The sequence below is a fragment of the Methanobrevibacter arboriphilus JCM 13429 = DSM 1125 genome (genome assembly GCF_002072215.1).
Taxonomy (GTDB): Archaea; Methanobacteriota; Methanobacteria; order Methanobacteriales; family Methanobacteriaceae; genus Methanobinarius; species Methanobinarius arboriphilicus.
In genome coordinates this window covers 57,672-111,976 of sequence record NZ_JXMW01000012.1, presented here as the reverse complement: position 1 = coordinate 111,976, position 54,305 = coordinate 57,672, and the positions used below count along the sequence as shown (strand labels likewise).

The 54,305-nt window shown below is 25.5% G+C and carries 40 protein-coding genes and 1 tRNA gene; 26 read left to right on the top strand and 15 right to left on the bottom strand.

The window, feature by feature from the left end:
* Window positions 1-643: 643 nt before the first annotated feature.
* Window positions 644-1,123 carry a DUF2299 domain-containing protein gene (locus MBBAR_RS07000; RefSeq protein WP_080460589.1) on the bottom strand — a complete coding sequence of 160 codons (480 nt, stop codon included), beginning with the start codon at window positions 1,121-1,123 and terminating at the stop codon, window positions 644-646.
* 303 nt (window positions 1,124-1,426) lie between these two features.
* On the opposite strand from MBBAR_RS07000, the gene MBBAR_RS06995 reads away from it, so the two are divergent.
* The gene (locus MBBAR_RS06995) at window positions 1,427-2,494 is read left to right on the top strand and encodes a cobalamin biosynthesis protein (RefSeq protein ID WP_080460588.1); all 1,068 of its coding nucleotides are present in this window, start codon (window positions 1,427-1,429) and stop codon (window positions 2,492-2,494) included.
* Between the two features lie 83 nt (window positions 2,495-2,577).
* On the opposite strand, the gene pyrB is transcribed toward MBBAR_RS06995, so the two are convergent.
* Together pyrB and MBBAR_RS06985 are read right to left on the bottom strand one after the other, a co-directional pair.
* A complete protein-coding gene (pyrB, locus tag MBBAR_RS06990) occupies window positions 2,578-3,507 on the bottom strand; it encodes an aspartate carbamoyltransferase (RefSeq protein WP_080460587.1) in 930 nt (309 codons plus the stop codon).
* A gap of 409 nt (window positions 3,508-3,916) precedes the next feature.
* On the bottom strand, window positions 3,917-4,651 hold the full coding sequence (locus MBBAR_RS06985) for a tRNA (adenine-N1)-methyltransferase (protein WP_080460586.1): 735 nt from the start codon (window positions 4,649-4,651) through the stop codon (window positions 3,917-3,919).
* A 242-nt stretch (window positions 4,652-4,893) separates the two neighbouring features.
* On the opposite strand from MBBAR_RS06985, the gene MBBAR_RS06980 reads away from it, so the two are divergent.
* Window positions 4,894-7,524, top strand: coding sequence for a DEAD/DEAH box helicase (locus tag MBBAR_RS06980; protein ID WP_080460585.1), 2,631 nt, complete (start codon window positions 4,894-4,896; stop codon window positions 7,522-7,524).
* Window positions 7,525-7,552: 28 nt separating this feature from the next.
* On the opposite strand, the gene MBBAR_RS06975 is transcribed toward MBBAR_RS06980, so the two are convergent.
* From MBBAR_RS06975 to MBBAR_RS06960, 4 genes are all read right to left on the bottom strand, one after another.
* Complete coding sequence (locus MBBAR_RS06975; protein ID WP_080460584.1) at window positions 7,553-8,290, bottom strand: hypothetical protein; 738 nt, start codon at window positions 8,288-8,290, stop codon at window positions 7,553-7,555.
* A gap of 3 nt (window positions 8,291-8,293) precedes the next feature.
* A complete protein-coding gene (locus MBBAR_RS06970; RefSeq protein WP_080460583.1) occupies window positions 8,294-9,073 on the bottom strand; it encodes a ParA family protein in 780 nt (259 codons plus the stop codon).
* A gap of 756 nt (window positions 9,074-9,829) precedes the next feature.
* Window positions 9,830-11,053 carry a bifunctional 5,6,7,8-tetrahydromethanopterin hydro-lyase/3-hexulose-6-phosphate synthase gene (locus tag MBBAR_RS06965; RefSeq protein ID WP_080460582.1) on the bottom strand — a complete coding sequence of 408 codons (1,224 nt, stop codon included), beginning with the start codon at window positions 11,051-11,053 and terminating at the stop codon, window positions 9,830-9,832.
* A 190-nt stretch (window positions 11,054-11,243) separates the two neighbouring features.
* On the bottom strand, window positions 11,244-13,082 hold the full coding sequence (locus MBBAR_RS06960) for a threonine--tRNA ligase (RefSeq protein ID WP_080460581.1): 1,839 nt from the start codon (window positions 13,080-13,082) through the stop codon (window positions 11,244-11,246).
* Between the two features lie 970 nt (window positions 13,083-14,052).
* Between MBBAR_RS06960 and MBBAR_RS06955 the strand changes: the two genes are divergently transcribed.
* The 6 genes from MBBAR_RS06955 to argS all read left to right on the top strand — a co-directional run bounded on the left by MBBAR_RS06955 (window position 14,053) and on the right by argS (window position 22,485).
* The gene (locus tag MBBAR_RS06955; RefSeq protein WP_080460580.1) at window positions 14,053-14,832 is read left to right on the top strand and encodes a TrmB family transcriptional regulator; all 780 of its coding nucleotides are present in this window, start codon (window positions 14,053-14,055) and stop codon (window positions 14,830-14,832) included.
* A 754-nt stretch (window positions 14,833-15,586) separates the two neighbouring features.
* Window positions 15,587-16,894: a hydroxylamine reductase gene (gene hcp / locus MBBAR_RS06950; RefSeq protein ID WP_249025042.1), complete on the top strand. Its 1,308-nt coding sequence runs from the start codon at window positions 15,587-15,589 to the stop codon at window positions 16,892-16,894.
* Window positions 16,895-17,050: 156 nt separating this feature from the next.
* Window positions 17,051-17,380 (top strand): cupin domain-containing protein, encoded by a 330-nt coding sequence (locus MBBAR_RS06945; protein WP_080460579.1) that lies wholly within the window; start codon window positions 17,051-17,053, stop codon window positions 17,378-17,380.
* A 438-nt stretch (window positions 17,381-17,818) separates the two neighbouring features.
* On the top strand, window positions 17,819-19,474 hold the full coding sequence (gene ilvD / locus MBBAR_RS06940) for a dihydroxy-acid dehydratase (protein ID WP_080460578.1): 1,656 nt from the start codon (window positions 17,819-17,821) through the stop codon (window positions 19,472-19,474).
* Window positions 19,475-19,765: 291 nt separating this feature from the next.
* On the top strand, window positions 19,766-20,188 hold the full coding sequence (locus MBBAR_RS06935; protein ID WP_080460577.1) for a signal peptidase I: 423 nt from the start codon (window positions 19,766-19,768) through the stop codon (window positions 20,186-20,188).
* A 491-nt stretch (window positions 20,189-20,679) separates the two neighbouring features.
* On the top strand, window positions 20,680-22,485 hold the full coding sequence (gene argS / locus MBBAR_RS06930; protein WP_080460576.1) for an arginine--tRNA ligase: 1,806 nt from the start codon (window positions 20,680-20,682) through the stop codon (window positions 22,483-22,485).
* A 196-nt stretch (window positions 22,486-22,681) separates the two neighbouring features.
* Here the strand turns inward: argS and argF are convergent, their stop codons facing one another.
* Together argF and purD are read right to left on the bottom strand one after the other, a co-directional pair.
* Window positions 22,682-23,584 (bottom strand): ornithine carbamoyltransferase, encoded by a 903-nt coding sequence (gene argF / locus MBBAR_RS06925; protein ID WP_080460575.1) that lies wholly within the window; start codon window positions 23,582-23,584, stop codon window positions 22,682-22,684.
* Window positions 23,585-23,880: 296 nt separating this feature from the next.
* Complete coding sequence (gene purD, locus MBBAR_RS06920; RefSeq protein ID WP_080460574.1) at window positions 23,881-25,194, bottom strand: phosphoribosylamine--glycine ligase; 1,314 nt, start codon at window positions 25,192-25,194, stop codon at window positions 23,881-23,883.
* A gap of 966 nt (window positions 25,195-26,160) precedes the next feature.
* Between purD and MBBAR_RS06915 the strand changes: the two genes are divergently transcribed.
* The 3 genes from MBBAR_RS06915 (at window position 26,161) to surE (ending at window position 29,405) form a co-directional block, all read left to right on the top strand.
* Window positions 26,161-27,945 carry an acetolactate synthase large subunit gene (locus tag MBBAR_RS06915; RefSeq protein WP_080460573.1) on the top strand — a complete coding sequence of 595 codons (1,785 nt, stop codon included), beginning with the start codon at window positions 26,161-26,163 and terminating at the stop codon, window positions 27,943-27,945.
* Complete coding sequence (ilvN, locus tag MBBAR_RS06910; protein ID WP_080460572.1) at window positions 27,946-28,464, top strand: acetolactate synthase small subunit; 519 nt, start codon at window positions 27,946-27,948, stop codon at window positions 28,462-28,464.
* A 164-nt stretch (window positions 28,465-28,628) separates the two neighbouring features.
* On the top strand, window positions 28,629-29,405 hold the full coding sequence (surE, locus tag MBBAR_RS06905; RefSeq protein ID WP_080460571.1) for a 5'/3'-nucleotidase SurE: 777 nt from the start codon (window positions 28,629-28,631) through the stop codon (window positions 29,403-29,405).
* A gap of 173 nt (window positions 29,406-29,578) precedes the next feature.
* Here the strand turns inward: surE and MBBAR_RS06900 are convergent, their stop codons facing one another.
* On the bottom strand, window positions 29,579-30,976 hold the full coding sequence (locus MBBAR_RS06900) for an MATE family efflux transporter (RefSeq protein WP_080460570.1): 1,398 nt from the start codon (window positions 30,974-30,976) through the stop codon (window positions 29,579-29,581).
* Between the two features lie 748 nt (window positions 30,977-31,724).
* On the opposite strand from MBBAR_RS06900, the gene ilvC reads away from it, so the two are divergent.
* The 4 genes from ilvC (at window position 31,725) to MBBAR_RS06880 (ending at window position 35,345) form a co-directional block, all read left to right on the top strand.
* Window positions 31,725-32,771 (top strand): ketol-acid reductoisomerase, encoded by a 1,047-nt coding sequence (gene ilvC / locus MBBAR_RS06895; protein ID WP_080460569.1) that lies wholly within the window; start codon window positions 31,725-31,727, stop codon window positions 32,769-32,771.
* Between the two features lie 777 nt (window positions 32,772-33,548).
* Window positions 33,549-33,776, top strand: a complete 228-nt coding sequence (locus MBBAR_RS06890; RefSeq protein WP_080460568.1) for a hypothetical protein — start codon at window positions 33,549-33,551, stop codon at window positions 33,774-33,776.
* Entirely contained in the window at window positions 33,773-34,174 is a 402-nt protein-coding gene (locus tag MBBAR_RS06885; protein WP_080460567.1) for a type II toxin-antitoxin system VapC family toxin, read from the top strand. The genes MBBAR_RS06890 and MBBAR_RS06885 overlap by 4 nt, the downstream gene beginning before the upstream one ends.
* Before the next feature lie 166 nt (window positions 34,175-34,340).
* The gene (locus tag MBBAR_RS06880) at window positions 34,341-35,345 is read left to right on the top strand and encodes a methanogenesis marker 12 protein (protein WP_080460566.1); all 1,005 of its coding nucleotides are present in this window, start codon (window positions 34,341-34,343) and stop codon (window positions 35,343-35,345) included.
* 334 nt (window positions 35,346-35,679) lie between these two features.
* Here MBBAR_RS06880 and MBBAR_RS06875 read toward each other — a convergent pair whose 3' ends face one another.
* On the bottom strand, window positions 35,680-35,886 hold the full coding sequence (locus MBBAR_RS06875; RefSeq protein ID WP_080460565.1) for an LSM domain-containing protein: 207 nt from the start codon (window positions 35,884-35,886) through the stop codon (window positions 35,680-35,682).
* 634 nt (window positions 35,887-36,520) lie between these two features.
* On the opposite strand from MBBAR_RS06875, the gene MBBAR_RS10430 reads away from it, so the two are divergent.
* Together MBBAR_RS10430 and MBBAR_RS06870 are read left to right on the top strand one after the other, a co-directional pair.
* Window positions 36,521-36,667: a hypothetical protein gene (locus MBBAR_RS10430; RefSeq protein ID WP_169835754.1), complete on the top strand. Its 147-nt coding sequence runs from the start codon at window positions 36,521-36,523 to the stop codon at window positions 36,665-36,667.
* 402 nt (window positions 36,668-37,069) lie between these two features.
* Entirely contained in the window at window positions 37,070-38,032 is a 963-nt protein-coding gene (locus MBBAR_RS06870) for a restriction endonuclease (protein ID WP_080460564.1), read from the top strand.
* A 150-nt stretch (window positions 38,033-38,182) separates the two neighbouring features.
* Here MBBAR_RS06870 and MBBAR_RS06865 read toward each other — a convergent pair.
* Window positions 38,183-38,254 (bottom strand) — tRNA-Val (locus tag MBBAR_RS06865).
* Between the two features lie 428 nt (window positions 38,255-38,682).
* Here MBBAR_RS06865 and ilvE point away from each other — a divergent pair.
* From ilvE to MBBAR_RS06845, 4 genes are all read left to right on the top strand, one after another.
* Entirely contained in the window at window positions 38,683-39,612 is a 930-nt protein-coding gene (gene ilvE / locus MBBAR_RS06860) for a branched-chain-amino-acid transaminase (RefSeq protein ID WP_080460563.1), read from the top strand.
* Window positions 39,613-39,767: 155 nt separating this feature from the next.
* Window positions 39,768-40,598: an undecaprenyl-diphosphate phosphatase gene (locus tag MBBAR_RS06855; RefSeq protein ID WP_080460562.1), complete on the top strand. Its 831-nt coding sequence runs from the start codon at window positions 39,768-39,770 to the stop codon at window positions 40,596-40,598.
* 588 nt (window positions 40,599-41,186) lie between these two features.
* Entirely contained in the window at window positions 41,187-42,272 is a 1,086-nt protein-coding gene (cobT, locus tag MBBAR_RS06850) for a nicotinate mononucleotide-dependent phosphoribosyltransferase CobT (RefSeq protein WP_080460561.1), read from the top strand.
* A 160-nt stretch (window positions 42,273-42,432) separates the two neighbouring features.
* A complete protein-coding gene (locus tag MBBAR_RS06845) occupies window positions 42,433-44,112 on the top strand; it encodes a bifunctional N(6)-L-threonylcarbamoyladenine synthase/serine/threonine protein kinase (protein ID WP_211272920.1) in 1,680 nt (559 codons plus the stop codon).
* A gap of 47 nt (window positions 44,113-44,159) precedes the next feature.
* Here the strand turns inward: MBBAR_RS06845 and ftsA are convergent, their stop codons facing one another.
* Window positions 44,160-45,575, bottom strand: coding sequence for a coenzyme F390 synthetase (gene ftsA, locus MBBAR_RS06840; protein ID WP_080460559.1), 1,416 nt, complete (start codon window positions 45,573-45,575; stop codon window positions 44,160-44,162).
* 305 nt (window positions 45,576-45,880) lie between these two features.
* On the opposite strand from ftsA, the gene MBBAR_RS06835 reads away from it, so the two are divergent.
* The 5 genes from MBBAR_RS06835 (at window position 45,881) to MBBAR_RS06815 (ending at window position 51,210) form a co-directional block, all read left to right on the top strand.
* The gene (locus MBBAR_RS06835) at window positions 45,881-46,441 is read left to right on the top strand and encodes an XTP/dITP diphosphatase (RefSeq protein WP_080460558.1); all 561 of its coding nucleotides are present in this window, start codon (window positions 45,881-45,883) and stop codon (window positions 46,439-46,441) included.
* A 178-nt stretch (window positions 46,442-46,619) separates the two neighbouring features.
* Complete coding sequence (locus MBBAR_RS06830) at window positions 46,620-47,018, top strand: 30S ribosomal protein S15 (protein ID WP_080460557.1); 399 nt, start codon at window positions 46,620-46,622, stop codon at window positions 47,016-47,018.
* Window positions 47,008-48,357, top strand: a complete 1,350-nt coding sequence (locus MBBAR_RS06825) for a single-stranded-DNA-specific exonuclease RecJ (RefSeq protein ID WP_080460556.1) — start codon at window positions 47,008-47,010, stop codon at window positions 48,355-48,357. The genes MBBAR_RS06830 and MBBAR_RS06825 overlap by 11 nt, the downstream gene beginning before the upstream one ends.
* A gap of 333 nt (window positions 48,358-48,690) precedes the next feature.
* Window positions 48,691-49,905 carry an aconitase X gene (locus tag MBBAR_RS06820; RefSeq protein ID WP_080460555.1) on the top strand — a complete coding sequence of 405 codons (1,215 nt, stop codon included), beginning with the start codon at window positions 48,691-48,693 and terminating at the stop codon, window positions 49,903-49,905.
* Between the two features lie 189 nt (window positions 49,906-50,094).
* Window positions 50,095-51,210: a radical SAM protein gene (locus MBBAR_RS06815; protein ID WP_080460554.1), complete on the top strand. Its 1,116-nt coding sequence runs from the start codon at window positions 50,095-50,097 to the stop codon at window positions 51,208-51,210.
* Window positions 51,211-51,312: 102 nt separating this feature from the next.
* Here MBBAR_RS06815 and MBBAR_RS06810 read toward each other — a convergent pair whose 3' ends face one another.
* Window positions 51,313-52,623 (bottom strand): hypothetical protein, encoded by a 1,311-nt coding sequence (locus MBBAR_RS06810; protein ID WP_080460553.1) that lies wholly within the window; start codon window positions 52,621-52,623, stop codon window positions 51,313-51,315.
* A 42-nt stretch (window positions 52,624-52,665) separates the two neighbouring features.
* A complete protein-coding gene (locus tag MBBAR_RS06805) occupies window positions 52,666-53,931 on the bottom strand; it encodes an oligosaccharide repeat unit polymerase family protein (RefSeq protein WP_080460552.1) in 1,266 nt (421 codons plus the stop codon).
* Window positions 53,932-54,305: the final 374 nt, after the last annotated feature.

The window sequence follows — 54,305 nt, the reverse complement described above, 5'->3', positions numbered from 1 at the left end:
TTCTAATCATGTACTATTAAATAAAAAAGGAAGTGAGAGGTGTATTTCAAGTGAAAGTTATTTTTCAAAAAAAGAAAATTTAAGACATTTATTTCAAGTGTAATTTTAGTATATTTTTAAAAAATTAAAATCCATTTAAACATTCTTAGTTGAAATTTAAAACTTTTAAATTAGTTTAAATAATAAAATAATTCATAAAAATGTTTTTTTTACAAAAATTAATATTAAATATTGAAAAAATAAGTCAATAACAGACTAATTTCTAATCTTTTCACTTGAAATGTATGTCTTCAATCATACAAAATACTAAAAATAACTTTCACTTGCAATTTACCCCTCACACTCACAAATTATATAACTGTCAATGATTAGTATAAACATACATTTCAAGTGTAAAAATTTGAATAAATAAAAATTGTAAATTAGATATATATTTTATATATATTTATAATTCTCTAAAAATAAGTTATAATTAAAAATAAGTTATAGATAAGCCATAAAAAATCAAATAATATAAAAAAAATTAATTAATAAAAAAAAAAACATTTAATTAATATAAATAATAATATTATAAAATTAATATACAAAAAAATAATATAAAAAGAATAATATAAAAATAAAAAATATTAAAGGACAATAAATATTAAACAAACATACTATTATCATTTATTTGTGAGTTTTCACCCTCACCAAAAGTTTTACCAGTTATCCAAATACACTGTAATTTTCCTTTAAAAACTTTTTTAATTGATAATATTAAGCTATTTTTTGTTAAACCATCTTCATATATTTCTTCAGAAATAACAAATCTATTTAAAACATTGTCTGGATGTTCAAGTTCAAAATCAAGAAGAAATTGATTTAAAGCAAATCTAATATCCCATATAAATTTTTCTCTTTTTTTATTTGATGAATCTTTAATCAAAGCTACTTGTTCAGGTGCTATTTCAGATGCACAGCCAATAAGTATCATATCTTCCTTATGTTTTGGTTGTATAAGATCAAGTACGTGTTCATTTGGATAGTTTATAAGAAAATGGAAATTGGAAGTTTCATCAGGTATTTGTTCTTTAAATAGGCCTTCTTCAACAAGCCATTTTTTGATTATTTTTTCGTCAATCATATAATCACTGTCTATTAAGAAATTACACTATATGTTAAATTATTTTTTATATATTATAATATATTATATAAATATATAAGTAGTTATATAACTAATTTTTATCTATATGTAAATTATAATTTAAATTAAATTTAATTATATATTAATAATAATTTATATAATAAATAAATTTTTAAATTCAATAAACAATATAATCATTTAAAAATATCTATTTAAAAAATAATTTTTAGTATCTTTAAAAAACTTCAAAGAACTATTAAAGTCATGAATATTAAGATTATTTTCAATTATTAAGGTTTTATAATGTATTTTCAAGATATACCTAGCTTACAATTTTTTACACTTATTTCATTAGGTATATTGATTTTTTCAATATTATTTGATATTTTATTAGGCGAACTACCAACAAAAATACATCCTGTGGTTTTCATTGGTAAAAATATTGAATTTTTTTTAAAATATTTAATAAAAATTAAAAACAAAATATCTGGATTTATTTTAACAATATTAGTTTCATTGATAGTAATATTATTTTTCATAGTAATATTATTAATATCTAGCTATAATCTTATTATCTTCTTGATAATATCATCATTAATACTTTCTTCAACATTTTCAATTAGAATGCTACTTTCTTCAGCTAAATCAATTTTCAATGATTTAGAATTAGATATTAATTCTGCAAGAGTTTCTATGTCACATTTAGTAAGTAGAGATACATCTGAACTTACTAAAACTCTCATTGTTTCTGCTACAATTGAAACATTATCTGAAAATATAACAGACTCTGTTATTTCACCTGTATTTTATTATATTATAGCTAATATTATTTTTATTTTAGCTCTATCTTTAATTGTAGTGTTTAATTTTTCTTCAGCTAATATAAATATTTTAAATATTATAATATTTTCTGTTATTATAGCTATTTTTTATAGAATAATTAATACATTAGATGCTATGGTTGGATATAAAAATGAAAAGTACTCTAATATTGGATATTTCCCAGCAAAATTAGATGATATATTGAATTATATTCCTGCTCGCCTTGGGGGAATTTTAACAGTTTTAACTTCTTTCTTATATAGAAATCAAGGATTTAATTACAAAAACAGCTATTTAACAATGTTAAATGATGCTAGAAAATGCCCATCCCCAAATTCTGGGTTTACAATGGCAGCTGTTGCAGGAGCTTTAGATATTTCCCTTACAAAAAAGAATGTTTATAGTATTGGTAAAGATAAGAATGTTTTAAAAAAGAATGATATTAATAAAGCTATTAAACTTTCTAAATTAACTATTTTTTTATCTATTTTGTTTTTAATTTTAATTTTTTTAATATTTATTTTAATTATTTTTGTATTTTTATTATAATCTTAAAATTCATTTTAACCTTAATTTTTATCATAACTTTAATTTTTTAGAAAGAGTTATTTTAATGGCATAATTATAGCTATTTAAAATTTATTTTTAATAATATTCTTTAAAATAGCCATTCTAACAGGAACACCATAAAAAGCCTGTTCAAAATATTTATTATATTTAGTATTATCAACATCTGTAGATATTTCATCAACTCTTGGAAGAGGATGCATTACAATAAGATCTTTTCCTTTTACAAGGTCATGATTAATCAAATAAGCTCCTTTTATTTTTGAATATTCTTCTTCATCTGGAAACCTTTCTTTTTGTATTCTAGTAACATACAATACATCAATTTCATCAATAACATTTTTCAAATTATTTGTTTCATGAAATTTTACATTGTTCTTTTTTAGATCATGGAGAGTTTCTTTTGGCATTTTTAATTCATCAGGTGATACAAAATTCATTTGAGCATCAAACATTCCAAGTGCATAAGCTAATGAATGCACAGTGCGTCCATATTTTAAATCTCCCACTAAAGCAACATTTAAACCTTTAATTTTATCAAATTGGCGTTTGATTGTGTAAAGATCTAGAAGAGTTTGAGTTGGATGTTGTCCAGCACCATCTCCAGCATTTATTACAGGAACATCCACAATATCTGAAATAAATTTTGCAGCCCCTTCTAGGCTATGTCGAATAATAAGAGCATCTGAATAAGCTTCAAACATTTTTGATGTATCAGCTAAACTTTCACCCTTTGAAACAGAACTAGCTGAGCTTCCAGCAAATCCAACACAATTACCACCTAATTTTTTCATGGATGTTTCAAAAGATAAACGAGTTCTAGTAGAAGGCTCAAAAAACATCATTCCCAATATTTTACCTGCTAATTCATCTGAAAATTCTTGGGATTTTGCTATTTTTTCAAGATTTTCAGCTTCATTTAAAATAAATTCAATATCTTTTTTTTGAAAATCCTTTATTGATATTACATCATTTAGATTAAAAATTTTAATCACACTCTAAAAAAATTATAATAATCGTATATTTCTAATAGCTATATACAATAGCCATATTTTAATAACTATATATAATAGCCATATTCTAATAACTATATACAATAGCCACATTTATATTTATAGTAACTTTATTTATTTATAATATTCCTATTTATTTATATATCTATATTTGATTATAATACCCCTATTTTAGCCATATACTCATATTTAATCATAATATTCATATTTAATTAATAAACATCTTTATATTTATAATAAATATATTTATATTTATAATAATAATTTTATATAATATATTTTATTATTTATAATCATATTATTATTATTTATATTATTATTATTTAATATTCATATTATTATTTATATTTATATTATTATTTTCACTTGTAATTATGAGAATTTAAAATAATCAAATTTTTCTTCCAAACATCAAATAACCACTATGCCCCACCATTCTAGTTTTAGGTCTTGTGCCTTGATTTCTTACTTCAATTTCTCTTTCAAGTGTTTCAATAATGGATAAATCTATGAAACCTATCTTTTTAGCTATTTTATATGAAGTTTCAATTTGATCTATATATGGAGCATAAACAGCAAGGTATCCTCCTGTATTTAAACAACTATAAACATCTTCAAATATTTCATATGGTTTCATTAAATCAAGAAAAACTAAGTCTATTTCGTTTTCTTCAATTCCTTCTTTTATATCTTTATTTTTTATTTCAATAATATTATCTAAACCAAATTTTTCTATATTACTTTTAGCTACCTCTGCAAAATCTTCTCTAATCTCGTAGCTGTAAACTTTTCCACATTCTCCAACAATATTTCCAAAATTTAAAGCTATAGCACCAGCTCCAGTACCAGCATCAACAATTCTACTCCCACTTCCAATACCACACTTTGAAATTATAGTACCAATGTCTTTTTGAATCAGTATTGAGCATCTCCTATCCATTAATTCTATAAAATCATTAACAGATGGTTTAATTACTTTAAATTTTTTCCCTAAATGTGTTGTTAGTGTTTGACCTATTTTTGCATTAGCTAGATCCTCTTGATTTATAATTCCTAAATCACTTTGAAAATCAGATTTTTGATCAATAATATATTTTTTAGATCTTTCGTCCATTATAATTATCAATTAATCACCGTTCATTTATTATCATTGTTAATTTTTATTATTTTTATTTTGTATTTATTATCATTATTTTATTATTATTTTTTTCTTTATCTTTTTTCTTTACTTTTCACTTTTCTTTACTTTTATTATTTTTCTTTACTTCTTCTATTATTTTTTCTCTTTACTCTTTTTATATATTTTTTATATTACTTTTCATAATCTCTCTCGCAACTTATTTAAAGATGTTTTACAATATAAATCACATGGAAAAATTTATTGAACATCCTTTTATAAAAGAAAATACTGCAGAAGCAAGGATATATCAACAAGTTCTAGCTGCTGATGTTCTTAAAAAAGGGAATACAATGATTGTTGCTCCAACTGCTTTGGGAAAAACTCTTGTAGCCATATTAGTAGCTGCAGATAGACTTAAAAAAAATAAAGGTTCCAAAGTTCTTATTTTAGCTCCTAGTAAGCCTTTAGCAATTCAGCACGAAGAAAATTTTAGGCATTTTCTTAATGTAAAAACTACTTCTATTACTGGGGCAACTAAACCAGATGAAAGAAAAAAAAGATGGGATGATTCTCAGATTATTTGTGCAACACCACAAACAATTGAATCAGATTTACTTAATGGAAGATATGATCTTGAAGATGTATCTCTTCTTGTTTTTGATGAATGTCATCACGCTGTAGGATCTTATGCCTATGTATATCTTGGACAAAGATATGTAAAAACTGCTAAAAATCATTTGATTCTGGGATTAACTGCTTCTCCTGGTTCTGATAAAGATAAAATTCGGCAAATATGTGAAAATCTTTTTATTGAAGATGTTGTTGTAAAAAATGAAGATGACGTTGATGTAAAACCTTATTTTAATCCTATTGAAATAGACTGGATTAAAGTTAATATGAGTAAGGAACTTGAAAAAATTAAAAATCATATTAATAAGGCTCTTAGGCATCGATTGAAAATGTTAAAGAATTTAAATGTTATTTCTACTATTTCTGTTAATAAAATTGATATTTTAAAAGCTCGAGGTAAAGTACAAAATCGTATTGCTAGAGCTACAAATCCTCCAAAAGAATGTTATCAAGCAATTTCAATTTTAAGTGCAGTTATTAATCTTCAGCATGCTTTAGAACTTTTAGAAACTCAAGGTGTTTCAACTTTCAATAAATATGTTTCAAGGATAAGAAAAAAGAATACTAAGGCGGCCAAAGGACTTTTAATAGATGCTGATTTTTCTCAAGCTATTCTTTTAAGTGAACAAGCTGAAAAAAATGGATGGGAACATCCTAAATTAAAAAAACTCATGGAAATATTAAAAGAAGAACTAAATATTGTCGATATTAATCAATCTAAATTAATAGGAAACACTGACTCAGAAATTAATTTTTCTAAAACCAACAATCCTCCTAAAAATAACAATTCTTCTAAAAATAATAACTCTTCTAACAGGAATAAAAATAAAAGAATCATCGTTTTCACACAATTCAGAGATACACTTGAAATGATCCAGAAAAAATGTGAAAAAGAAGGTATTAATTCTGTTAAATTTTATGGTCAAGGATCACGGGATGGAGAAAAAGGACTTACTCAGACAGAACAAAAGAATATTATTAAATCATTTAAAATTGGGACTTATGATGTTTTAATTTCAACTAGTGTTGCTGAAGAAGGAATTGATATTCCTTCTGTTGATTTAGTTGTCCTTTATGAACCTGTACCTTCAGAAGTTCGAATGATTCAAAGGAGAGGAAGAACTGGAAGGAAAAATACTGGCAATATGAAAGTTCTCATTGCTAAAGGGACTAGAGATGAAGGTTATTACTGGGCAAGCTTAAATAAGGAAAAACAAATGAAAAAACATTTAATAGATAAAGATTCTTTAAAAAACTTAAATAAAAACTCTTTCAATAAATCAAAGCATGAAATAAATTCAAAAATAATTGGAAAAAAGGCTGAGATAGGCGTTATTTTAGATGAAAAGGATATTTCAATGAATAATGGTCCTACTAATAATAATTATAATGGCAATATTAGCAATAATACTATTAATGATATTAATAGTAATATAAATATTAATAATAATAGTAATGACAATTTTAATAATAATGATTATAATGATTATAATGATTATAATGATTATAATGATTTGAATGGTTATGATTTTAATAAAATAAATAAGAATGATATCAATAGGAATGCTCAAAATAATAATATTTTTGTTTATGCAGATTCAAGAGAAGGAAACTCTAAAGTACTTCGAGCGTTAGATACAATAAATGTCAATGTGAGAATTAAATCTATGGCTGCTGGGGATTATCAGATTAGTGACGATATTGCTATTGAAAGAAAAACAGCTAAAGATTTTATTGATTCTATCATTGATAAAAGACTTTATAAACAAGCTAAAATAATGAAAGAAGAGTTTAAAAAACCAATTTTAATTTTAGAAGGAGATGATATATATTCAGGTTTCTTGTCTCCTGATGCTATTAGAGGTTCTATTGCATCTATTGCAATAGACTTTGGAATTTCTATTATTCCAACTAGAAATCCTGAAGATACTGCAGCTATGATTAAAAGAATTGCTATTAGAGAGCAAAATCAAAATAATAATCCTATTCAAGTTAGAACTGAAAGAAAACCTACTGAATTATGGGAACAGCAGCTGTTTATTATTGAATCATTGCCTAATGTTGGTCCGGTTACAGCAAAGAAATCACTCGAAAAATTTTCAACAGTTCAAGCTGTGATCGATGCATCTATTTCAGAACTCAAAGAAATTGATGGTATAGGGTCTAAAACTGCTGAAAATATTAGAAAAGTCTTAGATTCTAAATATTTAAGTTTTAAAGATAATGATAAAGATAAAAAATTGTTATAACTTATACCTTTTAATTTATAAAAAATTTTTAAATATCATCAAATAATTTCCATATTTCAGGGTATTTTTCTGAAACTGCTTCATCTATTAATTTTGAAGCTTCTTTACTTATACTAAATTCGGGTCTAGTTTTTCTTAAATATCTAAATACTGCACTTGATTTAGCTGACCATAGAGTAATTCTAGGGTTTTTTTCAATTATCTCTTTTACTTCTTCTATACTAGCTATTTCATAATCACTTAATTGATTTTCCTCTTCAATTTCAACTGTTTCTGAAGCAATTTTTTTATCTTGAATCTTACTTTCTTTTTCTTCAATTGTATCTTCTTCAATATTTTTTCCAATTTCTTTCACTGTTTCCTCTTTATCTTTTCCTGTTTCATCCTCATCTTTTTTAATTTCTTCTTTATCTTTTTTTTGCTCTGTTTCAATCAATTCTTTTTCTCTTTCATCTGTAGTATTATATTTTTCATTTATTTCAGATTTTAAGGAGCTTTTAGTTTTTGTTTCATCCAATTGTTTATTTTCATCATCATTAACTTCTATTTCCTGAGTTTTCTCCTCAATATTCTCCTTATCCTCCTTTTCATCATTTTTTTCAGCTATTTCTTCTTCTTTTTCTTTTTCATTATCTGAGCTAGAAAGAATATCTTCCAATGTAATTGAAGAATTTTTATTTTTTTCATCTTCTTCATCGTCTATTTTTGGTATTAATGAGTCTAAACCTCTTCCCAATCCTCTTTTGTTTTTTTTATTATCTACCATTTTTTAACCCTCATCACTTTCTAAACTTAATATTTCTTTAGCTAATTTTAAATAAGATCTTGCACCTCTACTTTCTTCATCATATGCTATACAAGGCATACCATAACTTGGAGCTTCAGCTAATCGTATATTTCTCGAAATCACTGTTTTAAATATGTTTTCTTTGTCTCCGAAATATTTTTTTAGCTCACTATATACTTCTTTTCCAAGCCGTGTTCTAGAGTCATATAATGTTAATACGATTCCTTTAATTGGCGAAGGACTTCTTAGACGTTCTTCTACAAGATTAATTGTATTTGTTAAATCAGCTAATCCTTCCAATGCAAAGTATTCTGCCTGTATTGGTATTATTAAACTATCACTTGCTACAAGGCCATTAATTGTTATCACTCCTAATGATGGAGGAAGGTCTATAATTATATAGTCAAAAATGTTTACTACTGGTGATAATAATTCTTTCAAAACTAAGTGATAATTATCTAGTTTACTTAATTCTACTTCGACTCCACTTAGTGAAATATTACTTGGGAGAATAAATAAATTTTCAACAATTGTTGGAATAATAGCTTTTTTCACACTTACTTGACCACTTATTGCCGCATAAACTGTGTTTTTTAGCTCTTGTTTGTTTATTCCAAAACTTGTAGTTGCATTTCCTTGTGGATCCATGTCAACAAGTAGCACTGATTTACCTAATGTTGCAAGTGATGCAGCTAAGTTAACTGCTGTGGTTGTTTTACCACAACCACCTTTTTGGTTTATTATTGCTATTGTTTCTCCCATTCTATCATTCCTTTTATAATTTTTATATCATCGGATATTTTCGCTTAAGTTATATATTATCATTTATACTATATAAGTTTTAAATTAAAACTGAGTAGTTTTTATTTATAAGTTATAATTTATTTATTATAAATTAATTTTTATAATTTTTAAGTTATTTTTAATAAGTTATAATTTATTTTATATAAGTTATATATTTTAATTTTTAAGTTATTTTTAATAAGTTTTAAATTATTATTTATAATTTATTTATTATATCTTATAATTTATAATTAATTAGTTATTTTTTATAATTTATATCTTATTTCTTATAATTTATTTTTTATAAGTTTTAAATTAAAACTGAGTAGTTTTTATTTATAAGTTATAATTTATTTATTATAAATTAATTTTTATAATTTTTAAGTTATTTTTAATAAGTTATAATTTATTTTATATAAGTTATATCTTATTTATTATATTTTATTTCTTATAATTTATTTTTTATAACTTATATATTTAAACTTATAACTTATTTTTTATAAATTATTATAAATTTCTATAAACTCAGACAATAAAGAGAGGATAATTTAGAGAGATAATTAAGAAAATAAAATAATACTAAAATAATAACTAAAATAGAACAATATAACTTGAATAGAATTAAAATAATAAATAAAATTTATTAATAAATTAAATAAAGTATAGAAATAAAAATAAAAACTAAAATAAAAAATTAGTTAAAATAATAGTTAAAATAATAATGATAAATCATTATTATACTTGTTCATCCTCATCAAGAGCTAATCTCATATTGTCAGGATCTTGAGGTAAGTGAGCTAAGAAATCTTCTGCAGATCTTCTAACATCCCTTGAACCAATTATATATCTTCCAACAACAATTATGTCTGCTCCAGATTCAATAGCTTCATCAACTTTCTCAGGAGTTATTCCACCAGCAACAGCAACAAGACCATCACCAATTAATTTTTTAATTTCTTTGATATTACCCCATTCAGTCATATCACTAGTATCTTGACCTTTTTCAGCCATTGAAGTTTCAAGATCAACATTTCTATGTAATAATACAATGTTTGGTTTAAGATTATCTTGTAACTTATTAATTTTTTCTTTAAAGTTATCAACATTCATCATATCAAGGATTGAATATATTCCTTGTTTTTGAGCTTCATGAATAGCTTTTTCAATGGATTCAATTGTTCCAAGTCCAGAAATAGCTACTGCATCAGCTGTTTCATCAGCTGCCATTTTAATCTCAACACGACCAACATCTAAAGTTTTTAAATCAGCAATAATGAATGCATCAGGTCTAAGTTTTCTTATTTTACTTACTACTCCAACACCAAACTTCTTAATTAGCGGTGTTCCAGCTTCAAGTAATATTCTTTCTCTATCTGGAACTGCAGAGATAATTTTTTCCATTGCATCAAGATTATCGAGATCAAGTGCAACTTGAACATAAGGAGGAGACCATAGTCTTGTAACTTTGAATCCCATAATAGGATGTGTTCCTCTGTCTTTTTCAGCTAATACTTTATTAATTCCTGGATAATCAGACATTGCTCTTCTAATAGCTAGCTTAGTAGCTCCATAATTGTATTGATATATCTTTCTGTAATCTTCAGCATCAGGATGTATAAATACACTTACCATAATCACAATATCCTCTACAATATCTTTTGGAATAAGACCTTCTTCAACTGCATCAGCAACAGCTCTTCCAACAGCAGTTTGTGCAGGTCCAAATATTTTACTTGCATCATCTAAATCACCAACAGTAACTTTTGGAATTATTAAAGTGGATGGTTTAGTCATTAAATTTGGCCTTATAACAGATAATAAAGGTGTATGTCCAATGGACAACTGTGTCATTCCATTTGCAAATGCAGTTCCTGCAGGACCTTCTTTATCCCCAATTATTAAATCAACATGAGCTAATTCGTTTCCGTCCCCAACAAGGGCTTCTCCTATTTTATACATTAATATGTCTCCAAAATTTTAAGTAAATTTTAAATAAATTTTAAATAAGTTTAATTTTTATATATTAAATATTTGTTTTTAATCAATATAATATTTCCTATAAACAATTTCCTATAAAATATTTTCTAAATTTAATAAAAATAGAATGATTAATAGTTATACTGATAAACAAATTCTATTTAAACACATTCTATTTAAAGTTGATTCTTTCAGATAAGTTTCTTGGAATAGGTAACTTTCTGAAAGGTTTTTCCATTGTCTTAGATAAAATTTGATAAATAACTTCATCAAGCTCCATATCACATTTGTTTTTTGTTTCTCGAATAGTCACATTGAAAACATTTGTTTCTATTTCTTTATCACCAATAACAATTGTATATGGAACCCAATCAGTAGCTGCATTTCTTATTTTCTTTCCAACACGTTCATCCCTATCATCAACATCTACTCTAATGTTATTAAATGCTATCTCATCAGCAACTTGATTAGCATACTCTAAATGCTTTTCTCCAACAGGTATCACTCTAACTTGAATTGGTGATAACCATATTGGTAACATTGGAGGCTTTTCATTTATTTCAATAGCTGTTTTTTCAAGTAAACTACATATAACTCTTTCAATACTTCCAGTAGGACTGCAATGAAGAATAATAGGATAGTCTTCTTTTTCATTTTCATTTAAATAGCTAATATCAAACCTTTTCCCACTTTCAACATCGATTTGGACTGTAGGATTTTCAATAGGTCTACCAAGATAGTCCATAGCTGCAAAATCCATTTTACAAACCCAATAATGCTTTCTTTCTGGTAATATCTCTAATATAACTGGTTTATTAAGTTTTTTAGCAGTTTCATACATCCAATCTTGATTTTCTTCATAAAAATCTTTTGTAGCTCTAAAAATTACTTCATAATTCACTTCAAAATCTTTTCCAGTCTGGATACACATATCAACCTGATTTTCAAATTCTATTAATGATTGACTCATATCAGCACATATTGAATGCATATCAGGCATTGTGAATCCTCTAAGCCTTTTTAAACCTACTACTTCTCCTCTCTTTTCAAATCTAAAACTATAAGTGGATAGCTCATATACTCTTGCTGGTAAGTTTTTCCAAGTTAAAAATGAATCAGCTAAAACTCTAAATGCTCCGAAACAACATGCAAATCTTAACATTAATTCTTTCTTAGTATGGATTTTATATTGTCTTTCTCCAAATTTCTCTGCATGTTCTCTTATTGCATCATTAGCTAAATCATACATTACTGGAGTTTCAATAGGCATCGCACCTCTTTCTACTACAAGATCATATACATAATCAGATAATAAATCTCTGATAATCCTTCCTTTAGGATACCATTTTAAATGTCCAACATCAGCTGCACTTTCATAATCAGCTAATTCTTTTTCTTTCATTAATCTAACATGTGGAGGTTCAGTATCTTTACTTTTACCAGTTCCAAGCTCATACTTAGCTAATTTTTCTAAATCAGACTTTTTTTCGTATTTATATTTTTCAGCGTCTTCTAAGATACTATCTTCTAATATATAAAATTTAGAAGGTTCTGATTCTTCTTCACCAATTCCATCAGCTGAAATATCAACAGCATCTATAGATCTTGAAAGTTCTGATAATGGATGACCTTTACATGATATTTCAAAGGATTTATACCATCCAAATGGAACTCTTGAAACTTCAAACCCACGGACAGATAATTCTTTTTCTGCCATTTTTAATATTTCAATAGCTATTTTTGGAGAACTGAGTGAAGATGATAGATGGGCATAAGGATATAAAACTATTCTTTCTGCATTAATCTGATCATTAGTTGATTTTATCTCGTTTATTAAATTATTCACAACTCCTGCTGGGTTTTTCTCATCTACTTTTTCAACAGCTGTAAATACAACTAAAGCTTCGTTAAAAACACCTTCTTCTTTATCTTTTTCTATTTCTTCAGCTATTGGAGTCTTATTTTTTGTTTTATACTTTAAATAATCAGAGTGTATTAGTAATACTCGCATTAAATCACCTAATTAATGATATTATTGGGAAAACTTTAATAATAAACTAAATAATATACTTATAAATAGTTTTTATAATAATAAATAGCTTTTATAAAATAAATTGTTATAATAAAAACTGATAAATAATTTTTATAAAAACTAATATATAGTTTTTAAATAAAATTATAAATTTATATTTTATTTTATATAAACTATATTTACTTTTATTTCAACTATTTTTCATATTTTCGATATATTCATATTTAATATTTTTATTCATATTAATATTTCATTGTCATATAAAAGTAGATAATAAAATTTTTTAGTATATAATAAAACTTTTTAGTAGATAATAATACTTTTTCATTTTCTATATTAATTATAATTAAATTTTCTATAATTAATAGTAATTTTAGATTAATTTTAGATTATATATTAGATTATACATAATTAGATTACACATAATTAATATAAATAAATTAAAAATATTTAAAAAATAGAATTTTTAAATAGGGTTTTCACTTCTTCATGATATTATTAATTAACATATATTGCAACTGTAAAATATTCTTAAAGATATATAATTAATTTTTTAGATTTTAATAGTTGAAATGTAATTAAAAATAGTATATATTCTATTAAAATTGACTATACCAAATTATTATATAAAATATAATTATACGAATATTGATTATAAAAGATTATTATACAATAATATAATTATAAAAATGATACAGATTATAAAAAACATGACTATATAAAAAATTATTAACTATTAAATTAGTAATATTATATAATGTTGTTATATAATATTTTTATTTATTCCAATTATTAAATATTTATTTATAAATAATTATAATTTTTGAAATAATTAATTTTTAATTGTAATTTATCAGATAAATGATTTAAAATAATAAAATATCAATAAATAACAAATAATGAAAATAAATAACAGGTAGGAATATTATAAACTTGTTTAAGGGATAGTATGAAAAATAAAACTATTGGTTCACTTAAAATGTTTGGTTTATCTACTTATGAATCTATGGTATATTTATCAATGACTTATATGATTTCTGGAACAGCAACTGAAATTAGCCTTAATTCTAATGTTCCAAGAACCAAAATTTATGATGTGCTAAAATCATTATCAAATAAAGGATTTATTGAAATTGAACGAGGAAGGCCATTAAAATATCATATTGTACCCCCTTCCGATGTTTTTCGTAGATATAAACAAAAATTATTAGATGAACTTGAAGAAACTGAAATGAATCTTAACTATGCTTATGAGAGCCAACTTTCTAAAATACCAGCACCAATTTGGCTAATTCATGGTACTGATAGAATTATTAAAAAAGAACTTGAGATTATTTCAAGAGCTAAATCTACAGTTTCTATCCGTATGGGCTTTTTATTTGAAGGAGAGTCAAAATTTTTAAAAGATAAATTCAAAAATCTTTTAAAAAAAGGAATTGAAATAAACATTTTAGCTGCTGAGTACTGTTATATTGATGATAAAAAAATCGATGTTTTAGCTGAATTTGAGGATTGTGGTGTTAATATTTTAAAAGCAGATATTCCTTTTGTTAAATTAATTATTAGGGATGGTATTGAGATGATTCATATTTTTTCTAAATTTTCTGGTAAAAAGAAGAATGTTGTATCCAGCTCTGCTATTGGAGTATGGAATCAATATGAGGATATAGCTAAAAATTATGATGATCGCTTTTTTAATATATTAAATAAAAAAATGAAAAAGAATTAATAATATTTCCTATTAGAAATATCTTTTTTATCTTTTTATCTAAAAATATCTTTTTTATATCTTTTTTTATATTACAAACTTTAAAAAATTAAGCTAATTAGACATAGGTTTCAACTGTAACATTTGTAAAAAACAATTTTTTCTAGGGAATAAAATCTTCTTAATTAATATAAAATAATGGATAAATTATATTAAATTTTGAATATATAGTTTATCAGCTTTTTTAGACTATAATTATTATTTTTAACTAGTTTAATTAAAATATAAGCTAAAATTTTAGTTTAAACTAATTCATGATTTAAATTAAAAACTTCACCTGCTTTAATATTTGTTATTAATTTGTAACATTTTACCCATAAAAAGTTACAAAAATTATATATAGAATTTTAAACAATATTAGTAGTAGGGATAAATTTCAGTAAAAACACGAGACTGTTAAAATTCAAAATAGTATTTAAAAAATAAATAATATTTTAGATATCTAAATTTTATATAATTTTAGATATGTAGTTTTAAATATATAATTTTAGTTATATAATCTTAGTTATATAATTTAAATATATAAACTATCTAAAATATATAAAATATCTAATTTATTAGGTTAAAAATGCTATTTTTTATAAAAAATTAAATTATACTCAATTTCAGAAATTTAAACACTAATTTACATGAATCCCAGCTTAATAAGCTAGAAAAATTAAAAATTAAATTGTGAAATTGAAGCAAAAGCTTAAATTTTTAAGGAGGAAAAATTATGGCATATAAACCACTTGACATGTTTTGTTACCAATGTTCTCAAACAGCCAAAGGAACTGGTTGTGATGTAAGAGGAGTTTGTGGAAAAGTTCCAACAGTAGCTAGGCTACAAGACAATCTTATTTTTTCCATAAAAGGAATCAGTGCATATAATTATCAAGCAAATGAATTAGGATATAAAGATGAGAGTATTGATGAATTTTTAACTAAAGGAATGTATAGTACTCTTACCAATGTAAACTTTGATGTTGAAGATTTAATTAAATTAGGTCTTGATGCTGGTGAAGCTAATATAAAAGTAATGAGGTTGCTTAAAAAAGCTCATATTGAAACTTATGGAGAACCAGAACCACAAGTTGTTGAAGTTGGATCTAAAAAAGGACCTGGTATTTTAGTCACTGGACATGACATGAAAGCTATTGAGGAACTTTTAAAACAGACTGAAGGAACTGGAATCAATGTTTATACTCATAGTGAAATGCTTCCAGCACATGGATATCCAGAACTTAAAAAATATGAACATTTAGCTGGTCAACTTGGAGGACCATGGTTTGATCAAAAGAAAACCTTTTCAAAGTATAATGTAGCTATTTTAGCTACTTCTAATTGTGTTTTACTACCAAAAGATGATTATAGTGATCGTATTTTCACTAGTGGTGTAGCTAAATTACCTGGAATTATGCAAATTGAAAACTATGACTTTACTCCAATTATTAATAAAGCTCTTGAACTTGGAGATCTTGAAGAAGAAGAAAATAAACCAACTGTAACTACTGGATTTGGTGTATCAACTATTCTTTCATTAGCTGATAAAATTAAGGAACTTGTTGAAGCTGGAAAAATTAGAAGATTCTTCTTAGTAGGAGGATGTGACAGCCCGCTTCCACAAGCTAGATACTACAGAGAGTTTGTAGAAAAACTACCAGAAGATACTGTAGTATTAACTCTTGCATGTGGTAAATATAGGTTTAATGACTTAGATCTTGGTGATATTGAAGGTGTTCCACGTATTATAGACGTTGGACAATGTAATGATGCTATTGTAGCTGTTGATGTAGCTCTTGCGCTATCTGACTTGTTTGGCTTAGAATTAAATGATCTTCCTTTAACAATTGTCTTAAGTTGGATGGAACAAAAGGCAGTAGCTATATTCTGGAGTTTACTATACTTAAATAAAAAAGACATGCTTTTAGGTCCAATTTTACCTGCATGGGTAAATGATGATATAGCTGATTTCTTAGTTAACAATTACAATTTAACACCAATTGGAGATCCAGAAGAAGATATTAAAAGAATATTAGGTTAATTAAGTAGTTTAATGATATTTATATTCAATGTATAAATATATTCAATGTATAAATTTAGTTAGAATTAAATATCATATAAACAATAACTCATAAACAATAATTCTTAATATTATAAACTAATAATTCTTATATTTTTTATATTTTTGAGGTGTTAAATTATGGAAGACATAAAAAGTAAGCCGGTTAAGATAGATAGCTTAGCAGAATATCAAGATGAATCTGTTGTAAGTCGTGAAATTATCAAAAAAGAAGTTGGGACTGTAACAATTTTTGCTTTTGATAAAGGACAAGGATTAAGTGAGCATAGTGCTCCTTTTGATGCAATGGTTCAAATTGTAGATGGTGTCGCTGAGATAACAATTTCTGGAAATAAAAACATTGTTAAAAAAGGTGAACTTATTATAATGCCTGCAAATGAACCTCATGCTTTATTTGCAAATGAACCATTTAAAATGGTTTTAACGATGATAAAATCAGAAAAATAATTTTTTTATTAGTTTTTTATTAACATTATATTTAATTTTTTAGCTATATTTTTATTATTTTTATAATTATTCTACTTATTTCATACTTATAATCATTTATATTTATTATTAGTATAATTGTTTTTATCATTGTTTTTTTAATTATTCACTCTTTTTTAGTTGTTTATATTTTTTTTAAATATTTATACTTCTTTTATTTTATAGTTCTTTTAGTTATTCTTTTAGCTATTTATATTTGTTTTAGTTATTTTTATATTCATTTTATTTATTCTATTAAAAAATATTTATAATATTAAAAAATCTATTTATCATAAAAATTATATATAATACATATTAAATCTCATATTAAATTTTATATTAAATTTTATATTAAATTTCATTATAATAAATTTTATAAAAAATTTAAAAATTTTAATAATTTATATTCAATGTGGTTAGATGAAAAGCGATAGTATAAAAAAAGGAATTGAAAGAGCCCCACATAGATCTCTTCTTCGAGCTTGTGGCCTTAAAGATGATGATTTTGAAAAACCATTTATTGGAATAGCCAATAGTTTCACTGATATTGTTCCAGGTCATATTCACTTAAAAGAATTAGTTGAAGAAGTAAAAAAGGGAATTATTGATGCTGGTGGTGTTCCTTTTGAATTTAATACAATGGCTATTTGTGATGGAATAGCTATGAATCATGAAGGAATGAAATATTCTCTTCCTTCTCGTGAAATAGTAGCTAATACTGTTGAAAGTGTAGCTATGGGCCATAGTCTTGATGGGCTTGTTCTTATTCCAAGTTGTGATAAAGTTGTCCCTGGAATGTTAATGGCTGCTTTAAGATTAAATATTCCTTCTATTGTTGTTACAGGGGGACCTATGGTTCCAGGAGAATTTAAAGGAGAAAATGCAGACTTAATCACTGTTTATGAAGCTGTTGGAGAAGTATCTAATGGTGAAATGAGTGAAGATGAACTTTATGAACTTGAGTGTAGTGCCTGTCCTGGTGCTGGTTCTTGTTCAGGACTATTCACTGCAAATACTATGGCTTGTGTAACTGAAACTCTAGGTATGAGTCTACCTATGTGTGCTACAACTCTTGCAGTTGATGAAAATAAGTTAAAAATAGCTAAAAATTCTGGTAATCGTATTGTTGGGATGATAAATGAAAATTTAACTCCTTCTAAGATTGTTACGCAGAAATCTTTTGAAAATGCCTTAGCTATTGATATGGCTTTAGGTGGATCAAGTAATACTGCTTTACATATTCCTGCAATAGCCAGTGAATTTGAAGATAGAGGTATTCAAGTTGATCTTGAATTATTTGATAAAGTAAGTAAGCTTGTTCCCCATATTGCTTCTATGAGTCCTGCTGGTAAAGATACAATGTTAGATCTTCATGAAGCAGGAGGAATTCCTAGTGTTTTAAAAACTATTGAAAGCAAAATATATACTGATTCAATTACTTGTAATGGTAAAACTATAAAAGAAAATATTGAAAATATTGAAGTTAAAAATACTGATGTAATAAGGCCAATTGAAAATCCTGTTCATGATGAAGGAGGAATAGCTATTTTAAAGGGTAATTTAGCTCCTAATGGTTCAGTTATAAAACAAGCTGCTGTTGAAGATGATATGATGTATCATAAAGGTCCTGCAAAGGTTTTCAATAGTGAAGAAGAATCAGTTGAAGCAATTTTCAATGGGAAGATTGTTGAGGGGGATATTGTTGTTATACGTTGTGAAGGTCCTAAAGGTGGTCCTGGAATGAGAGAAATGCTTAATCCAACTTCTGCTATAATGGGCCTTGGAATAAAGAATGTTGCTCTTATTACTGATGGTAGGTTTTCAGGAGGAACTCGTGGACCTTGTGTAGGTCATGTTTCTCCAGAAGCTATGGGTGATGGACCTATTGGTGGATTAATCGATGGAGATATAATCGAAATAGATATTAAAAATAGGAAGATTAATGTAGATTTATCAGATGATGAAATTAAAGAAAGAATAGCCAATTCAAACCTTCCAAAAAGAAAAATTAAAGGTTGGTTAAATATATATCAAAAATCTGTTAGCTCTGCTGATAAAGGTGCTATTTTAAGATAGAATTACAATATTAATTAATTTATTGATTATTTATTATTAATATGAATTATCGATATAAATTATTAATATAAATTATAAATTATAAAATATGAATTATAAATATGAATTATTAATTCAAACTTTTTATTTATAATTTATTTTTGTTCTTTATTTTATTTTAGTTCTTATTTTCTTTTTTATATATTTTTCATATTATAACTGAAATTAGTAAATTGTTTATATAACATGAAGTCAATATTTATTGTTAGTATAAAAAATTTCATTTTATTAAATTAAAATTATGGTGCTTTAATGTCAACAAAAAAAGAGATAGCTGTTTATGCATTAATAATTATTGTTGGTTTATTAATTGCTCAACATATGAATGTAGTTGTTTCGGGGAGTATGGAGCCTGTTTTTTTCAGAGGAGACATTGTGGTAGTTGAAAAAGCTGATTTCATTGGATTACATGAATTTGACCCAAACAATGCAGAAGTGGGGGATATAGTTGTATATAATGCTAAATGGTTCCCAAATCCAGTTATTCATAGAATTATAAATGAAACATATGTTAATGGCAGCAAATATTATGTAATAAAAGGAGATAATAATAATGTTCCAGACCCTTACCTCGTCTCGCCATCTCAGATAACTGAACGAGTAGTAAAGATTGGAGAACAGCCGTTTATAATTCCTAAAATTGGCTATATAACGATATGGCTTAAAGGTCTATGATTTAGTTAAATTTTAGCTAATAATTAGTATTAAGCAATAGTTTAAGTTATGTAATTATTTAGTTGTTTTATTATTAGAATTATAACTCAATTATTTATTATTTTAATTATTATTTTATAATTAATTATTAATCTAATGAATATTAAATTTTCTAATTATTAAATTCTAGTATTATTAAATTTTAGGATTATTATAATTTTTAATGATTATTATAATAATTGTCTAAATAGTTTTTAACTATATGGGCCTGGTTAAGATTATTTAATTAAATAGTCTTTTTATTTAAGATATTTCTTATTAAATACTTCTTTAAATATTTTTTTTATTTAAGATATCCTTATTTAATAGATATTCTTACTAATTTTCATCATAACATTAATTTAATATTAATTATATACATTATTATTATATATTTTATTATCATATACTTTATTATCATATACTTTATTATTTTACACTCTATTTTTATTATTATTTTACACGGTGAAGATATGTACTTTGAAATTAAAAATAATGCATTAAACTCTTTAAAGAATGCTCTTAAAAAATTAAATTATCAAATTCCAGAAGATATTAAGCTTGAATTTCCACCAAACCCAAAAATGGGAGATTTAGCTACTACTATATCATTTCAATTAGCTAAAGATTTAAAAATGTCTCCAATGGATATTACTTCTAATATTATGGAAAATATTGAAATTTTAGATATTTTTGAAAAAGTAGAAGCTAAAGGCCCTTATATAAACTTTTTTATTAATTATGAAACATTCTCAAGAAGGCTACTTGAAACTGTTGGAGGTGATTATGGAAAGCTTCCATCTACCGATAAAAAGATTGTTTTGGAACATACTTCAGCAAATCCTAATGGTCCTCTTCACATAGGTCATATTAGAAATGCTATTATCGGTGATTCTTTAAAAAGACTTCTTAAAACAGCAGGATATGATGTTGATACTCAATACTATGTTAATGATATGGGCCGTCAAATAGCTATGATTGTTTTTGGAATGGAAAAATTAAGTTTAAGTATTGATGAAGAACTTTCTAAAAAATATAACGATACTTTAAATGATGAAAAATCAATGAATAGCTTAAATAATGATTTAGATAACTTGAATACTAAATTAGATAATAAAATCGATCACCAAATTGGTCAGCTTTATTTTAAAGTCAATGAATATATTAATGCTAATGAAGATAAGAAAATAGAGGTTGATAATCTTATTAAAGCTTATGAAGGAGGACTGAATAAAGATCTCGATAAAATCTTTGAAAAAACTGTAAATGACTGTCTACTTGGAGTGAAACAAACTTTAAATAGTTTAAACATTGTTCATGATGATTTTATCTGGGAAGGTCGATTTGTTAGAAATGGGGATGTTGATAAAGTTGTCAATGGATTAATAGCTAGCGGCCATACAAAAGAAAATGAAGTTTTATGTTTAAACCTTGAAGATTTTGGAATAGAAAAAGAACTTGTTCTTAGAAGGTCTGATGGAACATCACTCTATTCAACTAGGGATCTTGCATATCATAAATGGAAATCAGAACATGGAGATACAGTTCTTGATATTTTAGGTTCTGATCATAAGTTAGCTATTAAACAAGTTAGTATAGCTTTAAATTTGCTTAATGAAAAAGCCCCTGAAGTTATATTTTATGAGTTTATAACTCTTCCAGAGGGGTCAATGTCTACAAGAAGAGGAGTATTTATTTCTGTGGATGAATTGGTGAATGAAGCAATGAGTAGAGCAAAGATTGAAGTGGAATCACGGCGTACAGATATTGATGAAAATGAAATCAATAAAATTTCTAAAGAAATAGGTATTGGGGCTATAAGGTATTTTATTTCAAAATTATCTCCAGAAAAACATATTATTTTTAAATGGGATGAAGCTCTCAGCTTTGAAAGAGGCTGTGCTTCAATTCAATATGCTCATGCACGTGCCTGTAAATTACTTGAAAAGTGTGGACATTTCAATGTAAAAGAAGAGCGATTAAATATTGATTTTGATGAAATTGAGGATAATTGGGTTCCAAATGAAATTGAAATGGATTTAATTAGGTCAATAGCTAAGTTTCCAATTGTAATTGAGGAATCAGCTAATATTATGAGGGTACATCCAATTGCTCAATATGTTCAAGAACTTGCTAGTGCTTTTAATAAGTTTTATAAATCAGAACAAGTTATTGGTTGTGAAATTGAGTCAGCTAGGCTTTTATTAGTTGATAAAGCTAGAATAACAATTAAAAATAGTTTAAATTTGTTAGGTATAGCTGCTCCAATTAAAATGTAACCAATATATTATTTTTTATTTATTTCATATATTTATTAAAAAATATTTAAAAAACAAAATTTTCATTAGGAGAGCTATAAACTAGAAGAACTATAGTCTATATTATGATAAAAAATTATCTATACCATGATGACATTCTAAATAATAATAAAATTAATTAAAAATTAATAGAAGTTTATATAAACATATTTTTATTCTATTTTAAAAAATAGTAAAGTACAGCTTTTTGAGCATGTAGTCTGTTTTCTGCTTGGTCAATTACTGCTGATTGTGGTCCATCGATGACTTCACCACTTACTTCTTCTCCTCTAATAGCAGGTAAACAATGCATAAATATTGCATCTTGGTTAGCTAATTCCATAAGTTTTTGGTTAACTTGGTATTTTTTCAAAGCCTTCTTTCTTTTTCCTTGTTCTTTCTCATCCCCCATGCTAACCCAAACATCAGTATATACTACACTTGCATTTTTTACAGCGACTTCAACATCATTTGTAATTACAACATAAGAATTATTTTCTTTAGCTATCTTATTAGCTTTTTTAATAATGTCTTTATCAGGTTCATATCCTTCTGGAGAAGCTACGGCTATATTCATACCAATACATGCACATATAAGAAGTAAAGAGTTACAAACATTATTTCCATCACCAACATATGTAAATTTACCATTAAAATTTTTAAAATATTCTTTAACAGTTAACATATCTGCAAGTGCCTGGCAGGGATGTTCAAGATTTGTAAGACCACTTATTATTGGAACATCAGATTCTTTTGAGAATTCCACGACGTCCTCATGTTCAAGAGCTCTTATCATAATTCCATGTACATATCTACTTAAAACTTTAGCTGTATCTGCTATTGGTTCTCCTCTACCCATTTGAATATCGTTATTGGATAGAAAGATAGCATTACCTCCTAATTCGTTCATTCCAACTTCAAAAGAAACTCTGGTTCTTGTAGAGGATTTTTGGAATATCATTGCTAGTGTTTTATCTTCAAGAGGCTTTTCATTAATTTTTCCCTCTTTAAATTTTGTAGCTAATTCTAGTATTTCAGGAATTTCATATTTTATGTCACAAATTGATAAGAGACTTCTCATTTTATCCACCTAAGGATTAAATTGTATAATGTTTGTATATATATTATCTTTGTTTATAATATTATAGATTTTAAGTTATTTTATAAATTATCTTATATGTTTCTCTTAATATTTAATTATAGTAGTTATATTAGTTAATTCTAGTAATATATTATTTAATTATAGTAATATTGTAGTTAATATATGGTGATAAAATACTTAATCATAGTAATAATTAGCTAATTATAATAGTATATTATCTAATTATTGTAATATAATAATTAATTATAGTAATAATTTATAACTATTAACTATTTTTATTCACGAATTTCTTTCATATGATCTATTCTTTGTTGTATTAACTCTTCTGTTCCAATGTCTTTTCTGTGATATAAGTTTCCTTTCACATATTCACAAGCTTTTTCAGCTATTGATTCACTTTCATCGATTGAATCAGCTATTCCAACAATTCCAAGAGCTCTTGATGATGAAGTGTATATTTTACCATCTTCTTTTTGATTAACGGCTGCATAAAATACTTTTGCACCGATAGATTCAATCTTTTCTTCATCTACAACTATTTCTTCGTTGGCATATTTAGTTTCTGGATAACCATCTGGAACTATATACTTACAAACAGAAGATAAAGGTTCAAATTCAACATTTTGAAGGTTTCCATCAACTATAGATTTACAAACTTCAATCATTGGAGTTTTCATCAATGGAAGAACATTCATGGCTTCTGGATCTCCAAATCTTGCATTATATTCAATCAATCGAGGTCCATTTGATGTAAGCATAAATTGTCCATAAAGAATACCTTTATAAGGACTTGCTTCTTTTGCTATTGCACGGATTGTTTTTTCCATTATTTTGACTGCTTTATCATAATCTTCTTCTTTTAAAAATGGAAGTAATCCATCTTTATTAGAATATGATCCCATTCCTCCAGTTATAGGTCCTTTTCCACCTTCAAATGCATATGGATGATCTTGTGCTGCTGGCATTGGTGCTAAGTTTTCTCCATCTGAAAATGCTTGAATCGTAAATTCTTCTCCAACAAGCCTTTCTTCAATAATAACTTGAGGAAAACCTCCCATTTTATTATCCATAACTTTTTTAGCATATTTTTTTGCTTCTTGGTTATCTTTTAAATGCTCACCAACAATTTTTACTCCTTTTCCACCAGTTAAACCAACTGGCTTTATAACAGCATCTTTATCAAAGTTATTAAGGAAATTTTCTATATCTTCAAAATTATCAAATACTTTATAAATTAGTGATCCTTCAATATCGTATTTTTCAAAAAGGTTTCTCATAAAAGATTTATCTGTTTCAATCTTAGCTGCTTCTATATTAGGTCCAACACACTTAATTCCATTTTTTTCTAATTCATCTACAATGCCTTTTCCAAGAGGAGCTTCTGGTCCTATAACTGCAATATCAATTTTGTTATCAGTTGCATATTTAGTTACAGATTGGATATCTCCCTCATCACCTTGTTTGAATTTAGCTATTTTAACTATTCCTGGATTTTTATTAGACATATATGAATATAATTCACAATCATCTTTCAATGATTCACAAATAGCATTTTCTCTTGCACCAGTACCAACAACTAAGACCTTCATTTAAATCACTATTATTCCTTATAAATCAATCTTTTTTTATTCTAAATTTTATTATTATAATCTTAATAATCATATTAATAATAAATGTTATTATAATATTGTAACTATATTTACTTGATAATAATTATATTTAGCATATTGTTTTTATATATTATTCTTTTATTAATGAATATTCTAGATCTTTTTCTAGATTTTTGTGTTTATTTATATAAATTATACTATTTTTTACTTTTTCATTTTCAGCATTTTATTTAATTTTTTTATTTATTATTTATTATTTATTATTTTTTATATTTTTCATTTTCAGCATTTTATTTTGTTTTATTTTATTTTTTATCTGCTTAATTTTGTTTTAATAGATATTTTTTTAGTATAATGAATTTTAAATCCTTATAGGTTGTTATTGGATATAGGAGTAGTGATGTATTGTTATAAGTTTATCTATTATAGATTTATAACAATATATTATATATTATTATTTTTCTATTGTATACTTTAAAACTAATAGTAATTTTACAAATGATAGTAATAATATGACTCAAATGTAATAATACAACTCAAAAATAATAAAAATAATAATATAACTAATAAATTTAAAAATATAAATACTAAATTATACTAATAATTAAAATATATTTTAATAAATTAATAATCTTAAATTAATAATCTAAATATATTATATCTAAATATATTATTAAAATACATATTAAAGTACATTATTAAAATATATATTAATAAAATATAATAATTCTTAATATATGATACTTAATAACTTTAAATAACTTTAAATAACTTTAATAACTTTAATAACTTTAATAACTTTAATAACTTTAATAACTTTAAATAAGTTTTAATAACTTTTAATAAACAATTTTTAATAAATAGTTTTTAATATGCAATATTTTATAGATAATTCTTAATAGAAATATTTTAATTAGATAGTATGTTAATATATATGGTGTTGAAATGAAAGGTGGAGAAGCTATAATAAAAGCTCTTATTGAACAAGGTGCAGATACAGTCTTCGGATATCCAGGAGGTCAAGTACTTCCTTTATATGACATGATTTATAACTCTGATTTAAATCATGTATTGGTGAGACATGAGCAGTCTGCATCTCATGCTGCAGATGGATTTGCAAGGGCTAGTGGAAAAGTAGGGGTTTGTATAGCTACTTCTGGCCCGGGGGCTACTAATCTTGTAACTGGAATTGCAACGGCTTATATGGACTCATCTCCTGTTGTTGCAATTACTGGACAAGTTCCAACTCATTTAATTGGTAATGATGCATTTCAAGAGGTTGATATGCTTGGGATAGCTATGCCTATAACAAAACATGCATTTCAACCTAAAAATAGTACTAATATTCCTGCTATTATTAATTCAAGCTTTGAAATAGCTAAAAGTGGCCGTCCTGGTCCTGTTGTTATAGATGTTCCTAAAAATGTCCAAGAACAAGATTTAGATGATGATATTGCTAATTTAGATAGTTTTTCAAAATTAAGTTTTAATACACCAGGTTATAATCCTACTATTAAAGGAAACCCACGACAAGTTAAAAAAGCTTCTAAAATAATTGCTAAATCTTCTAAGCCAATAATATTAGCTGGTGGAGGAGTAATAATTTCTGGAGCTTCAAAAGAATTAAAAGAATTTTCAGAACTTATTCAAGCTCCTGTTACCACAACTCTCTTGGGTAAAGGTTCTTTTCCAGAAGATAACGACGCATATCTTGGAATGCTAGGAATGCATGGAAGAAAAGTAGCTAACTTGTCTCTTGATGAAAGTGATTGTCTAATCGCTATTGGATGTAGATTTTCAGATAGAACTACTGGAAATATAGCGGATTTTGCAAGAAATTCAGAAGTTATTCATATTGATATTGACCCTGCTGAAATTGGAAAAAATGTTGAAGTTGACGTCCCTATTGTTGGAGATGCTAAAAATATATTAAATAGCTTAATAAATAATATAAAATCTTTAAACATTAATAAAATTAATGAAAATTCAGCTGAATGGTATAATGATACATTAATGTTTAAAAAAAGTTGTATTCCTCGAGTTACTTATAATGAAACACCTCTTAAACCACAACAAGTTATAAAAGAGATAAGTAATGCTTTAGATGATGATTCAATTATAACAACCGATGTTGGGCAACATCAAATGTGGGCAGCTCACTTTTTTAATACAATGAAACCTAGAAAGTTTATTAGTTCTGGTGGCCTTGGAACTATGGGATTCGGTTTCCCTTCAGCTATTGGAGCTAAGGTAGCTATGCCTGAAAATGATGTTTTAGCTGTTACTGGAGATGGAGGATTTTTAATGGTTTGCCAAGATTTAGCTACTGTTAAAGACTATGATATTCCTCTTATTATATGTTTATTCAATAATAGAAAGCTGGGAATGGTTTATCAATGGCAAAATCTCTTTTATGAAAATAGACTTTCTCACACTGATCTTGGTCAAACTCCTGACTTTTTAAAACTTTCTGAGTCCTTTGGAGTAAATGCAGAAAGGATTACTAAAGTAGGAGAAACTGAAAAAGCTATAAAAGCAGCAAAAAAAGACGGAGAAGCTATATTGTTGGATATTGTAATTGATAAAGATGAAGAATTACCTATGGTTCCTCCAGGTTGTGGAATCACGGATATCATTGGAGAATATAAGATTGAAAATGACATTACTGGTATTAGTGGTGGCCTTAGTGATACAAATGATGTTATAGCTAATAAAAAGGATGGTGATTAGATGGATTCTAACAGAAAACAAAACAATGAATTAAAAAGCCATGTAATCAGTACATTAGTAGAAAACAAGCCTGGTGTTCTACAAAAAGTTTCAAGTCTTTTTACAAGAAGAGGATTTAATATTGAAAGTATTACTGTTGGGGAATCTGAGACTAAAGGATTAGCTGCTATGGTTATAATTTCTAAAGGTGATGAGAAAGTCCTTGAACAGATTACAAAACAATTAAATAAGTTGATAGACGTTGTAAAAGTAGTTGATTTGGATCCTAATAATTCTGTAAAAAGAGAATTAGCTCTTATAAAAGTTAAAACTAATAATGAACAATCAAGATCTGAAATTATACAACATGCTAATATTTTCAGAGGAAAAATTATTGATATGGGACCATCAACTCTAACAATTGAAATAACTGGAGATCCTAATAAAATTAATGCTTTAATTTCTCTATTGATAAATTTTGGAATTAAAAAAATTGTTAGAACTGGGCCAACAGCTATTGCTCGTGAAACTATTTTATAAGTTAAGTTTTTTCTAGTTTCTATTTTTTGTTTTAAGTTCCATTTTTTTTTATTTTGAACTTAAACTATAATATATTTTAAACTTATAATAAATATACTAAAGTATTGAAATACTAAATTATTAAAATACTAAATTATTTTAATAATAAACTACAACATATTATCATGAAGATTTTAATTAGTAATGATGATGGAATTAACTCCTCGGGAATTTTAGCTGCTAAAGAAGCGGTTGATGAATTAGGGCATGTTACAGTTGTGGCACCATCTTCTCAACAGAGTGGAATAGGTAGGGCTTTAACTCTTTTTGAACCTTTAAGAATAAGTGGAGTACAATTAAAAGATGGAAGTCGTGGATTTTCAGTTTCTGGAACTCCAACTGACGCTGTTACTTTAGGGATCTTTGAATTAATGGAAGAACAGCCTACTTTAGCTATATCTGGTATTAACACAGGGGAAAATATTGGAAAAGGTGAACTTACAACATCTGGAACTATGGGTGCAGCTATGGAAGCTGCTTCGTATGGTATACCTACAATAGCTGCTTCTCTTCAAGTTTCTAGGGGAGATATTAAGTTTGAAGATGGACATGTTGATATTGATTACTCTTTTGCAAAAGAAATTTTAAATAAAGTTGCTAAAAATGTTATAGATAAAGGGTTGCCTGAAGGTGTTGATTTATTAAATCTTAATATTCCTTCAAATCCTAAAAGTGATGAAATAGCTATTACTTCTTTAGGAAATAGGATGTATAATCCTCACATTGAGATGCGTTTTGATCCTCGTGGAAAACCATATTATTGGATTGATGGTACTCCATTTAATGGTGATGTTGAAGGAACTGATGGATATGCTCTTAAAACTCTTAAAACACCTACTTTAACACCACTTTCCATGGATTTTACTTCTAATTTAAATTCTTTATCTAATTGGTTTGATTAAACCAATTAGTTTTAATAATCGTTTTATTTTTATTTTTAATAATAGTTCTATTATTTTTAGTATTGTTTTTATTTTTAATAACTATTTTATTGTTTTTATTCTTAATATTCGCTTTATTATTTTTTATTCTTAATAATCGCTTTATTATTTTTATTTAGTATTATTTCTATTTTTCAATCAATATAAACTTTTTTTATCTCTCTAAGATAAATTTTAGTGTATATATAGCTAACTAAATAACCTACTAATCCTCCTAATGAAAGACCCCACCAAATACCTGCAGTTCCCATATTTAATACAAATGCAAATATATACATGAAAATAATTTCAAAAACCAATGCTCTTTGAATTGTAAGAGTTAAGGATATAAATGCTTTTCCAAGTCCTTGAAATGTAGATGATGATAGTATTCCTAATGGAAGTGCTATACAAAATATAGATAATATTCTTAAAAAGTCACTAATTGCAGGTATTAAATTTGTTTCAGAATAACTAAATATCATGGCAATTTGTGGGGCAAATACAAATATTATAATACTACTGATTATTGAAATAGATAATCCGAACTTTACAGAGTAATTATAAGTAGTTATTAGTTTTTTAAATTTTCTAGCGCCATATGCTGCACCTACCACAGTTAATGTAGCAGTTCCAAGTCCCATATGAGGAATCATTGCTAAATTGACTATTCTCCATCCTGCAGTATATACAGCAACACCTAATGGTCCTGCAATAAATGATAGCATAAAATTTATTACTAATGAAACTATTGAGAATATAATTATTTCTGATGTTGCAGGAATTGCTATAAATACTATTTCTTTAATAATTCCCATGTCAAAATTAAACCTTTCTTTTGATAGATTTAAATAAGTATCTCTTTTTATAATTAACCAATAGAATATTACAAATGAGGATATAAACGATGATAATAATGTGGCATAAGCTGCACCAGCTAATCCTAAATTGAGGATATAAATGAAAATTGGGTCTATTATTATATTTAATACAGCTGTTAAAATCATAACCTTCATGGCCCTATTTACATCTCCTTCTGATCTAAGAATACTAGCTCCAACTGATGAAAATAATAAAACAATTAGTCCTGCTAATATTACCCTAGCATATTCTGCTGTGAGATTAGCTACAGATGCAGCACCCATTAGAAGAAGAATATCATTTAAAAAGAATATGAGTATTATAGGTGCAATAATAGATATTATTAATGTTATTAAAAGACCATGAATAGCTGTATTATCTGCTTTTTTCTTATCTTTGGCACCAATAGATCTAGCAATTAGTGAATTAGCGCCTGCTCCAATACCATTTCCAAGCCCGATTATTATTAAAAATATTGGCATGAAAAATCCTAACGCTGCTAAAGATTCTGTTCCAAGCCCAGCTACCCAAATAGTATCAGCTAAGTTATATGCGAATGTAACAAGCATTGATACCATTATTGGCCAGGATAATTTTCTTATAGCTCTTTTAGGATCTCCTGTGATTATTGATATATTATTTTTATTATTTTTATTATTATTTTCTTCTGTTTTTTCAATTTCATTACTCATTAATTTCACTTTTGGTTTTAATTCTTCATAATTTGTTTAATAGACTATTTTTAACTACTAATAATTGATTTATTAAGATTATGATTAGATAGTTATCATTAAATAAATTTAAAATAGAATTTTAAATTCTATATTAGTCATAAAAACATTTTATAAAATAATTATAAAACTATTATAAACCATTATAAAGTTATTATAAAATCATTATAAGCTTATTATAAAATATTATAAGGCTATTTAATATTATAGAAATATTAAGTCTATTTAATATATAATTTAAAAATACTAGATTTATTCAATCTAAAAGCATTAGATTTATTTTTAAATTACATGGAATTAATAACTTTCTTTAAAACTATACATAATAAAAATCTATTTAATACAATTATTTTAGCTAATATTACTTATCTAATATTATTTAATATAATACGATGATATTTAGTATAATTATTTATTATAGTAATGTACTATATATCAAGAAAAATATATTAAGAAAAATTGAAAAATAATCATTTATATCTATTATTATATTTGATAACTCATCATTTATATAGTTAAATTATAACATGGTTAATTATATATGATAAAAAAATTATAATTATGACTTGATAAATTCTATAAAATAGTTTAATAATATTAAAATTATTTACTATTTTAATTCAATTTAATCTAATTCAATTTAATTCAGTTTAATTTATTTTAATTTAATTAATACTGGTTTAATTTATTATTATTAGGAGAATTTTAAATGAAAATGTATTATGACAAAGATGTAGATGTTAAAGCTTTAGCTAATAAGACTGTAGCTGTTATCGGTTATGGTAGTCAAGGAATGGGTCAATCACAAAATATGTCAGACAGTGGATTAAAAGTCATTGTTGGATTACGTGAAGGAGGAGCATCATGGCAAAAAGCTAAAGACGATGGTATGAATGTTAAAACTATTGAAGACGCTGCTAAAGAGGCAGATGTTATTCATATATTACTTCCTGATGAAATTCAAGCTGATGTTTATGAAAAATCAATAGCTCCTTATGTAAAACCAGGCAATACTATTTCTTTCTCTCATGGGTATAATATCCATTTTAAATACATAAAAGTACCTGAAGATGTAAATATTACTATGATAGCTCCAAAAGGTCCAGGTTCTATGGTTAGAAGAACTTATCTTGAAGGATTTGGAATTCCAGGTCTTGTAGCTATTGAACAAGATGCTACTGGAGATGCTCTTGATGTTGCTTTAGCTATGGGTAAAGCCTGTGGACTTTCTAAAGCTGGAATCCTTGAAACTACATTTAGAGAAGAAACTGAAACTGATTTATTTGGTGAACAGGCTATTCTATGTGGTGGTGTCACAGAACTTATAAATGCAGGTTTTACAACTCTTGTTGAAGCAGGATATCAACCTGAAATAGCTTATTTTGAAACTTGTCATGAATTAAAGCTTATTGTAGATCTTATTTATGAAAAAGGTTTTGCTGGAATGTGGAATGATGTTAGTAATACTGCTGAATTTGGTGGTTTAAGTAGAAGAGATAGAATTATTAACGATGATGCTAAAAAGGAAATGAAAAAGATTCTTTCAGAAATCCAAAAAGGTAAGTTTACTAAAGAATGGGCTCTTGAATCCACAGCTAAAATGCCAATGCTTAATAGAATGAGAGAGCTTGAAAGTGAAGAAAAAATTGAAAAAGTAGGATCTAAACTTAGAAAAGCTTGTGGATTAGAAAAAAAAGCTAAAGAAAAAGAAGAAAAAGTCGTTGTTGTTAATTTTGACAAAACTAAGAAGAAATAATTTTATTATATTTAGTTATTAAGTCTTCATACTTTTTTATTTTAATATTTTTTTTACATATTTATTATATTTTAATTTTTTAATCATTTTTTATTTATCTTATTTAATTACTTTATCTATCTCATTTAATTACTTTTTCTATCTTATTTAACTATTCTATTTAAGTATTCTATTTAACTATTCTATTTAATTATTTGGCATGTTTTATTTTCTATATTTATTTTCTATAATCATTTTATTTAATTTTTTAACTATGATAAAATTTTAACAATAATAAAATTAATTTTTAAGAAAGAAAACTTCAATTTAGGACTGTATTTCTAGGATTGTTAAATAAGACATGTTTTGCAGAGGAGATAATTGAAGAAATCTTTCTCAAGGTGTTTATTTGTTTATTTTTTGGGTATCTAATACATAAACTTGTATTGGATATTCACTAATATTTTCTTAATACTATATAAATATTTGTTATTACTAAATTTTTTTGTTCTTTAAATAATTGATATTATTATAATATTTTTTAAATCTTAATTACTTCTGTTTTAATTATTTCTATTTCAATATTCTCATATTCCTCTTTTGTTTATAATTATTCTTTTATTTTCTTGTTTTTCCATAATCAACAAATAAATTATTATATGGATATTGAATATTTTATAAAAATAAAAATAATAATAAAATAAGTCTTTTTTATGAGTTTGGAATAATAATAATATTATACACAACTGTTAATTTTAAATATAACTACTAATATATTATTAAATAGGAGAATTTAATATGGTAGTCACGACTAAAATATATGAAAACAATCAAACAGCCATACCTTCTGAAATAAGGAAAAGATTTAAAATAGGAAAAAATGATTTAGTAGAATGGTCTATTAATGAAAAAGGAAAACTTGAAGTTAGTTTTAGAAAAAAAGTTAGTTTCAAGGATATTAGGAGTAAAGGAAAGTTAGACTATAAAACTAATTCTGTAAATCTAAAAAAGGAGTTATATAAGTGAAAATATTCTTAGATAGCTCATTCTTAATAGCTTATGTGATTGAAACAGATGAAAATAACAAATTAGCTTTGAAATTAGAAAATGAAAATATATTTGATAATGAATGTTATATAAATAATCTTATATTAAATGAAATAGTTACAGTTATAGGGAATAAAACCAGTTTAGATTTAGCAGTTAATACATATAATGCTATTAAAGATAATTGTAATATTATCAATGATTATAATAAGCCTAATTTCAATGATAATGTAATGAAAATATATAAAAAGAATAATACTAAATTATCATTTACTGACTGTGCAATAATTGAAACAATGAATGAAAATAACATTAGTAATTTAGTTTCTTTTGATAAATATTTTGATAGAGTGCTTGGAATAAAAAGAATACATTAAAGATATATTAATTATTTATATTTCTAATATGCATAGATGTGTAACAAAATTTCATTATAAAATACAGAATCAATAAAGCATAAAAATAATAATATATATCATATAAATTAATATTATATGTAATTACTATTGAAATAAAAGGAATATTTGAAATAAGGTGAATATTTTGGTATTTGTAGGAATGGATCATGGAACTACTGGTATTTCATTTGGGATAATGGCTGCTGATGGAAAACCGATTGAAAGTTTTAAAATTGGTCGTGAAGACAGTAAATCAGGTAAAGTTTCAGCTATCGAGGAATTATCTAAAAGAGTTAATCTTGATGATATTAAATTAATGGCTATAACCTATGGTATGGGTGATGGGATAAATTCAATATTACCTATTACTAAGGTTAAAAATAGGGGCATTTTATCTATTGAAGGGGCGGGAAGAATAACTGGTGGAGGAACTTCTGTTTATAGTGAAATTGAAAAGTCTAAAATACCAACCTTTGTCATACCTGGCCTTCATAAAAATTCCCCTTCTCTTGATCCTTTATTTAAAGCAGCTTATTCTCATCAAGCTAGTTCTGAAAAAGTAAGTATTTGTTATAATGCTTATCTTACTACTAATTGGAATAATATGATTATTGCCGATATTAGCTCAAATAGTGTTAATATATTAATTGAGAATGGTAAAATACGTGGAGCTATGGATGCTTGTGTAGGGGCAATGGGAATTGTTCATGGCCCTATTGATTTAGAAATGATTAGAAATATTGATGAAAATAAAATAACTGCAAATGAAGCTTTTTCAACTGCTGGAGCTGTTAAAATTGCGAATATTAACACTAAAGTATCTTTTATGAAAGATATTCTTTTAAGTGCTTATAAAGAAGGAAATCCTAAAGCAAAATTAGCTATTGATACTATGATTTTTACTGTAGCTATGGAAATTATAGGTTTGATTGGGATATCAAAAAATAAGATTGAAGGTATTGTTTTAACAGGTTCAATTGGATCTATTGAAGATCCATTTAATTTTAAAAGTGAATTAAATAAATATTTAAAAAATAAATTTGAAATGGTTATTCTTCCGAGTACTTCTGGAGCATTTGGAAGTGCGCAAATAGCTAAGGATATTTATAATAAAAAAGATAATATTCTTGGAATTGATATAGAACCCTAATATTAGTATATTCTCTAATATTATTATATTCTTTAATATTAGTGTATTACTATGATATTAAGCATATTACTATAATATAGACATATTGCTAATATCGGGTGTTATAATATATTATACACTATAATATTGAGTATATTATTATAATATTGGCACATTGCTATTATAATCTTAAGTATATTATTTTATAGTCTTTAATATAGTTTTTAATAGATAATCTTTTTAAATAATAATAATCTTTTTAAATATATAATTATTAATAATATATATTAATAAATAATATATATTAATAACATAATCGTCATTTAAGATATTATTTAAGATTTATCTTTTAAGTCTAATCTTTCATCGAAATAAAAGCTATTTTTCCACCTTTGACAACTTTTAATCCATCGTCCACTTCTAAAACTGTGTTTAAGAAGTTATCAATTGCTATTATTTTACCTTCAAATTCTTCCCAGTTTTTAAGGCCTATTAAGACATCTTTTCCTTTGAAATCCGCAAATTGTTTGTTCACTTGAAAATTATTGTTATTATTATTCATGTTATCATCTTTTAAATAAAAATAATCATAAAAATAAAATTATTATATTTTATACTTTTTTATAAAAATTTTATTTTAATAAATTTTATAATAATATTTATTATTTATTTTAAAGTATTTATTTTATAATTTCAATATCATTATCAATTTAATATTATTATCAAAGTTTTAATTTGATAATTTCATTCATCATATATTTTATTTCTTTATGATATAAGCTATTTAAATATTTTTATTTTATATTCATTATATTTATTTATACATTAGTTATAATTATTTATATTTCATTTATATTTTATTTTTATAATATAAATCTATTATTAGGTGTGATAAATTATTAACTATTTAATATTTTACACCAGTATATTTTTTCATTCTAATTTTTTGTTTTATAAAGTGAAAATATTAAATATAATGAGTAACAAATTAATGTTTAGCACGGAATTAATATTTAATTAAGATATGTAATTATTAATAGAACATTAAAGATGAATTAACCATGTTAAGTTAATTTATAAATTAATATATAATTTATATTTAATTGTATTGTTATTAATTGGAAAAATATTATATGCTAATTTAATATAAAAATTTTAGCTAATAGAAAAGTTTTAATTTAAAAGGAAGAGTAAAAATGCCTATAAATCAATTAGAAACTAATTTATCAGAAATTACAACTACAATTGCATATTTGGAAAAAAAGGGATGCACTGACCAAAAACTTTTAAATAACCTTAAAAATGAAAGGGATAGGTTGCTTAAAGATTTAAAATTAAAATGAATCTTTTTAAACCGAATCTTTTTTAAAATAAAATTTTTTTAAATTAAATTAACTTTTAAATTAGTTTTTAATTAATATTAGGAGGTTAAACCTTATTATTATACATATTTTATTTATATATTTTGTATTATCCTCTAAACGATGATATGTTATTTTAATTTTATACCCAATATTTTTATTATTATATTCTTTTTATTAAATTATTAATCTTTTTATTAACTTATTTTTTATTATAATATTGTAAAAATAGATTAAATATTTAAATTAAATATATTAATAAGAAACATAATATATAGTACTATATATTAGCAACTAATAATTATTTATAGCTAATATTTATTTATAGTTAGTATTTATCTATAATTAATAATTGATTAGTGTCTATAAAGTTAGGTGAGATTTGTGGAAAAGCTACAACTTGTAAATTTCATTTCTAAAGTGATGGAAGAGTCTGGTTTTAAAGTTTATAAAGATTTCAAAACTTCTCAAAAAGTCATTGATATATACGGCGTTCTTCCAAGTGTAATGGGGGATTTTAGCGTTGTTGTAGCTTGTAAAAACTATGATAAACAATGGGAAGTTGGCATAGATATTTTAAAAGAAATGGAAATGATTGGAAGGAATTTAAAGGCTTCTAAAGTAGTAATCGTAACTAGTTCTATATTTTCTTCTCAATCTCGTAATTATGCTTCTAAAAAAAATATTAAACTTATAGATAGAGATAATCTAATGATACTAGCTAAAAAATTTTCTAAAAAAGCTAGTAGTTCTCATGATTCTCATAATTATGTTAACAGTGATTATAATTCACATGATTCATTTGAAAATCCTCATATACAATCTTCTGAAATGAAAAAGAATTATGAAGATAATTCGAATGATAATTATGATAATTCTGATAGCTATCATGATAACTATTATTCAACAGATTCAAATAATAATCCTGGGAATGTGTATAGGGATAATTCTACATTTATTTCTGGGAAAAGTAGTATGGGTCTTAAACAGAGATCTAATTCAAATTCAGCTCATTCTTCAGTATCAAGAGATGATTCTAAATTAGCTAAGAGAAAACCTAAAAAACAAGGACCTCCTTTAAGTCAAAGGATTCTGCCAATTTTAAACAATACAATTGTATTGATAATTTTAGTTGTTTTAGTGTCTTATTTGATATCTTCATTACTGGTTTTAACTACAGGCACTTCAAATGGAATAAGTGGCTTAATTAAAATTCTTTCATCATTAGCATTATCTTACGGACTTGTATTGGTTTTAAATAAGGATGGAACTGCAGTACTTGTAAAAGGAACTACAGTATTTTTTGTTTCTTTAATAATTTTAATCTTGATGATAATTGTCTTATAATAATTTTATAAGTATACAAATTATAAAATATTAATTATGGGATAAAAACTGAATATAATAGATTATATGATAAAAAGTTGGTTATAACAGTATAAATATAATAACTTTATAAAAATAGCTTCATTATGTAAAAACAGAAAAATAAATTAGTGGTTCCGGCGAGATTCGAACTCACGATCCTCTCGTTGTAAGCGAGATATCATACCCCTAGACCACGGAACCATAGCATACCAAATATTTAAAAAATCAAGTATATAAACTTTTCTAATTTTTCTATTTTTTATAGATTTATAGAATTAAAAAATTATTTTATATTAAAATTTTTTCATATTATTTTTTAAGATTTTTTATAATTATGATAAAATTAAAAAAACTTATATAAATTAAAGGTTAATATTAAATAGGATTTTTATAAACAATTTTTATAAGGATTTTTATAGATAATTTTATAAAGAATTTTTAAAGAATTATTTTATAATCTTATATTCTTGTATTATTTTATAATTCTTATATTATCTTATATTATTCTTATATTATCAATTTAATATTATATTACTACCATATTTGCTAATAATTAAAGTTATTTAGATAGAATTCAAATAGTAATTCAAATAATAATCCAAATAATAATTCAAAAGGAGGAATAAAGTATGTCATGGGATGAAAAAGGTGGAAAAATATGGATGGATGGAGAATTTGTAGATTGGAAAAATGCTAATATTCATGTTTTATCTCATGTAGTTCACTATGGTTCAAGTGTCTTTGAAGGATTAAGGTGCTATGAAAATCCAAATGGTAGTGCAATATTCCGACTTAATGAACATGTTGAACGATTATTTGAATCTGCTAAAATATATAAAATGCCAATACCATTCAGTAAAACTGAAGTATCAGATGCGATTAAAGATGTTGTAGCTATAAATAATTTAAATTCTTGTTATATACGTCCAATAGCATATAGAGGATATAAAGAATTAGGTGTTAGTCCTTTAAACTGTCCAGTTAATGTAAATATTGCTGCATGGGAATGGGGAACTTATTTAGGTGATGAAGCCATGGAAAATGGAGTTGATATTGGAGTTTCTTCTTGGAGAAGACTTGCTCCTGATACAATGCCTAGTTTAGCTAAAGCTGGTGCTAACTATATGAATGCACAATTAGCAAAGCTTGAAGCTATCGAAAATGGGTTTGATGAAGCTATAATGCTTGATTATCATGGTTTTGTTGGTGAAGGTAGTGGTGAAAATATATTTTTGGTTAAAGACAATGTCATACATACTCCTTCTTTATCTTCTTCAATATTGAAAGGAATTACAAGAGATTCTGTTATTAAAATAGCTGAAGATCTTGGTTATGATGTATTGGAAGAAAAAATCCCTAGAGAAATGTTATATTTAGCTGATGAAGTATTTTTTTCAGGATCTGCTGCAGAAGTAACTCCAATAAGATCTATTGACAAGATAGAAATAGGATCTGGTAAACGTGGGTCAGTTACAGAGAAAATACAATCTGAATTTTTCAGCATTGTTGATGGGAAAACAGAAGATAAATTTAATTGGTTATCTTACATAGAATACTAGATAATAAGATTGATAATAGCTACTTTTAGAACTTTTAGGATTTTTAAGATCTTTAGAATTTTGAAAATCTTTAGAATTATGAATATTTAAAGATTTTTAGGTAGCTATAATATTTTAACATTATTTTTAAAGAATTATTTTTAAGAGGCTCTATAATGCATATTTTACAAGCGATTATTGTAGGAATAGTACAAGGATTAACAGAATTTCTCCCAGTAAGTAGTTCTGCTCATCTGATATTTGTTCAAGAATTATTAGGGATTAATCAGCCAGGAATAGCTTTTGATGTTTTACTTCACTTAGGAACACTTGTTGCTGTTGTTGGATATTTCTTTAAAGATATTGTTGAAATGATAAAGGCTTTTATATCTAGTATACTTGATTTATTCAAAGGTAAGTTTAAAGAAGGGTTTAAAAATGATCCTTATAAAAGATTGGCATGGATGGTTATTATTGGAACAATTCCTGCAGGTGCTGTAGGCATACTTTTTGATACTCAAATTGAAGCTATATTTCAAAGTGTTACAATTCCAGCATTTTTCTTACTTATCACAGGAACATTACTTTATGTTTCCCAGCGTTTAAATGTTGGAAATAGAGATATAAAAAATTCTGGAATAAAAGATAGTATTATTGTTGGTATAGGGCAAGCTTTCGCGATTTTACCAGGACTTTCACGTTCAGGAACTACCATTGCAGCTGGACTTTTAATAGGTTTAGATAAAGAATTTGCAGCTAAATTTAGTTTTCTTTTAGCTATTCCAGCAATTCTTGGCGCTGCTTTGACACAAATAGATGGAATTGGTGCAGGGATGGATATTAATTTATTACCTTATCTTTTAGGATTTTTAGCATCTCTTATTTCAGGGTATTTAGCTATTAGTATTTTATTAAAATTAATTAGAGAAAGAAGCTTGGACATATTTGCATTTTACTGTTGGATAGTTGGTGCGATTGTATTAGTTTATAGCTTGTTTTTCATGTAACTTATAATAGATTTAATATAAAATTTATATATAAAATTTATAGATTTAATATATCACATTTAATATATCATATTTAATATATTATATTTTAATATACTATATTTAAAATTTCTTCATAATATTTTTAAAATTTTTTCATAATATTTTTTTATTTATTATACAATATTTGTCTATAATTAAATTGATTTATTATTATTATTTTGCTTTTTTAAATATAGGTATTTATAATCATTTAAATCTATATTGTAATGATTATAATAATATATTTCAATTTTTATAGGAAAGTATTGCTTTATAGGTAGCTTTATAGGTATTATATTACTTTATTAAATAAATCATTATAATTAAAATAGTAATTAATTACATATTAATTATAATATAATCATATTAATTATAACAAAATTATATTTTCATAAAATTGCATATAATATGAAATTAGACATCATACAAAATTAGACTATATTAATTATAAGATATAAAATTAAATTTATACCTTTTATAGAGAATTTGTATAATTAGTACAATAATATATAAAATTAGAATTATACTAAATTCAATAAATGAAATAAACTTATTAATGGTGCAATAATGGTAGAGCTATTCAATGGATTAAAATCTTATGGTTCTTTTGAACTTTTAAAAAAGATAGAAGGTAAAAAACCTTTTTTCATATGTACGATTGCTACAACTTCTACAGCAAATATTCCTTATATTACTGGTGCTGGAGCAACTCCTGAGTTGATGGAATATACTCCTGCAGGAGATGTTGAATTAATCATTCATGGAGAACTTAGATGCTGTGATATACCTCCTCAAACTATCGTTGATGGCGCTTCAGCACCTACTCCTGCAATGATTACAAAAGCTGCCCTTGAATTAACTGATGTTCCTTTTTTAATAGTCGATGCAGGGTCAAGAATAAAACCAGATGTTCCTTGTATTACAGCTTCTAATAAACCCATTCATGGAAAAGATATAAGAACTGGTGAAGCAGTTGAAAATCCAGAAAAAATTTTCAATGATTCAAAGATAATTGGAAGGGAGCTTTCTAAGTCTAATGATTACCTTGTGATTGGAGAGAGTATTCCTGCAGGTACAACAACAGCTCTTGGTGTTTTAACTGCTCTTGGATATGATGCTAATTTTAAAGTTAGTGGTAGTATGCCTGAAAATCCACATAATCTCAAGAAAGATGTTGTAATGGAAGGACTTGCTAATGCTGGCATTTTAGATGGTATTGGGAATATTGGAAAGATAGATCCTTTTAAAGCAGTAGCTGCTGTAGGAGATCCAATGATTCCTGCTGTTGCAGGTATGGTTTTTGGGAGTACAGTCCCTGTTATTTTAGCTGGTGGAACTCAAATGGCTAGTGTTTGTAGTTTTATTAAGGCAATTGATCCAAATTTTGATTTTTCAAGAATTTGTTTAGGTACAACTAGTTTCGTTGCTAATGATTCTACTTCTGACTTATTCAATATAGTATCTCAGATAGGTGACATAGATGTTCATGTTGTTAATCCTAATTTTGAAGAATCTTCTAATGGAGGCCTTAAAAATTATTTAAAGGGATTTGTTAAAGAAGGGGTTGGGGCAGGTGGTGCAATGCTTATGGCACTTCTTTTAGGATATTCAATTGAAGATATTCGTGAAAAGGTTGAGGAAATTTGTGAATAGTTATTAAATTATTGTTTGTTATAATTTAATTATTCAAAGCTATTTTATTTGATTATAAAACTATAATAATTTAATTATTCAAAATTATTATAAGTTAATTATGTAAATTGTTATAATTTGAATATATAGAAATATATTTTAAAAAATTTATTATTATTGGTTGATTAGGTTGATTTGTTTAGGAATTGAAGGAACAGCAGAAAAAACTGGTGTTGGAGTTGTTGATAGTGATGGTAATATTCTTTCATTAGTTGGAAAACAATTATTTCCAGAAAAAGGAGGTATTCATCCTAGAGAAGCTGCTGAACATCATGCAAAATGGATTCCTAAGTTAATTTCTGATGCTTGTGATGAAGCAAAATTGGGTCTTGATGAAATTGATCTTGTATCTTTTTCAAAAGGTCCAGGATTAGGTCCAGGGCTCAGAACAACAGCTACTGCAGCTAGATCATTATCATTATCAATCAATAAACCTATTATTGGGGTAAATCATTGTATTGGACACATTGAGATTGGAAAACTTGATACCTCTGCTAATGACCCTGTTTCTTTATATGTTAGTGGTGGAAATAGTCAAATTATAGCTTATGAATATGGAAGATATCGTGTTTTTGGTGAAACTTTAGATATAGCAATTGGAAATGCATTAGATCAATTTGGAAGGGAAACAGGACTTGGACACCCAGGAGGCCCAGTTGTTGAGAAATTAGCTAAAAATGGAAGTTATATAGATTTACCTTACACTGTTAAAGGAATGGATCTTTCGTTTTCTGGATTAATGAGTGCAGCAATTCGTAAATATAAAGAAGGAATTGATATTGAAGATATTTGTTATAGTTTCCAAGAAACTGCATTTTCTATGCTTGTTGAAGTAACAGAAAGAGCTCTTTCACACACAAAAAAAGATGAAGTTCTTTTATGTGGGGGAGTAGCTGCAAATAAAAGACTTCGAGAAATGTTAGATGGTATGGCTGAGGATCACTTTGCTAAGTTTTATATGCCTAAAATGGAATATTGTGGAGATAATGGTGCAATGATTGCATGGCTTGGAATACTCATGAATAATAGTTATGGCCCTGATAAAATAGATGAAACTAGAGTTATTCAAAGATTCAGAACAGATGAAGTTGATGCAACATGGGTTAAACAATCAAAATCAAGAATTATATTACCAAAAGAGATATTAGCTAAAGGTGCTGAAGCTGATATTTTAAATGGAAATTGGATAAATAAAGAAGTTATTATAAAAAAAAGAATTCCTAAAAGATATAGGATTAATGAAATTGATGATAAAATTAGAAAATCAAGAACAAAAAGGGAAACAAAATTAATATCTGATGTTAAAGAATCAGGAGTATTTTCACCAGTTCTATATGATGTTGATTTAAAAGAAAAATCAATAGTAATGGAGAAAATTAAGGGCGTGACTGTTAAAAATATTTTAGAAGGGCCATCTGAATCTAATCATTTTAATAAATTTGACCAAAATGAACTTTTATTTGCTATTGGTCAAAGTATTGCTAAAATTCATCAAAAAAATATTATTCATGGAGATATTACTAGTTCTAATATTTTATTCAGTGAGGGTAATGTTATTTTAATTGATTTTGGTTTAGGTAGATATTCTAATCTTATTGAGGATAAATGTGTTGATTTATTAACTTTTAAAAAATCTTTACAAAGTGTTGATTATAAAATAGCTGATAAGATTTTTAATACAGTTTTAGAAGGATATATTAATACTTATGAAACTTTTTCTAAGGATTTTAATTTTAAAAAGATTAATATAATTAAAAAAATACATGAAATTGAATCTAGGGGACGTTATACTCCTCACTAGATATATGTTAGTTAATTTTTTCTTTTTATTTTCAAACTTAATAATTTTTATCTTCTATCAATTAATCTTTTGGGCCTGCCTTTTATTTTATAAAATTCGAGCTTTCCTTTTTCTAAAAAGTTAAATATAATTTCAAATTCATCATTGTAATATTTTTCTTTTAAATCATTATTTTTTCTTAAAAATGAACTTAGAAAATTGTCTTCAACAATTTTTTTATTTAAATTTGAATAGTCTTTACATTCAACTGATATTCTTAAAGTATTTTCAGTTTCATTTCCATATAAGAATGATTCATATTCTCCAGTTAAATATTCCATATTTTCTCTTTGAAATACTCCTGCTTCGATATCTACTCTGTTAATACTATTTCCAAATATATTAATAGTTTCAGCATCTCTTGTAGGATTATCAATTTTCATATGTGTTCTACCACAACCGCATTTTTTTCTTGTTATAACTGAACTAGAATCATCTGTATCATAGTTAATAAGTAATGTTCCTGCTTTATCTTCTTTACTAAGCAAAGTCGTTAGTATCATTTTTCCTTCTTTTCCATCTTTTAAAAAGCATGATTCTGAACAATCAAGATTAGAATCAGGAGTATTGTTCTCTAATCGCATATTAGGATCTGTTTCAGTATTACTATTATATATATCTAGGTGTATTAAGTCTTCTGGTACATGAATTCCTTTTTTTTCAGTACATTCTCCACACATTGTTCCTTCAGTACTTCCATAAGTGTTATACACGTCAACACCCCAAATTTCTTCTATATATTCTCTTGATTCTTCTGAAAAGCTTTCTCCACCTGCAATTAAGCGTTTTATACTTGATTCTTGGGGATCTAATTTATTTTCTTTCATTCTTTCTGCTAATCTTAAGAATTTAAATATACTTCCTACAATACTTGTTGGTTTATAATTTTTAAGTATTCTTATTGGGAATGTACATTTTCCTTCAGGTATTGTAGTGATTTTCAGTTTTTTTGCAGCTAAACTCATGGATTCTGCTCCAATGTTCATTCCGTAAGATGTACAAACAATTAAATAATCATTTGATTTAAAGGCTTGGGATTTGAAAGTTCGTGCATATTTTTCTATATATTTCTCCCAATCATTTTCTGTTAGGAAAAATGATTTTGGTGTTCCTGTTGTTCCACTTGTTTCATGAATAGTAACTATATTTTTATTTTTTGCAGATTTAAAGTTGAAAAAATTGGTAGATGGGGGCTGATTTTTTTTAATTGTATCTCCTGTTATTATTGGAAGTTCTTTTAAATCTTCATGGGTTTTAATAGATTTAATTTCTATTTTATTTTTATCAAACCATTTTTTATAGAATTTAGAGTTTTCATATGCATATTTTATTGTGTATTTAACTTTTTCATCAATTAAGGAATCTAAATCTCCTCTATTCATTGTTTCAATTTCTTTGTTATAGTAGAGGTTATTATTTTTCATATTAATATATTGTATTTATTAACATTTTAATCTTTAGTATATACTTATATTTTTGTTGTATTCTATGATACAATTCTGCGGTTCAATATAATTATAATCTAATAATATTTAATATATTAATTATTAAAAATTTTATTAATATAAAATATTATGTAGTATAAAATATTATTTATATAAAAATATTATTTATTTGAAAAAATATTAGTTTTATAAGAGTATTGTTTGTAAGAAAAAATATTATTCTTATAAAAGTACTGTTTATATGAAAAAATATTTATAAAATTAAAACTCATAATTTTACTATTATGATAACATTTATTACTGGTAACAACCATAAAGTAGAAGAAGCAGAAAATATTTTTCGAAAATTCAATATTGAATTAGAGCATATTGACTTAGGTTACACAGAACCTCAAGGAACTCTTGAGGAAGTAGCTATAGCTGGTGCAGAATATGCTTCTCGAAAATTAAATAAACCTGTGATTGTTGAAGATGCTGGTTTATTCATTAAAGCTTTAAATGATTTCCCTGGGACATATTCATCTTATGTTCAAGATACAATAGGAAATAAAGGTATTTTAAAGCTTATGAATGATTTAAAAACTGACCAAGAACGTTATGCTGAATTCAGGTCGGTCATTGGGTATTGTGCCCCCAATATCGAGCCCGAGATTTTTTTAGGCAAAGTTTCTGGTGTCATTGCATTTGAAGAAAAGGGTGATAAAGGTTTTGCTTTTGATCCAATTTTTTATGTTCCCAATATGTCTAAAACATTTGGTGAGCTAACAACAGATGAAAAAAATCAGTTTTCTCATAGAAGAAATTCATTAGAACTTTTTGTCAATTGGTATAAATCTAATAAATAATTATGGTGTATAGATTTAACAATTTTTCAATTGAGCAGTTCTATTGCTAATTATATTAATATAATAAAAAATTAACTTATAAAAAAGTTAGCTCATAAAATTAACTTATAAAAAGAATTAGCTTATAAATTAGCTTATAAAAAGAATTAGTATTATAAAAAATTAAGAGGTATTTACAATGTCTAAACCAGAATGGGTTACTTATTCAAATGAAGAAATTGAAGAATTTATATTAAAATTTACAAAAGAAGGTAAATCTCCAAGTGAAATTGGTGTTATTTTAAGAGATCAGTATGGTATTCCTAGCGTAAAAGCTATTACTGGTGAAAAAATCACTGCTATATTAAAAAGAAATGAACAAGCTCAAGAATATCCTGAAGATATCATGAACTTAATTAAACGTGCTGTAAACATTAGAGATCACTTAAAAGAAAATCCAAAAGATTTACACACTAAAAGAGGATTAACTATCATAGAATCAAGAATTAGACGTCTTGGTAAATATTATGTTAACGATGGTGAATTACCTGAAGGATGGAGATATGACCCACAAGAAGCAGCACTCCTTGTTAAATAAGGCTAATGAAGCTTCTGACATGATATCCAAACATATCAAGGATGATCATGTTATAAGAATAATTTCTCATAATGATGCAGATGGACTTTCTGCAGCTGGTGTTATAGCTAATGCTATAAAAGAGGAGGGAGGACAGTTCCATACAACAATCCTTTCTCGCTTAAAGCCAGAAGATGTGAAAGAATTATCTAAAGAGAAATATAATTTATTTATCTTTTCTGACATGGGAAGTGCCCATTTAAAACTTATTAATAAGTTTAAATCAGAAGTTATAATTGCAGATCATCATCAAGTTGATGATACAGAATCAGAAGATCATATTATTCATGTTAATCCTCATATTTATGGGATTGATGGTAGTAAAGAGCTAAGTGGTGCTGGTTCTTCTTATTTAAGTATTAGAAATTTAGGTGATGGAGAAAATAATAAAAAACATCTTGCTCCACTTGCTTTAGTAGGTGCTTTTGGAGATATGCAATTTAATGATGGATTTATTGGTGCAAATGAGCTAATCGTTGAAGATGGGATAGAATTTGGAAATCTTGAAATACACCAAGATCTTAAAATTGTTTCTAAAAATCAAGAACCACTATATAAATCTTTAGCATATACTTTAAACCCAGCGATGCCTGGTTTAACTGGCGATTTAGAGGGATCAATGGGATTTTTAGAAAAAATAGGAATTTCTTATGGAATAAAATTCACTGATCTTGAAGATGAAGAAAAAGATGTTTTAAAAGATGAGCTTATTAAACTAAATCCTGATATTTTTGGAAGTATTTATAGTGTGCCTAAAGAAAATCCTGTTTTAAGGAACCTTGAGGAATATTCTTATATTTTAGATGCTTGTGGGAAAAACAAAAAAACTGGCCTTGGTCTTTCTATTGCATTTGGAGAACGTGCAGAAGCACTTGATGCAGCTTTGAATCTTCAAAAAAAATATAGAGATCAGCTAATTAAAGGAATGGAATGGATTAAGCGAGAGGGCGCAGTTCAAATGGACTTTATTCAGTATGTGTATAGTGAAGATAAAGTCTTGAAAAGTGTCATGGGTACTATTTCTAGTGTAGGAATTGCAGCTGAAATTTTAGATAGTGATAAACCTATTCTATCTATGGCTAGAATGCATAATGATGTAAAAGTTTCTGGAAGAACAACAAGAGACATGATAGAAAAAGGAGTAGATCTTGGAAAAGTTCTCCATGATAGTTCATTAAGCTTTGGGGGTCAAGGTGGGGGCCATGATATAGCTGCTGGAGCTATGGTTCCTTATAAAGAGATGGATAATTTTTTAAACTTAGTAAATGATATGGTTGAGCACCAAATTGAAAATAATTAATCCTATTATTTTTATATTATCCTCAGTATTCTTTATTATTCCTATTATTAATATTATTCCGATATTCCTATTATTTATATAAATTATTAATCTTTTACATTTTTTAAACATTTTTTATAATTTAATAACGATATATTTTGATTTAATGATTTAATCTAATAGTTCGATTTAATGGCTTGATATGGTTTGATTTAGAATTAATAGTATTGAATTTGTTGATAATATTCAATTTAATATTTTGATAGTATTTTTGATTTAAATAGCTGATTAATAGTTTGAGTAATAGTTTTTGTAATAACATTATTTTGATTTAAATATTGTAGTGGGATTTAAATGTATTTAAATAAAGAAGAAGAAAGAATGTATGATGGTTTCTATGGAGATACTGTACGTAAAAGCATGGAGATCCTAGTGGCACTTGGGGATATTTATGATGCAGAAAAACTTGTAAATATTACTTCTGCTCAAATATCTGGTGTTTCTTACAAGACTATTGGTGATGCAGGGCTTGAATATCTTGAAGATTTGGCTAGTGATAAGAATTTAAATAGAGAATCTGTTGCAAAAGTTCCTTCTACTTTAAATCCTGCTGGCACAGATCTTGATAACTGGGAATCTCTTGGATTTCCACCAAAATTTTCTAAAAAGCAGAATGAAATTGTTGATGCTTATGGGATGCTTGGAATTTCGAAAACCTGTACTTGCACTCCTTATCTTGTAGGTAATGTTCCTAAATTTAGAGATCATGTAGCATGGTCTGAATCTTCAGCAGTTGCTTATGTAAATTCAGTTATCGGTGCGAGAACTAATCGTGAAGGTGGACCTGGTGCATTAGCTGCAGCTATTTGTGGTAAAACTCCTATGTATGGTTATCATTTAGAAGAAAATAGGAAAGCAAACCTTTTAATAGAACTTGAAACTCCTATATCTGGAATTGATTATGGGGCATTGGGATATATGGTTGGTAAAGAAGTTGGAAGTGGTGTTCCTTATTTCGTTCTTAAAAATGATTCTACAAATACTGAATTAAAAGCTCTTGGAGCAGCACTTGCGTCTTCTGGTGCTGTTGCATTATATCATATTGAAAATGAAACTCCTGAGTATGATTCTGCTGGAAAAAATGAATTGATTAAAAATAATAATAAAATTTTAATTACAGATTCTGACATTAAAAATACTTGTGAAAACTTAACTAATTCATCTAAAAATGAAGCAGATTTAGTTTGTTTAGGTTGCCCCCATGCTTCTTTAGAAGAAATTAAAGATATTGCAAATATAGTCAAAAATAAAGAAATAAAGAATGATTTATGGGTATGTACTTCTATAAATGTTAAAGCTGCCTCAGATAGAATGGGTTATACAAAAATAATCGAGTCTGCTGGGGGACATATAGTGTGTGATACTTGTATGGTTGTTGCTCCAATTGAAGACATGGGATATGAAACAATTGGTGTAAATTCTGCAAAGGCAGCTAACTATGTTCCTAGTATGTGTGGCCTAGATGTAATATTTGATGAGGCAAAAAATTTAATAAAATTCAAATCTTAATTTTATTTTTATAAATATATTTTTATATATATATATATTATACTTTTAATATTATATTTTTAATATTATAGCATATTTTTAATATTATATTCTATTTTTCAATATTATATTTCTTTTTTAATATTATTCTAATTACTTTTCATTTGCTTCCAAAAATTAATAATATATAAAATTACAAAATATATAATAATGAACACTTTAAAAAAAATGCAAATTTTGAGTGATTCTGCACAATATGATATTTGTGATTATGTAAATCACTATAAAAAATCTGATATTAATCTTCCAGGAATTTATAATGCAACAGGACCTGATGGCTGTAAAATTCCTCTTTTTAAAACATTAATGACAAATAAATGTGTTAATGATTGTAAATATTGCATCAATCAATCTAAAAGAAATTTTACTAGATTAGAACTAAGTCCAGAAGAATTAGCAAGGGCTTTCCTTAGTTATTATAGCAATGATTATGTGCAAGGATTATTTCTAAGTTCTGGAATTGCAAGAGATGTTGATGACACTATGGAGAAAATGTTAGATGTTATTAATATACTTAGGAAAAAATATGGATATGATGATTATATACACCTTAAAGTGATTCCTGGTGCTAGCAAAGATTCTATTAAGCGCGCAATGTCATTAGCCAATAGAGTAAGTTTAAATATTGAGTCTGCGACTTCAGATGGATTGTCTCAAATTTCTTCAAATAAAGATTATAATAAAGATATATTAAAAAGAATAAGTTGGATAGATTCTATATCTAAAAAAAATAACTCTATAATGTGTTCTAGTTCAACTACACAGATGATTATTGGAGCAAATGATGAAACTGATGTGGAAATTCTTTCTAGAATAAAATCTCTTTATAAAAACTATAACTTATCTAGAAGCTATTTTAGTTCTTTTTCTCCAGTTGAAGGAACAGAACTTGAAAAGAGAGAAGAGTGCAATAAAAATAGAACTTCGAAGTTATATCATGCTGATTCTCTGTTAAATATATATAAATTTGAATTAGATGAGCTTGTTTTTGAAGAAAATAATCAATTATCCATTAATGAAGATCCTAAATATTTATCTGCTTTAAAACGAGATATATTTCCTTTAGAAATTAACTCTGCTTCTTTTTATGAATTAATTCGTGTTCCAGGTATTGGAACTATTTCTGCAAAAAGAATTATGGCTATAAGAAAGAAAAAACCATTTAAGAAGATGGTAGACTTGAGAAAATTAGGAGTTGTTATAGATAGGGCTGAACCATTTATTAAATTAGATGGTAATTATCAAATTGCTCTTGATAAATATTAATAATTATTAATAAATAATATTTAAAAATTGTATATTAAAATAATATATTAAAATTGTATATTGAATAATAATATTCTAAAATAATATTAACTGAATTTTTTATTATCTAAACTCTGATCTTTTTTTCCAAATCGCTTTCATAGCCTTTAAACCACTTTTTTTAGGAGGATTTTTTAGATTAAAATTGTTAATAATATTTACAAAATCTTCAACAGCAAATTCACTATTTTTAATTAATTTTTCACTTTCTGGTGTTGGAAGCTTATTTTTTAACATGTTTAACACATAATCCTCATATTTATCATCATAGCTATTTTTATCTTCATAATTATCTTTGTATTTATCATTATCTTCATGATTATCTTTGTATTTATCGTCATGTTCGTTTTCATGAGTATGTTTGTTTTCATGATTGTATTTATCCTGATAGTTATCTTTAAATTCATCTAAAAAATCTGAAATTTCTTCTATTTCAAGTATTGGAATTTTTAAATTATTTGCTAAATCTACACTACCATGTTCTTTATGAAATCCTGCTATTTTTATTGAAGGGATTTCTAAAACACCTGCTTCTATGGTCATTCCCATTCCAGCTCCATAAATCATAAGGTTTGAAGATTTCATTAAACTTAATAAATCAACAAATTCATCTAAAACTTTAATTTTATTAGATTTTATCATATTTTCAATTAATTCCTTTTTAAAACGATAGGGTGCTATAAGTGTTGGAAGATTTATTCTTTCTAGAATATTTATTAGCTTTTTTATATCACTAGTTTTTAAATCTCCTCCTAAAACTATTAATATAAAATTTGAGAAATCATATTCCTTTTTTACACCTTCATTATCTAATAAATAATTATTATTAACATAATCAACAATATAATTAACCATAGGATAACCTTGAATGTTTTCAGTAGAATCTATATGGTATTTTTCACTTAAATAATTTTTATAACTTTCTGAAGGTACTGTTACTAAATTAGAAAATGCAATTGTTTCAATTGGATTATATATATCTTGCTCTATATGTATTACAGGAATTTTAAGTAAATTAGCAGCTGATATAGATTTTCTAACATCACCAGCGTTTCCACATGTAATTAAAAGATCTATCCCTTTTCCTCTTAATCCTAAAATTGCTTTAATAATGTCTTTGAAAATTAAATATGCAAGTTCAAAATTATTTCTTTTTACTTTTCCAGAACCTCTACCTTTTCCAATTGAATAAAATTCATCACAATATGGTTTAAGTAGTTCTTTAACACCTGATCCATGGGTTAAACAGATTATTTTACTTTTTTTCCAGTTTAATTTTCCTAAACTTTCCATTTTTTTTATTTTTTTTATAATAGGAATAAGTGTTTTTGCAGGAGCTAATTCACATGCAATTGCTATAGTAATTTCTTCCAATTAATCACTCTCATTCTTATGCTATTATCTTTTTAAATTCTTTTACTGACATTTATAACTATTATAATAATTTTTTAGATGATTATAGATATAATCTATTTTATAAATATAATATATTATTGTAATGATTCCTAAAATATAAAAAAACCAAACTATTATGTCTGTAGGGCCTGTTTCAATCCAAATTAAAGTTTGTCCTAAAATTATTCCATAAATAGCAGTAGCTATACTTTTCACATGTTTTTGAATTATATGTAACATTTTTAATATAAATCCTATTAAAAACATTTGAATGCTCATTCCAATCCATCCAAAGTCCAGTATGGCAGGACCAAATATTGTTGAAGTTATAGAATGATTTTCTCCTAATACGGCTTGTCCAACAAGTACACGAGGATCTACAGATTTAAAGAAACCTGTTAATGTATAATAAAATAGTTCTCCTTGTGTTGAGCCAGCTAGGGGGATTGTTCTATTTAAAATATTAAGTGTAAAACCTGCTCTATAAGATATTAATTCTAATGCATTTAATCTCCAATGCTGCCATTCAATTGATTGTACAGCTATAAAACCTATAACAATCATTAAAAAAATTATTATAATTCCAAAAAACATTTGATACTTTATCTTTAAATTTCTTGAGTAGTATAATGTTATAAAAGAGCTTAATAAAATTGCTATTGGTGTTGTTCTATATCCAGTTAGTGCAAAAAGCCCTAATCCTATTATAAGCAATAAATAATAAATTTTCCTATTATACTTAGCTAAAAGTATATTTATTCCTATTATAAAAAATATATAAGAGAATAACCATATTCTAGTTGCAGCTTCTGCTTTTAAAAATCCACTAAATAGGGGAATTCCTCCAAGTAATATGAAGTTAATTATTTGCAGTAGTAATCCAATTAAAACTATGGATAGTATAATAAGCTCAAAATTCTTGAATTTATTACCCTTATTATTTTTATTTTCATTATCTTCATTGTTATTTTTGTAATAACTACTTATTTTAAATGAAGGTAAAGATCCTAATTTCTTTTTTTTTATTTTATTTAGAGTTTTTATTTTTTTATCAAACTTCTTTGACAACTTTGATAGTATTTTTGGGAATTTAATACCAATGACAAAAAATATAATACCTAATAAAATATAAAGATACACTTGAAATGATGGTCTTGGTAACTCATCAGAAAAATATAGCATAGGTAAAGATACAAGTATAAAGATTATTATAAAAAATATCACTATATATGGATTAAATATGTCTATATTTCCATATCTTTCTTTGAATTTGTGTTTTATATTCATATTTATTAAATTCCCATTGCTTATTTTATTATTTACTTTATTAGTAATTCTATATTATTTTTATTACTATTTTTATTAATAATTTTATCAATAGCTTTATTAGTAATTTTATTATTAAATTTTAGCCTTATTAGTTAATATTATAATAATTTCTATAGTATCTATAGTAATTTTTATATTGATTTTATTAGTATTTTTATTAATAATTTTATCAATAGCTTTATTAGTAAATTTAGTAGAATTTTTTAATTTTAATATTTATTTTATTACTAATTTTATTAGTAACTTTATTATATTTGCTTTTATTTATTTTTTATTAAAATATAATTTTTATTTTTGTTAAAATATAAATAAACAAAAGTACAATTAATATT

Bases quoted from the DNA above. Each gene is read 5' to 3' on its own strand.
- ilvD (WP_080460578.1), top strand. From the start codon at position 17,819: ATGAAAAGCGATAGTATAAAAAAAGGAATTGAAAGAGCCCCACATAGA.
- MBBAR_RS10430 (WP_169835754.1), top strand. From the start codon at position 36,521: ATGCCTATAAATCAATTAGAAACTAATTTATCAGAAATTACAACTACA.
- MBBAR_RS06960 (WP_080460581.1), bottom strand. From the start codon at position 13,082: ATGCGAGTATTACTAATACACTCTGATTATTTAAAGTATAAAACAAAA.
- MBBAR_RS06935 (WP_080460577.1), top strand. From the start codon at position 19,766: ATGTCAACAAAAAAAGAGATAGCTGTTTATGCATTAATAATTATTGTT.
- MBBAR_RS06805 (WP_080460552.1), bottom strand. From the start codon at position 53,931: ATGAATATAAAACACAAATTCAAAGAAAGATATGGAAATATAGACATA.
- MBBAR_RS06900 (WP_080460570.1), bottom strand. From the start codon at position 30,976: ATGAGTAATGAAATTGAAAAAACAGAAGAAAATAATAATAAAAATAAT.
- MBBAR_RS06875 (WP_080460565.1), bottom strand. From the start codon at position 35,886: ATGAATAATAATAACAATAATTTTCAAGTGAACAAACAATTTGCGGAT.
- MBBAR_RS06830 (WP_080460557.1), top strand. From the start codon at position 46,620: ATGTCTAAACCAGAATGGGTTACTTATTCAAATGAAGAAATTGAAGAA.
- MBBAR_RS06855 (WP_080460562.1), top strand. From the start codon at position 39,768: ATGCATATTTTACAAGCGATTATTGTAGGAATAGTACAAGGATTAACA.
- MBBAR_RS06975 (WP_080460584.1), bottom strand. From the start codon at position 8,290: ATGGTAGATAATAAAAAAAACAAAAGAGGATTGGGAAGAGGTTTAGAC.
- MBBAR_RS06955 (WP_080460580.1), top strand. From the start codon at position 14,053: ATGAAAAATAAAACTATTGGTTCACTTAAAATGTTTGGTTTATCTACT.
- MBBAR_RS06965 (WP_080460582.1), bottom strand. From the start codon at position 11,053: ATGTATAAAATAGGAGAAGCCCTTGTTGGGGACGGAAACGAATTAGCT.
- surE (WP_080460571.1), top strand. From the start codon at position 28,629: ATGAAGATTTTAATTAGTAATGATGATGGAATTAACTCCTCGGGAATT.
- MBBAR_RS06820 (WP_080460555.1), top strand. From the start codon at position 48,691: ATGTATTTAAATAAAGAAGAAGAAAGAATGTATGATGGTTTCTATGGA.
- hcp (WP_249025042.1), top strand. From the start codon at position 15,587: ATGGCATATAAACCACTTGACATGTTTTGTTACCAATGTTCTCAAACA.
- MBBAR_RS06815 (WP_080460554.1), top strand. From the start codon at position 50,095: ATGAACACTTTAAAAAAAATGCAAATTTTGAGTGATTCTGCACAATAT.
- argS (WP_080460576.1), top strand. From the start codon at position 20,680: ATGTACTTTGAAATTAAAAATAATGCATTAAACTCTTTAAAGAATGCT.
- MBBAR_RS06890 (WP_080460568.1), top strand. From the start codon at position 33,549: ATGGTAGTCACGACTAAAATATATGAAAACAATCAAACAGCCATACCT.
- MBBAR_RS06915 (WP_080460573.1), top strand. From the start codon at position 26,161: ATGAAAGGTGGAGAAGCTATAATAAAAGCTCTTATTGAACAAGGTGCA.
- MBBAR_RS06995 (WP_080460588.1), top strand. From the start codon at position 1,427: ATGTATTTTCAAGATATACCTAGCTTACAATTTTTTACACTTATTTCA.
- ilvE (WP_080460563.1), top strand. From the start codon at position 38,683: ATGTCATGGGATGAAAAAGGTGGAAAAATATGGATGGATGGAGAATTT.
- ftsA (WP_080460559.1), bottom strand. From the start codon at position 45,575: ATGAAAAATAATAACCTCTACTATAACAAAGAAATTGAAACAATGAAT.
- MBBAR_RS06980 (WP_080460585.1), top strand. From the start codon at position 4,894: ATGGAAAAATTTATTGAACATCCTTTTATAAAAGAAAATACTGCAGAA.
- ilvC (WP_080460569.1), top strand. From the start codon at position 31,725: ATGAAAATGTATTATGACAAAGATGTAGATGTTAAAGCTTTAGCTAAT.
- MBBAR_RS06970 (WP_080460583.1), bottom strand. From the start codon at position 9,073: ATGGGAGAAACAATAGCAATAATAAACCAAAAAGGTGGTTGTGGTAAA.
- purD (WP_080460574.1), bottom strand. From the start codon at position 25,194: ATGAAGGTCTTAGTTGTTGGTACTGGTGCAAGAGAAAATGCTATTTGT.
- MBBAR_RS06835 (WP_080460558.1), top strand. From the start codon at position 45,881: ATGATAACATTTATTACTGGTAACAACCATAAAGTAGAAGAAGCAGAA.
- argF (WP_080460575.1), bottom strand. From the start codon at position 23,584: ATGAGAAGTCTCTTATCAATTTGTGACATAAAATATGAAATTCCTGAA.
- cobT (WP_080460561.1), top strand. From the start codon at position 41,187: ATGGTAGAGCTATTCAATGGATTAAAATCTTATGGTTCTTTTGAACTT.
- ilvN (WP_080460572.1), top strand. From the start codon at position 27,946: ATGGATTCTAACAGAAAACAAAACAATGAATTAAAAAGCCATGTAATC.
- MBBAR_RS07000 (WP_080460589.1), bottom strand. From the start codon at position 1,123: ATGATTGACGAAAAAATAATCAAAAAATGGCTTGTTGAAGAAGGCCTA.